Here is a 52,394-nt window from a genome sequence, read left to right on the forward strand (position 1 = left end):
AGCGACCGATCTATGCCCATCACAACTACCCCATCTCCCGGGTGTTGTTCGGTCAGGCCTTCGTGGACATGATGCAGGCGGAGGATGACGAGGGCCAACGTTTCGAGTCCGCCAATTTCAACAGGACCCACCTCTGCCCATCCATTGAGCCGTCCTGAGTGGCTGGAGCCAGCTTCCTGACGCTCAGCTCAGCTCCACCAGGGCTTCTCGCCGGTTCGGGGATCGCTCTCGCTCCAGGTGCTGAGCAGGACCCGTTCGTCCTCCACGGCCACATGGGCCAGGGCCAGGGGCAGCGGGGCGGGACCGCGGACCACGGCCCCCTCGGGGTCGTACTGGCTTCCGTGGCAGGGGCAGATGAACTTGTTTTCACCGCTGTTCCAGGGGACCACGCAGCCCAGATGCGTGCAGATGGCGTTGAGGCCGATGGCGCCGATGGCGCCCTCTCCTTCAACGATCAGATAGGTGGGATCGCCCTTGAGGCCCTGCACCAGGCTGCGGTCGCCTTCGCTATGGCTGGCCAGCCAGCCGCTGGCCGCGATCGGATTGCCGAGCTCGTCGAGGGCAAGGGCACCACCCGATGAGCCAGCCTCCCGTGGAGGCATGAAGTAGCGCGCCACCGGATAGAGGGCGCCGAGCGCCACCCCGGAGACGGCACCGAAGGTGAGCAGGTTCATGAACTGGCGACGCCCCAGGCTGGGGACCTCGTCGCTGGACGGAAGCGCGGGAATGAAGGTCATGGCTCAGGAACGTCCGATCCACTTATGAGGTGATACGCATACTGTAGAAAGATCTTGGCAGTGGCGTGGCTCAGCCCGCCGCGGCGGCGAGTGCTGCCTCAACCTCCGGCAGGTGCACGGCATACATGCCCCGCAGGTCACCCACCTTGAAGTCGAAGGCCTTGTCGTCGGGGTAGTTGGCCTTGATGAACGCCGGCCGACTGGTCTTGGTGCCGTGGCAGGCCAGGCAGCTGGGCTCGATGTTGATGCGGCGGTAGTAGTTCAGGCCGGCGCCCTGGTCTGCCACGGCCGGCTCCCAGAGCCCGTTGATCTCAGGGTGTCGGCTGAACAGATCGATCACTTGGCGCTCCTGAGCGTTGGCGGGGGCATGGTCGGGGTTGCGGTATTTGCTGGCCACCTGGCGCACCTGCCAGCCGTTTTCCTTGCCGATGGCGATGGCCCGCATGCCCACCGGCTTGCACACCTCCTTCATCGTTTCGATGGTGGGCTCCTCGGTGCGGCCCTCAAGGGTGGAGGCCAGGGAGATGCGCATCTGATCGAGCTGCTCCATCGCCACAACGGCCTTGGAGAGTGCTGCCGAATCGACCGGCGGCGAGGCCTCCGCTGCCAGGGCGGTACCCGGCCGGGCCGTCAACAGCCCAACGCCGACCAGCATCAGGAGCAGGGTTGAGAGGGCCAGCCGTGCCAGCCGCTGGAGAGGAGTGGTGAACGTCATCGGATCAGGTGCCAAGAGAGGTTGGTGATGCCGCTGAACTCAGCAGCTTCTGGACAATGGCGATGCCAGTGGTGGCTTGCCAGCCGAACAGCAGCAGCACTCCCCCGTTGATGGCCACGTGCAGGCCCCGGGCCCAGTCCTTGCCCTTCTGGAGGGAAGGGCCCAGGGAGGCCGTGGCGATCACCAGCACGGCAACGGCAAGACCGACAAACAGGTGGGGGCCGATGATCAGCTTGCCGTTCTTGAGGAAGGTGGCAGCCATGCCACCGGCGGCGCCCAGCAGGGTGAGGCCCAGGATCACCGCACCGAGTTGGGCATGACGCTGGCCGTAGTGCAGGGGAACCAGCGCCTTGCGTTCCTCGGCGCTCACCTTGCGGATCAAGCTGGCCTTGTAGCCGAGGTAGCCCGAGTAGAGCATCAGGCCCAGCAGCACCCACATCAGCAGCGGGTGGACGAAGTTCAGGGCGAAGGGCATGGGACCTCGGGAACGAAAGGGATCCGCGAAGGCGGCATCATTTCAAGCCTTGCCAGGTTGCCCATCGGCGAAGGGGGAGGGAATCAGGAGATTCAAAAGGGCCCGGATCGCTCCAGGCCCCAGGGTGGCGGCTCAGTCCATGGAGCGAAGCAGGGTCGGCTGGGCGGGATTCAAAGTCCCACTAACCGATCGCAGGCGCCGTGAGAGCCACGGGGGTGCTGGCGGTGGCCGCCAGATCGAGGGGGAAGTTGTGGGTGTTGCGCTCGTGGATGGCTTCGATGCCCAGGCCGCCGCGGTTGAGGATGTCGGCCCAGGTGTTGATCACCCGGCCCCGGTGATCGAGCACGGAGTGGTTGAAGTTCAAGCCGTTCACATTGAAGGAGAAGCTGATCACCGCCAGGGTGGCGAACCAGATTCCCACCACCGGCCAGGCGGCCAGGAAGAAGTGCAGGCTGCGGCTGTTGTTGAAGGAGGCGTACTGGAAGATCAGCCGGCCGAAATAGCCGTGGGCGGCCACGATGTTGTAGGTCTCCTCCTCCTGGCCGAACTTGTAGCCCCGGTTCTGGGACTCGGTTTCGGTGGTCTCCCGCACCAGGGAGCTGGTGACGAGCGAGCCGTGCATGGCGGAGAACAGTGCGCCGCCGAACACTCCGGCCACGCCGAGCATGTGGAAGGGGTGCATGAGCACGTTGTGCTCCGCCTGCAGCACCAGCATGAAGTTGAAGGTGCCGGAGATGCCCAGGGGCATGGGATCGGAGAAGGAACCCTGGCCGATGGCATACACCAGCAGCACGGCGGTGGCGGCACCCACCGGGGCGCTGTAGGCCACGGCAATCCAGGGGCGCATCCCCAGGCGGTAGCTGAGTTCCCATTCACGGCCCATCCAGCAGAAGATGCCGATCAGGAAGTGGAAGATGATCAGCTGGTAGGGGCCGCCGTTGTACAGCCACTCGTCGAGGCTGGCGGCTTCCCAGATGGGGTAGAAGTGCAGGCCGATGGCGTTGCTCGATGGCACGACGGCGGCGGTGATGATGTTGTTGCCGTAGAGGAGGCTGCCAGCGATCGGTTCGCGGATGCCGTCGATGTCGACGGGGGGAGCGGCGATGAAGGCGATCACGAAGCAGACGGTGGCAGCCAGCAAGGTCGGGATCATCAGCACGCCGAACCAGCCCACGTAGAGGCGGTTCTCGGTGCTGGTCACCCAGTCCTTGAAGCTGTTCCATGGGTTGCTCCAGGAACGCTTGAGGATGGTTGTCGTCATGGCGAGGAATGAGGACGGGACTGGGGAGAGCCGCGAAGGCGAGGGCGGGCCATCGTGGTGGATGGCCAACCAAGCGCCGACTCTTCCCAATACAACAGTAGCATTGAAGCCTTCTATGACGCGAGAGGCGTTATGAGCATTCTTTCTCAAAGGGCTGGTGCGGGTTTCCGCCCAGCTGCGCACCGGCTGCATCGACCCAACTGGCGGCCCGTCTTCGCCGCTGCTCTGCTTGCCCTGACCCTGATGCTGCTGCCGCTCCAGGCCCAGGCAGCAGCCGATCCACAGCGCTGGACCCTCACGGATTCCTCGGGTCGTTCCTGGGGCCTGACCCTGTTCGAGCAACCTGATCCCGCCTACCCAGCCGGCTGGCGAGTGCGCCTGACTGCCCGCTCACCCGGGCAGATAGTCGATCACCAAAGGCCACTGCTCTTGAGCGATGGCCTCGGCGGCGCCTGGGAGCTGCCGAACCGCAGTGAGGAACTGGTGCGACAGGGGGAGGAGGTGATCCCCGAATCCTCGGCCCAGTTCGACGCCAAAGGCCTGGACCCCAGGCCCAGCGACGTGCTGCCGCTGCAGCTGGAGGTGCCAACCGACAATCCAGAGGCCACGGTCATGGTCATGCTGCAACCTGAAGTGGTGCAGGCGCTCCATGAGCTGCCGCCGAACCTTGCAACCTGACTGGGTTGGGCTTCCGCCTCGTTGGTCCTGTGTCTTGGCGTTCCTTTTGCCGCAGGACCCCCAACTGGCAGCTAGCCAGTCCGCTGGGCCGGACCCGTCCACCAAGGCGGCCTGCCCTGACAAGTGAAACCGGCCAGGTTGCCGAGCTGCGCGGGCAGCAGTTGCAGCGGCTTTTCGGGGGCGAAAGCTCACACTGGATCCGCTGGGGCCCACGGGACCGTTCTCCTGGGGCCTGCTCCTGGCCGGGCTGTTGCTTCAGTAGGCACGGACAGCCCGGCACCCTGCTCGGCGTGATCACCTGCAGCCGCGGGCGAACGCGGCCCAGCTCAGGGGGTGTCCCGCCACGGCCCAGTGAGCAAAGTTCGTCGGGCATGCCTACAACTCCTCGTCGCCATTCCCTCTCGTACCTCATCTCTCCAAAGCTCTCGCAAAAGCTGCGGCTGCCCCCTGACCTGAAGCCCATGGATAGCTGCGCAGATGCACCTCTAGGGAGTGCCCCATGCTCAGCGCCACACTCCCCGGATCGATCCCCTGCTGATGGTCCCGCAGGCTGTAGCCATGCTGCTCAAGACATGTTGCGATTGAACGGGGCAAGCTGGAGGCATGAGTCCTTCCAGCCAGAGCCCCATCGCCGATGCGAGCCGCTGGGACCAGCGCTACCAGGAAGGCCGTGACGGCTGGGAGCTGGGCCAGCCCGCCCCACCGCTGGCCCAGCTCCTGCGCAGCCATCCGCTGGCGCCCCAGTCGCCGGGCAGGGTGCTGGTGCCTGGCTGCGGACGCGGCCATGAGGTCGCCCTGCTGGAAGACCTCGGCTTCTTGGCCATCGGCCTGGATTTCAGTGGCGAGGCTTTGCGCGAGGCCCGCAGGCTCCATGGCGAGGACCGCGCCGGCCTGCAGTGGCTGCAGGCCGACCTGTTCGACCGGCAGGCCCTGGAGGCGGCGGGCCTGACCCCCGGCAGCCTCAGCGGAATCGTGGAGCACACCTGCTTCTGCGCCATCGATCCCGGCCTGCGGGAGGACTACATCGCCACCGCCAGCCGACTGCTGGCACCAGGCGGCTGGCTGCTGGGGCTGTTCTGGTGTCACCGCCAGCAGGGCGGCCCGCCCTGGGGCAGTGACCCGGAGGCGTTGGAAACCCAGCTGCGCCAGGCAGGGCTGGTGCCGGAGATCTGGGAACCGGCCACCGGGTCGGTGGATAAGCGCAACGACGAGTGGCTGGGCCTGTGGCGCCAGCCAGGCCCACCCCCTTCACCTGAGGAGATCGAACCGTGCTGAGCCAACTGAACGAACGCATGCAGAAGTGGGGCTTCTCCTGGGAGGGTCTGCGGGACAACCGCCACGGCGAGTGGTGGGTATTGGCGCAGATGATCCTGATCGCCGCCCACTGGCTGCCGCCAACGCCTCCCCCCTCGGCTCTGGGGATTCACTGGCCCCTGGCGCTGCGCGTGATCGGCGGGCTCACCGTCCTGATCGGCCTGGTCCTCGGCGCCCAGGGGGCCCTGAACCTCGGTGACAGTCTCAGTCCGCTGCCGGAGCCGATGCCCGGTGCGCCCTTGATCACCCAGGGGGCCTACGGCCGTTGCCGCCATCCCCTCTACCAGTCGTTGCTGCTCTGTTCCCTGGGGGTGACCCTGGCCCTCGGCAGCCTGCTGCACCTTGGCCTGCTGCTGGCGCTGGCGTCCGTACTCAGCCTCAAGGCACGACGTGAGGAGCAGCGCCTGTGTTCCATGCACAGCGGCTATGCCGACTACATGACATCGACCCCGGCGATCGTTCCCTTTCTGCCCGGCCTCGATTGGCGGTAGCCCTGGCTCTCACTGATGCGGGCGTTGAGCAGGGAATGTCCACTGGCTGCAGCCTTGGTTCATTCGGATCGGGATGTCCCCCTTGCTGTTTGGGTGGAAACCGCAATACATACTTGATTCCTGTCTGGCGTCGTGTTGTCCAGATCAGCACTGCAAATTCGTACAACCGGCAGAAAAGCCTTGTCTGCTGATATGTCATTAGTTTGCGTGGTTTATTCGTGATTGCCTTCTATGCCTAGGGTGTAGATGAGACGTTCGTTTATAGGCTAATGAGCTATGCTGCGATCGCGAATTCCATCGCCAAGCCTCTCACGGCAAGGCTGGCCATGGCTGGCGTGACAACTCTTATCTGTGCAGGAACCTTCTCTGCAGCCTTGGCTGGCCCTGTCATTCCCAGCATGATCGGCACATGGACAGTTGAAGGAAAGGGGGCCGTGCTCTGCAAAGTCGAAGCATCGAGATGCAAGACTCATCATCATGGTGATTTCAGTGATCTCAATGCCGTTGCTCAAATCACCAAGCAACAGGGTCGAGTTTTCCACGGAGTCTTCAAATCCAAGTACGCAACGGAGAAGTTTGTCGGCACGCTCGGCCATGACAATGCCACCATGTACATTGTCGATGAGGATGGATTTTCGGATGGCAAGATCATCAGTCCCAACCAGATTCAGGTTGTTTATCGTCACACCTCCGATCTCGATTCCGTCGTCGACATTGGTACCTGGACCCGCCGCTGAGTGAGCCTGTTCAGAACAGCCAGCCGGGCCGAAGCACCAGAAGCAGGCCCAGGGCCACCATCACGACACCACTGATGAGCTTCAGCCACCGGCCCGTGCCTTCGGTGAGTTTGTTGCTGCTCAGCGCCAGCACGGCGAAACCGACCAGCAGGGCGTCGTCGGCGATGTAGCCCACGATGTAGAGGCCCAGGTAGCCGTAATGGGCAGCCGCAGCAAGGTTCTGTTGACTGAGCACAGCTGTGTAGACCGCCGGCAGCCCGGCGGTGCAGAGCAGCTCCACCGCGTTCACCACCACCGCCAGGGCCGCCACCGCGGCCAGCGCTGCCGGCAGGGACTGACTCTGCATAACCCCGCGCATGCGCGCATAGAGACCCGGCTTGGCACTGGCGGGAATCGAGAGGGTGAAGTTCGGACCCTTGCGCCAGAACTCGCCCAGATTCACCACCCCCAGCACCAGGGCCAGGGATCCAAGCAGGAGCCGCAGCCAGGCGGTGAAGCCCAGCAGCAGGAAGACGTTCAGCCAGGCCGCCATGAAGGCGTAATAGACGGCCCCGCTCACGACCACAAAGGTGCCGGCCACCAGGGCCATGCGCCGCCGGTCACGCCAGTGCACCAGCAGCGAGAGCAGAAACAGCAGCACCCACATCGCGCAGGGGTTGAAGCCATCCAGCAGCCCCATGGCCAGGGTGAAGATCGGCAGGCCGAGCGCCGTGGCGCTGATGCTGCCGAAGCGGCCAAGGTTCACGTTGCCGGAGGCACGCTCCCGTCGATCGATCAAGTCGAGCAGTTCCCTGCCGCGGCCCTCGGCGTCATCGAAACCCACAAGCACCTGGCCTGCGAGGACGAACGTGGGCACCCCAGGGGCACCAATACCGGCCTGTCGGGAGTAGCGCATCAGGTCGTCGATCGCGGCGGGATCGGATTCGAGCGGCCGCAGACGCACCTGAATCTCCGGGCGTCGCTTCTGCAGCTCGGGGAGGAAGGCCTTGGCGGCGGCGCAGTGGGGGCAGCCCTCGCGCACGAAGACCTGAAGTTCCGCTCCCCCCACGCCGGGCTGGGCAGGGGCCAGCGAAGGGGTGAGCGCCAGCAGCAGGCCGAGCACCATTCCAAGCATCGGCGTCAGCAGCCAGCCTTTCCGAGGACTGCGCATCGTTTCCTCGTCAACGTGACCGAGTCATGGGGTCTGTCGCCACCAGCGCCAGGCCTCCACGTTGATCAGCAGCCCGAAGACCGTGAGGGCCACCATCAGCACGATCTGATCGAGGCGGGCATCGGGCACCAGGATGTCGGCGATGAGATGGGGGACGTTGGTGACCGAATAGACGACGCTGAACCAGAAGTGGATTCGCCGCCAGGGCCGCCAGTGCGTGTCCGGACCGACCGTGGTGGCGGCGTAGGCGATCAGCACAATCGCAATCAGCGGCAGCAGAAAGTAGCCGAGCATCGCCCCGAACAGCAGGGGTAGGGCCCCCTCCTGCACATGGCTGTGGATCTCCGGCGACTGACCATGGAACAGGGGCATCAGGCCCAGGTCCACGTGGAAGAGCATCGCCAGCAGCCAGGCGATCCAGAGCGTGATCAGCCGCAGGGCCTGGTTGATCGACGGGTTCATCGGCCTGGAGGCTTGTTCCTTCAGTGTGCGAAGCAAGCCCGCCTGGGCCTTGCGATCTTGGTGGTTCTTTGCGGATGGATCGATGCGTTGCAGCCAGGCCGGCGCGGCGTGAGTGCTGCCGAAGACGCCGGCCACCATCAGCACCCCGCCAGCAACCCCCAGGCCTACGCGCCTTCTGTGGCCACCACGGGCTCACCAGCCGCCTTCCAGCCTTCGATGCTGGGTGCAAAGCCCTTCACCTGGTGGCGGCCCTCCAGCTGCAGCGCCATCACTCCCATGGCAGAGCGAAAGCCACTGGAGCAATAGAGCACCACCTCTCGCTCTGGGGAAATCTCAGCCACGTGGTGGCTGAGATCGTTCAACGGTCTGTTGATGGCTCCGGGAATGTGTCCCGCCCGGTACTCGGCAGGGGTCCTCACGTCAATCAGCGACACGTTGCCGCTGGCGAGCAGGCGCTTCAAGGCTGGGACCGATCGAATCGCGTGAAAATCACCCGGCAGGTTGGAGAGGTACTGCTCCACTGCGGCGTCAATGGCAGCTGCTTCGCCTGCAGCAACCGTGGTATCCGGAGGGGCGATCGTGGTAGCCGCAGCGGCACCCTGAGGCGCTGAGATCAGCAGGCAGAGGGCAAGGGCGACCCCCAGCAGGAGCGAGCGAAGGCGAGACATATGGGGTTTCGATACATCCTAGGGGGATTGATCGTGCTGGTGGTCAGCGGTTTTCCCTATTCGGCACTCACCTTGCCTCGAAAGGCGATGTAGTTGTAGATGTTGTAGAAGAGCATGATGGGAATCAGCACACCGATGAACGTCAGCATGAACACCATCGAACTTACCGACGACGACGCCTGAAAAATCGTGACCGACGGCGGAATCACCGCCGGAAACACCATCACTCCCAGGCCAGCGAAGCTGAGGATGAACAGAAGTACGGTGTACACGAAGGGCCATAACTCCTGCTGCATCGCCAGGCTGCGGAACAGTTGAACAATCAGGGCGACACCCAGCAGCGGCAATATAACAAAGAAGGGCAGGAACGCAGGATCAAACAGGCGCTGCCGCAGCGTTTCCGATGCGAACGGTGCCGTGAAGGTGATCAGCAGGGCTCCTCCCAGGGTGGTGGCAGCCGCCAGGCGAGCGGTGCGCACGTGCAACCGCTGCAGCTCACCACTGGTTTTGAGGATCAAGTAGGTGGAGCCGATCAACACGTAGCCCTGGATAAGCGTGAGAGCCACCACCAGACTGCTGGGGTTCACCCAGATCCAGACGGAGCCTGTGAAGTGTCCTGCGGCATCGGTGGGGATGCCCGAGAGCACCGTGCCCAGACAGATGCCCTGGGAACCAGCGGCCAGAACGCTGCCAATACCGAACATCAGGTTCCAAGGGCGCTTGTTGGTGGCGTTTTCGCGAAACTCGAAGGCGACGGCCCGCAGGATCAGCCCCAGGATCATCAGGTAGATGGGGCCGTAGAGGGCCTTGAGGATGGTGCCATAGGCCAGGGGAAAGGCTCCGAACAAGGCGCCGCCCATCAGGACGAGCCAGGTTTCATTGGCATCCCACACATTGCCGAGGCTCGTCATCAGGATCGTGCGCTGGGATTCGCTGGGGGAGGTGAGCGAGAGGATGCCCACCCCCAGATCAAAACCATCGAGGATCACATAGAGCAGCAGGAACAGGGCCAGGATCACAAACCAGACCGTGGGCATGAACCATTCGAGGAACTCCATGGTCAGGCGCTCGCCGATGGGTCGGAAAGAATCACGGCGGTGGCAAGGCCAGGGGGCGGCTCAAGGGTGAGATTCGGTCCCTTGGCGATGATCCGGGAGCCGAAACAAAGCGCGAACACCAGCAACACTGTGTAAATCACAGCGAACACACTCAAGCTGGTGAGGACCTCGCCCGCCGGCAGCACCGAGGCGGCATCGGCGGTCCGCAGCTGGCCGTAGACCGTCCAGGGCTGGCGGCCCACGCAACGCACCACCCAGCCAGATTCAATCGCCAGGTAGCCGGCCGGGGCTGAAAGGATCCAGGCCCAGCTGAACCAGGGCCACTGGGCGAAGCTGGCGGCGCTCAGGCCGCCTCGCCACCAGAGCAGCAGGCTGAGGGCCATCAGGGCCGCCGCAGCCAGGCCGATCGCCACCATCACCCGGAAGGCATAGAAGAGCAGACCCACCATGTGGGGCCGCTGGTCGGCGGGCCAGCTGTTGAGCCCACGCAGCGGTTGGCTGAGCTGCGGCCGCGTCTCCAGGATCCAGCTGAAGGCGCCAGGCACCGACAGACTCCAGCGGTTGCTGCCGCTGGCCTCATCGGGGGAAGCCAGCACCGTCCAGGCCGGGGAGCTGCCGGCGGCCTGGTCGTCCCAGAGGGCCTCGATCGCGGCCAGCTTGGTGGGCTGATGCTCGGCCACCTGCACGGCGCTTTCGTGGCCGGCCAGGATCTGCAGCGGCGCCACCGCCAGCAGGATCACCAGCGCCAGCTTGAAGGAAAACAGGAAGAACTCCGGTGCCTTCTGGCGCATCAGCGACCAGGCACTGATCGCTGCCACCACCAGTATGGAGGTTTCCACTGTGGCCAGGGCCATGTGAATCACACTCCTCACCATGAAGGGGTTGTTGATGGCGGCGAAGTAGTTCTGCACATGAAAATGGCCCTCGGAAAAAGTGCCGCCCGACGGAGTCTGCAGCCAGGAGTTGGCGCTGAGGATCCAGAACACCGAGAGGTTGGCGCCGAAGGCCACCATCACGGTGGAGAGGAAGTGGATCACCGGCGGCACTTTCTGCCAGCCGAACAACATGATCCCGAGGAATCCGGCTTCGAGCATGAAGGCCATCGCCCCCTCGAAGCCCAGCACCGACCCGAAAAAATCGCCGGCGAACTCGGACAGTGGCGCCCAGTTGGTGCCGAACTGGAACTCCATCGGCAGACCTGAGGCCACACCGATGCCGAAATTGAGCACGTAGAGCTTCGCCCAGAAGCGGGCCTGCCGGTAGTAAAGGGGGTTGCGTGTGCGCAGCCAGATGGCTTCCAGCACCACCAGATAGATCGCCAGGCCGGTGGAGAGCACAGGCCAGAGCATGTGAAAGATCGCCGTCAGAGCGAACTGCAGCCGTGACAGGGTTACGACATCGAACGTGGCAAGCATCAGCAGGCAGCGCGTGAGGGAGTGCCGAGACCTGACCGGGCGGGGAAATGGACCACGGCCAGGAGCGGAGTGGACAGGGGGAAGGCCTTGAATCTCGCTATGATGTTATCGACATAGAAGCTAAAGCAACATGAATATGACAATTTGTTTCGAGCGGCTTGGACGTCGCTGGCGCCAGGGGCTAATCAGCCTCTTGGCTGTCCTCTTGGCTGTCCTCTTGGCTGTCCTCTTGGCTGTCCTGTTGGCTTCCCTGGTGCTGGTTGCCCCGGCAGCGGCAGTCGACAGCTGGCCACTGAGCGATGAAGCCGGACACCGCGTCCAGGCCTCAGTCTTCGAGCAACCCTTTCCCGAGTACAACAGCGGCTGGCGCCTGCGCCTCAACGCACTCGGGGCCGGCATTGAGCTGAACCACGCCGACGCCCTGCAGGTCAGCGACACCATGGGTCAGCGCTGGACCCTGGTGAACAGGAGCGAGGAAATCGTGCCTCCAGATGGCACGCCCATTCCCGCTGGTTCGGCCCAGTTCGACCTTGAGGCCCTCACCCCCCGTCCCAGCGACGCCCTGCCCCTGCGCCTCACACTGACCAGCAGTGCCGGGCCGCTGCGCATCGATCTCACCCCCGAACAAACCCTGACCCTGCACAATCTGGCCTGAACCGAACTCTCCGGAGAATCGCCCCAGGAACGTTGAGCGGCTTGATCGGCGGCCTTGTTCGTGCCGCGGATCGACCAGATCGAAGGTTTGCGCAAGGATTCAGCCCAGGGAGGTGATGTCGATGCGCTTGCGCACCCCGTCGGGCAGGTTGCGGGAGATAGGGCAGAGCTTCATGCGCTCCTGCATGTAGGCGATGGCGTCAGCAACGGCGAGGCCCCGTTCCTGCTCGGAGGCGGCGGCATCCAGGCGGATGCGGAAGTCATCCTCCATACCGGCAACCACCGCTGAGCCAGGCCACTGGGACCAGCGCTACCGGCAGGGCACGGACGGCTGGGAACTGGGCCGGCCGGCTCCGCCGCTGGAGAAGTTTCTGCGCAGCCATCCGCTGGCCCCACGGCCGCCGGGGACAGTGCTGGTGCCGGGCTGCGGCTGCGGCCGCGGCCATGAGACTGGCCTGCTCTAGCAGCTCGGCTTCAGCGTTATCGGCCTGGATTTCAGCGGCGAGGCCGTGGCCGAAGCGCGGGTGTGGCACGGCCCTGAGCAGGCCCGCCTGCGCTGGCTGCAGGCCGACCTGTTCGACCAGCAGGCCCTGGAGGCGGGGGGTCTGGAGCCCGGAAGCCTGACGGGGATCGTGGAGCACACCTGCTTCTGTGCCATCGATCCGGGCCGCCGCGACGCCTACATCGCCACCGTCTGTCGGCTGCTGGCGCCGGGCGGCTGGCTGCTGGGGCTGTTCTGGTGCCACCGCAAGCCTGGTGGCCGAGCTCTGGGAGCCGGCCACCGGATCGGTGGACCAGCGCCCGGACGAATGGCTGGGCCTGTGGCGCCGGAGCTCAGCCCCGGGCTGAGCCGAGCGACACCCGGTTCCAGGGCATCACGGCCAGCAGCCGGGCCATGCCGCAGAAGCCGGAGATGCCAGCGAAGGTGAGCCCGGCGCCCACGAAGCCACTCAGCCAGATCCAGCCGGGGGCCACGGCCTGGCTCAGGATCACCCCCAGCAGCACAAGGCTGCCGGCGACGATCTGCACCTGGCGCATCAGCGGCAGCGGCGCCCCCTTGAGCTTGCGCACCGGGAAGCCGGCCTGCTGCCAGGCGGGCACGCCACCGAGGAGGTCGGCGACGGGGTGGGGATGGCCCTGACCGAGCAGCTGGGCGAGGCCCTTGGCGCTGCGGTTGCCGCTCTGGCAGACCAGCACCAGCGGGCCGCGGGGCAGGTCGGCCTGGGCCAGCCGGGAGAGGGGCACGTTGAGGCTGCCGGCGATGTGGCCGGTGACGAACTCCATCGGCTCGCGCACATCGATCACGGTGACCTCACCGGTCGCCAGCTGGTCGGCGAGGTCGTGGGCGCTGATGCGGCTGGGGGTGGCTGTGGTGGTGGTGGTCATGGTCGGAGGGGACGGGAGAAGGAAGGGGATGGAATTCATTGGGCAGCGCTTCAGGCCTGGATCACGCCCTCCAGGGGGAAGCCCTCGGCGGCCCAGCGGCTCAGGCCGCCGTGGAGGTTGGCGACCTGCTGGCGGCCGGCCTTGAGCAGCTGCTGGGTGGCCAGGGCCGAGCGGCTGCCCGAATGGCAGACCACCACCAGCGGGCGACCTGAGGGGATCTCGCCGGAGCGGCTCTCCAGCTCCGGCAGGGGGATCAGCAGGCTGCCGGCCACGCGCCCGTCGGGCCCGTCGAACTCCTCGGCGGAGCGCACATCCAGCACGGTGACATCGCCGCGGTGGGCGGCCACCCAGGCCGGGCTGAGTTCGGGCAGCCCGGCATAGCTGCGGGCCATGGGCGCCCAGGCGGGCGCGGCGCTGGCGTCGCGGGGCTTGCCGGAGCGCATGTTGCCCGGCAGGGCCTGGGCGATCCGGTGGGGATGGGGCAGGCGCATGTTCTCCATGTGGCCCACGAAGTCCCGCTCCGTGGCGTTGCCGCCGAGGCGGGCGTTGAAGGCCTTCTCCTCGGTGACGGAGGTGACGCTGCGGCCGGTGTAGTCGTGCCCGGGGTAGAGCAGGCAGTGGTCGGGGAGGGTGAGGATCTGCCCGGTGATCGAGGCCCAGAGGGTGTGGGCGTTGCCCTGCTGAAAGTCGCAGCGGCCGCAGCCGCGCACCAGCAGGGCGTCGCCGGTGAAGGCCATCGTGTGGTCGTCGAGGACGAAGGTGAGGCAGCCGTCGGTGTGGCCGGGGGTGGCGCGCACCTCCACATGGCGGCCGCCGAAGAGGACGCGATCGCCGTGCTTCAGGGGGCGGGTGACGTTCTCGGCGCCGACGCTGGCCGCCAGGCCGATGGCGCAGCCGGTGGCCTCGTGCATCAGCCAGCTGCCGGTCACGTGGTCGGCATGGGCGTGGGTGTCGATCGCGGCCACCAGCTCGAGGCCCAGTTCCCGGATCAGCGCCAGGTCGCGGTCGTGCCGCTCGAAGACCGAATCGATCAGCAGGGCCCTGCGGCTGGCCACCTCCGCCAGCAGATAGGTGAAGGTGCCGGTGTCGGCATCGAACAGCTGGCGGAACAGCAGCGGCTCACCCCCGGCGGCAGCGAGGAGGGACAGGGAGGGCGCAGGCGCGACAGTCATGGGTGCTCGGGCATCAAGTGCTATGAGCATAGCCGCATAATGCCTCAGGGCGCCAGCCGCTCGATGGTCCAGGCCCCGCCGTCAGGCCGGTAGCGGAAGCGATCGTGCAGGCGGTTGGTGCGGCCCTGCCAGAACTCGAACTCGAACGGCACCACCCGCAGGCCGCCCCAGGCCGGCGGCAGCGGCACCTCGCCATCGGCGAAGCGGCGCTTCATGGCGTCCCACTGCATCTCCAGGATCGAGCGGGAGCCGATCACGGTGCTCTGCTGCGACACCCAGGCCCCCAGCCGGCTGCCGACGGGGCGCGAGAGGAAGTAGGCCAGCGACTCGGCGGCGCTGATCCGCTCGGCCCGGCCCAGGATGGCCACCTGCCGCTCCAGCCCATACCAGGGAAACAGCAGGCTCACCTCCGGGTGGGCGGCGATCTCGCTGGCCTTGCGGCTCTCGTAGTGGGTGAAGAAGACGAAGCCCCGTTCGTCGAAGGCCTTGAGCAGCACGGTGCGGGCGCTGGGGCGCACGCCATCGCTGGTGCCCAGCACCATGGCGTTGGGCTCGTCCAGAGCGGCGGCCACCGCCTGATCGAACCAGCGGCGGAACTGCGCCACCGGATCCTCCGCCAGATCGCCCCGCCGCAGGTCCTGGAGCCGGTAGTCGCGGCGCAGCTGGGCGGGATCGGTGGGGGTGGCTGGATCGCTCATGGCCCGCCGTCTCGCGGCGTCGTGCATGCCCCAGCCTGGGGCCTGCGGCGCCGTGGGTCAGCCCTCCTATCGTGTTAGGTGTGACCGCAGGTGGGTCTCCATGGATCCAGCGACGGACTGCGGCGCCCGCCAGCGGTTGCGATCCCAGGGGTTGCGGCCGATCCAGATCTGGGTGCCCGACGTGCGGTCACCCCGGTTCGCCTCCGAGGCCCGTCGCCAGAGCCTTCTGGCCAATGCCGGCCCCCTGGAGGCCGAAGACCAGGCCTTTGTGGACGCCATCTCCATCTGGCCGGATCAGGTTCAGCAATGAATCGTGGTGAGATCTGGACCGTGGCGGGCAGGCCGGCTGCTGCTGGCCAGCTCACCACACTGCCTCGCGCATGGCTGGGTCGAAGGATCGGAATCCTCGATGACGCGCTTCTGGTGCGGCTGAATCGCTCCATCCTGGTCTTCTTGGGCCTGGCCCGCTGATCGTTTTCGGGGAAGGCATGGCCACACGTCTGGGTTGCGGCGTCGACCACCAGCCTCACGCCACCAGGTGGAAGACGTCGTCATCGTTGAAGACCCCCTGGGCCTCGGCGTACGGAGCCATGGCGGCCCGGACCAGATCGCTGCGCGAGATCCCCTCTGCGGCCGTGACTTGGTCGAGCGCGTCCATGCGATCCGCCGGCAGGCTGATGGACATGATTTCACGCATGGCACCGAAAGGATGGACTGAGCTTTCCGGCATCACTGGATTCTGATCACCAGCAACTCCTCGCTGACATCGAGGCCGCTGATCTGTGGAGCTCAGTCACGGGCTTGAAAGACCAGCGGATCAATTTTCGCGATTCCAGCGATGACCTCCAGACCATCTGATCTGCCGCGCTTTACAAGTCTTTGAACGTCTCTGTTTCCTGCTCAGCGCCTTCACGCTCACTGCAGTGGATCACTCCCTCGCGTCCGCAGTGCCGAACAACGATCCCGATGATCTCACCTTCGTAGGCATGGCAAAGAGCCTCTGCAGGGAACCTGGCCAGTTCCTCAATCAGGCTTTTCACGGTTCTCATTCGCGGAATCCGTTCTTTGATCTCTACTGAGCGTAGGGAACTCACCCCAGCGTCCGCAGGATGTCCTTCATCAGCAGCACCAGATGCAAGGGGTCAGTGGGGGACGGCTCAAACTCTGGAATCAGATGCAGATAGAACGCCCTGGCTGATGCGCTCTCGGCATGGACGAGCAGTCCCCGACAACCCACTTCGGAGCCGATCTGGGCTGTACGGCTGATCACATCCGCCAATAGAGCGGCACCGAGGCCTCGCCCTTCATGGTCAAGGTCGACACCGAGCCGGGCCAGCAGGGCAACGGGCTGGGGATAGCGGCCGGCACCCTTCCGCAGCCGTTGCGGAGCCTGGGCAGGAGTGGTGCTGGCCATGCACCAGGCGTAGTAAGCCACCACATCACTGCCGCCGACTTCGTTGACCACGAACACCCTGCTGGTGCCTCCACGGGCATGGGCCTGGCGAGCGTGCTGCCTCAACCAGATCGTTTGCTCTTCTGATCGACATTCGAAACCGTCGAGGCGATCGGCGGCGGTCAGCAGGCGGGGCGACAGGTAATCGGCGCTCACCCCTGGAATGGTGAGGGCCGATCCATCAACTCGCGCAGGCCCTTCAGCGACCGTGCCGGTCGTTGGTTGATGCGCTCCCAGGCGTCGAGCGCCTCGGGGTCAAGGCGGAAGCCTTCGCGGTCGGCAAGCACCTGCTGGGCGGCCAGGCGCAGATGGGTGATCACGAATCCCGTGAGATCGGTGCCGGAAGCGGCAACTGCCCGATCAATCAGTTGGCGGTCTTCCGCCGTGGCCCGAACTTCCAGGCGCCGATCACGGGCGCGTGTGGGGGCGGTGTCCATCGGCCGGCCTCTTTGTACGTCCATCGTACGGCCAGAACCATTCCTTGGTTGTGAGACACCGGTGGCACTTCCCTGTGCAGCCGCCCCAGCCCCTTGGCCACCCGCGCCGTCTACTCGTTCACTGGCTTTCCCGACGTGCCGGAGCGCCACCTTTATCTGCACCACGACGGCTACCCCACCGGCGCCGCCTGGCGCTTCGCCACGGCCCTGCGCCAGGGGACGGAGCCGGAGGCCTTCGCGGCGGCGTTCCTGGCCAGCCAGCCCGGCGCCGAACCCCTGGCCGCCCCTGCCCAGGCCGCCGATGCCGAGTACCGCTACCGGGTGCAGCTGCTGGCCGGCGGCGGCGCGCTGCAGGTGGCCTGCTGGCGGCGGCTGCCGGGCGGCACCACCTGGCAGCCCCGCTGCGGGCCGATGGCCCTGGAGCTGTTCATCCGGCGCTTCCTGCCCGGGGATCCGCCCTGAGCTGTTGTTGTGCCCGTGTCAGGGCATGGCGTGCTCCAACGGGCTCGCCAGCGTGGGGAAAGCCCGCAGCAGTTGGCGATCGGAGGTGATCAGGCGGGTCTGGAGTGCCAGGGCGGCCGCCACGAACTCACAGTCGTAGGCGCTGCAGTCGCTCGCCTCCACCCATGCAACAACGCTTCCGCCTGGCCCTGGAGCCTCAGCACCTGCTGGTGATCCAGCTGCCCGCATCTCAGGTAGCCGCTGAGCACGTTGCGCAGCTCGCTGCGCCAGAGCACCGGAGCGGCCCATTCAGGGTCGTGAAGCAGCAGCGCCTCAGCCTTCTCGGTCTGGGGGCCTGGCAGCAACAGAGTGGCCACCACGTTGGTGTCCACCACGATCACGGGCGGCCCTCGCGCTTGAAGGCATCGATGTGGTCGGGCGTGAACGCCGCTTCCGTCGGCAGGCTGCGGCGCAGGGCCCGGATCTGCTCCAGTCGCTCGGCGGCCGTGATGGCCTGGGGCGGAAGGGCTGCCTCCAGGCACACGATCGCTTCGTTGTTGAGGCTGCGGCGATGCTGCCTGGCCGCATGCTTCAGGCGGCCGTAGAGGTCGTCGGGGAGATTCTTGAGGGTGAGGCTCCTGGCCATGGCCGTTGCCGGGGCACCGGCAACCATTCTGCAACCGAAACGGTGGCACCTGATCCTCCGTCGCACGGACTTCAAGACGCCGATCAGGGGTTGGGGATGCCAGCGGATTCGATCGGCCCTGAGATACCGATGGCCCTGGAGCGGTTCATCCGCCGCTTCCTGCCAGGTGAGCCGCTTGGATCAGGCCGTTGTGGTGGCCTCAGCCCAGCCAGTCCTGGGGAAGGTGGGCCAGGGAGCGGAATTCAGGATCCTTGTGCACCAGCACCGCCCCCTCCTGCTCAGCGGCGGCGGCGATCCAGGCATCGGCCACGGAGAGGGGATGGGTGGCCTTGATGGCCGCCGCCCGGTCCAGCAGGGCGTCACTGGCCGCCACCCAATCCAGGGGCAGGGAGCGCAGCTGGGCGTCGGCGAGGCGGGCGACCCGTTCGCCTTCGTCCTTCCACACCCGGTAGAGCAACTCCATGCGGCTCATGAAGCACACCAGGCAGGTGTCCTGGCGGGCCTGGGAGCGCTGGAGCAGTTCCGCGACGCGTTCCGCGCCGGTTTCGTTGTCGCGCAGGGCCAGCAGGGCGGAGGTGTCAAGCAGCCAGCGGCCGGCCATCAGGCCTCCTGCTGGCGGTCGTGGCGGCGTTCGGCGAGCAGACGGGTGGTGGCGCCTCCGGCGCCGGAGCCGCGGAAGGCGGTGATGGGATCCAGGGCAACGGGAACCACACGGATGGTCCCGTCGCCCTCCACGATCCATTCCAACCGCGTGGACGGACCCAGCTGGAAGCGTTCGCGGATCGGGGCCGGAACCACCGTCTGGCCGCGGGCGGTGATGGTGCTGCGCATCGCCTGAATTACTGCTGTTGAGTCATCGTAATTCAGTTGGCCTTGACCGGATGAGGAAGGGATAGCCACGCACGCCCACGGCCACCTGAGACACATCCCCGGGGCCGGACGTTCAGCCCCCCCGCTTCAGAAACCGCCGCACCTGGCCGGGCCAGTCGCCGGGCAGATCGCCCGGCCGCAGGGTCGTGCTGGCCATCGAGGCCAGCAGCGGCGTCCCCCCCAGCCGCAGACTCTCGCCCACATGCAGCACCACGGCCAGGCCGATCAGCAGCCAGGCCACCAGGTGCAGGCTGTAGGCCAGGTGGTGCAGCTGGCCGTCCCGCAGCCAGTCCTCCTGCATCAGCTTGCCGGTGGCCACCGCCAGCACCAGGGCCCCCAGGGCCATGGCGTTGGTGATGCGCTTCAGGCGCGGCCGGCCCAGGGTGAGGGCGTAGGCGGCGAAGACCAGGCCCAGGGGCAGCAGCAGGAAGCCCGCCTGGCCGTGCAGGTCGATCCAGCTGCCGGGCGGGGTGAAGGGCAGCCGCCCCCAGCGCCCGTCATAGCGGCTGTAGACGAACAGCCCGCTCAGCCAGGCGGCCAGCACCAGCAACGCCGTGACCCCGTGGGTCAGCCGCAGCAGGGAGGGTTGGTAGGGGGGGCGGGCCATCGCGTCAGCCGGCGGAGATCAATAGCGTGTCACGGCAAAAGGGCCCGGATCGCTCCGGGCCCGGCAGGGGCTCAGGGCGCCGATGGCTGGGCGGGGTTCAAAGCCCCACTAACCGATCGACGGCGCCGTGAGGGCCACGGGGGTGCTGGCGGCGGCCGCCAGATCGAGGGGGAAGTTGTGCACGTTGCGCTCGTGCATCGCCTCGATGCCCAGGCCGCCGCGGTTGAGAATGTCGGCCCAGGTGTCGACCACGCGGCCCTGGTGATCCAGGATCGAGTGGTTGAAGTTCAGCCCGTTGAGGTTGAACGAAAAGCTCACCACCGCAAGAGCCGCGAACCAGATCCCCACCACCGGCCAGGCGGCCAGAAGGAAATGGAGGCTGCGGCTGTTGTTGAAGGAGGCGTACTGGAAGATCAGCCGGCCGAAGTAGCCGTGGGCGGCCACGATGTTGTAGGTCTCCTCCTCCTGGCCGAACTTGTAGCCCCGGTTCTGGGACTCGGTCTCGGTGGTCTCCCGCACCAGGGAGCTGGTGACGAGCGAGCCGTGCATGGCGGAGAACAGGGCGCCGCCGAAGATGCCCACCACCCCGAGCATGTGGAAGGGGTGCATGAGCACGTTGTGCTCGGCCTGCAGCACCAGCATGAAGTTGAAGGTGCCGGAGATGCCCAGGGGCATGGCATCGGAGAAGGAGCCCTGGCCGATGGCGTAGATCAGCAGCACGGCGGTGGCGGCGGCCACCGGGGCGGAGTAGGCCACGGCGATCCAGGGGCGCATGCCCAGGCGGTAGCTGAGCTCCCACTCCCGGCCCATCCAGCAGAAGATGCCGATCAGGAAGTGGAAGATGATCAGCTGGTAGGGGCCGCCGTTGTAGAGCCACTCGTCGAGGCTGGCGGCTTCCCAGATGGGGTAGAAGTGCAGGCCGATGGCGTTGCTCGAGGGCACGACGGCGGCGGTGATGATGTTGTTGCCGTAGAGCAGGCCGCCGGAGACGGGCTCGCGGATGCCGTCGATGTCGACGGGCGGGGCGCCGATGAAGGCGATGACGAAGCAGACGGTGGCCGTGAGCAGGGTGGGGATCATCAGTACGCCGAACCAGCCCACGTAGAGGCGGTTCTCGGTGCTGGTGACCCAATTCTTGAAGCGATCCCAGGGATGGACCCCGGAACGCGACAGGGTGGTGAGAGTCATGGCAGGACATCCGAAGATGGACAGACCGGGAGCGAAGGGCGGCGAGATCGCCTTGCGGCCATGTCGCTTGCCGCTGCCGGACGATAAAACGATAACGTTGAATGATCCCCGATCGGGGCTGCTCCCCATGCGTGCTTCTGCTCAACCTGTTTCGGGCTCCCCCGGCAGCGGCGTGCGGCCCTGGCTGGCGTCGTTGGCGGCCCTGCTCCTGGTGCTGCTGCTGACCCTGGCGCCCGGCCTGGCCCGGGCCGACGACGGCCAGCGCTGGAGCCTGCGCGACCGGGGCGACAACCGCTGGTCGATGAGGATCTTCGAGCAGCCCGATCCCGCCTACCCCAGCGGCGAGCGCCTGCGCCTCAGCGCCCTCACCCCGGGCATCGCCGTCGACCACAGCCGGCCCCTGCTGCTCAGCGACGGCGTCGGCGGCTCCTGGACCCTGGCCAACCGCAGTGAGGAGCTGGTGGCGGTCGGGGCCGGGGCCCTGCCCGACAGTTCGGCCCAGTTCGACATGGCCGACCTGCTGCCCCGCCCGAGCGACGCCCTGCCCCTGGTGCTCAGCCTGCCCCTGGCGGGAGAGGAGTCGGCGGAGCTGGTGCTGGGCCCGGAGGAGACCCAGGCCCTGCACGCGATGCCCAGCGCCGTGGTCGACGGCTGAGGCTGCCGGCGGCGGCCGTTCGTCAGCGGCCGATTCGGATGGTGCGCAGTGAATCCATCAGACCCAGGATGTTGAGGAGCCACACCACAACGGCGACCACCACGACAATGTTCAGGATGCGTTTGATCTTCCCGTCCATGGGGATGTAGTTGTTGACGAGCCACAGCAGAACCCCGACGACGATCAGGGTGATGATGAGCGAAATCAGCGTCATGGTGCGTTCTCCTGTGGGTTGCAACGGATACAAAAATCAGGCTATATCTCCATCGGTCTATGCATCTGGATGCTGCAGATCTGCCGCAGAACCGAATGTCGATCGTGACGATGTCTCTGTCATTCCTAAACTCGTAGGTGCCCCTCTTTTCTGGTTGCCATGTCAGATTGTTTTGGGGACTATTTGCGCAGCATCGGTCGTATCCCCCTGCTGACGCCCGCCGAGGAATTGCATCTCGGCGCCCTGGTGCAGGACTGGCGCTCCCAGTCGGCCCCGGCCCCCAGCGAGGATCGGCAAGGCCGCCGGGCCTTTGCCCGCATGGTCACGGGCAACCTGCGCCTGGTGGTGTCGCTCTGCAAGCAGCAGCACAACCGCATCCGCCAGATGCATCTGGATCCGATGGATGTTGTGCAGGCCGGCAACCTCGGCCTGATCCATGCGGTGGAGCGCTTCCTGCCCGAGCGCGGCTACAGGTTCTCCACCTACGGCTCCTGGTGGATCCGCCAGGCGGTGCACCGCCATCTCCAGGAAACGGCCGGTCTGATCCGGATCCCGCCCCAGATGGCGGCCCTGGCCCGCAAGGTGCATGCCCTGCGCCAAGCCTCCCCGGAGCCCCTGACGCTGGCCTCGATCGGCGTCCAGCTGGGGGAGAGCCCGAGACGGCTGGAGACCGTGCTTCAGGCCTCCCACGACCTGCAGACCCTCTCCCTCGACCAGACCCTGGGCAGCACCGACGGGGAGGTGAGCCTGACGGATCTGATCGGCGATCCCAGCGAGCCCGGCCTTCAGGACGATTACCTGTGGCTGCACCGTGCCCTGCTCCAGTTGTCCCCTCTGGAGCGCCGGGTGCTGCGTCTTCGCTATGCCGGCGCCGATTCCCCGTCGCTGGCGAAGATCGGCGAGGGCATCGGCCTGTCCAAGCACAAGGTGCAGCATCTGGAGCGCAAGGCCCTGTTGAAGATGCGGCGATGTCTGGCCGAGGAAGCCTGATCCGTGCGCCGAGGGTCTGTCATACGGTCCGACCACTGATCAGTCGGGCCGCAATCACGATCAGGGCAATGACCAGAAGCAGATGGATCAGGCCGCCCATGGTGTAAGACGTCACCAATCCGAGCAGCCAGAGAATCACCAGAATGACGGCGAGTGATTCCAGCATGGGGTCCTCCTTTCAATGGTGATGCGTTGGTGACGCGTCAGGGACGCGTAGGTGAATGGGCCGGTTACTTGATCTTGTCGGCCAGTTTGTCGGCGGCATCACTGGCCTTGCGGGCCGCGGCCTTGGTGCCATCCTTGACGGCTTCGGCCGTGTTCATGGCGGAGGCCTGAACCTGCTTGGCTTTGCCCTTGATCTGTTGGCCTGTATCGCCGGTGACTTCGCCATAGGCGGATTGCATCTTGCCTTCGGCTTCCTTGGCTTTGGCGGACATCTTGTCTGTCATGGCGGCGATGGTGATGGGGGTGAGTGAGGGGGCATGGCTGGCCATGGCCGTGGCTGGCCACTGGATCATCAGGGAGACAACCAGGGCGGCCATGGAGGCCAGCGTCAACAGGCGTCTGCGGATGCGACATCTCATCGGATCTTGCTTCGAGGTGGTCACCCCTTCTCTACGGAGCGCGGAGCCCCGCGAAGATTTCTTTTCTCCCCATCTGCGGCGGCAGGAGGCGGCACCTCCCACCTGTTGAGTGGTGCCAGGCTGTCTGGACGATGTAGCGATTCATGTCCTTTCTGCAGCACTCTGCGTCGTTTCTGCCATAAGCAGCCAGATCTACTCACGGGCCCCCATGAACACCACCCGCCTGGAGGCCTTCAGCGACGGTGTGCTGGCCATCGTCATCACGATCATGGTGCTGGAGATCAAGGTGCCCCACGACACCCAACCGGCGGCCCTGGTGCCCCTGATCCCCGTCTTCCTGAGCTATCTGCTGAGCTTCATCTATATCGGCATCTACTGGAACAACCACCACCACATGCTGCACACCCTGCAGCGTGTCAGCGGCCCGGTGCTGCTGGCCAACCTGCATCTGCTGTTCTGGTTGTCGCTGGTGCCCTTCGCCACCGGCTGGATGGGCCAGAACCACCGGGCGATCGCTCCTGCGTTCCTCTATGGCGCCGTGATGGTGATGGCGGCCCTCGCCTATTTCATCCTTCAGGGCCGGATCATCGCCAGCCAGGGCCCCGACTCCCTGCTGCGCCGGGCCGTGGGCCGCGACTGGAAGGGACACACCTCCCTGAGCCTCTATCTGGTGGCGATGCTGGCCAGCCTGCGCTCTCCGGCCGTTGGCCAGGCCGTCTATGCGCTGGTGGCCCTGATGTGGCTGGTCCCCGATCGGCGCATCGAGCGGGTGCTCTCCGACTAGCCGGTCCGGCCAACTAGGCGGCCTGGACGCTCACCAGCTCTTCGGCAGCGAAGGCTGCCGCCTGCTCCAGCAGGCGCCGTTCCTCCTCATCGGCCCGGGTGCAGGCGAAGCCGTAGCGGGCCCGCACCCGCTCGGAGGCCTGCCGCAGCGCCAAGGTCCCCTTGGTGCGCAGCTCCGCCACCGTCACGGTCTGGCCCGGGGCGAGGTGCTCGAGGATCACCGTGGACGGGGAATAGAGGCGGCTCCTGCCCCCATCCGGCCATTCCAGCGTCAGCTCCACTTCCGGCATGGCGCCTCCCACCACCCATTGGGGTCATTGTGCGCCGGGGCCGTCCCCACTGCGGTGACGATCACGACAGCGCCCCGAAACCCGTGAGCGGCTCCTCACCGCGCCAGATCGTCTCCTGCCGGCCCCCCGCCTCCAGCACCAGCCTGCGTTCGTCGCTGAACGTGCCCAGCCGCGCCAGCAGCAGCCCGCCGCAGGCGGCCACCCGCTCCGCCAGCCGCCCCTCCTGATCGGGGCGGGCGGCCAGCAGGAAGCCGAAGCTGGGGAAGCAGGTGAGCCAGGGCTCCAGCGCCACCCCATCGGGGGGCTGGATCGCCGCCAGATCCAGGCGCAGGCCGCAGCCCGCCGCTTCGCAGAACATGGCGGCGGTGCCCACCAGGCCGCCCATGCTGATGTCCTTGGCGGCATGGACGCTGGCGTCGGCCGCCAGTTCCGCCATCAGGGCTAGCTGGCGCCGCAGCCGGGCCGGTTCGGCGTCGGTGGCCGCATCCCAGCAGAGGGAGGCGCCGCGGAAGCCGCCGTTGGGGTCGATCAGCAGGTGGCAGTGGTCGCCGGGACGGGCGGCGCGGGCCGAGAGCACCGTGCCGGCGGCCGTGCCCAGCACCGCCACCGCCAGGGCGTCGTAGGGGCTGTGCAGGTTGGTGTGGCCCCCCACCACCGGCACCCCGAACACCTCCGAGGCCCGGCGCAGGCCCGCCAGGATCGGTTCCGCCCGGGCGGGGCTGCGGCACCAGAGGCTGTTCACCACCGCGATCGGGGTGCCGCCCATGGCGGCGATGTCGCTGAGGTTCACCAGCACCCCGCACCAGCCCGCGAACCAGGGGTCGTTGGCCACCAGGGCCGGGTCGAGGCCCTCACTGGCCAGCAGCAGCGGCGTGGCCACCGCCGGCAGCAGGGCGGCATCGTCGCCGAGGGCGGCGGCGGGCCCCAGGGCGGGGAAGGGCTGGTGGGGGAAGGTGGCCGCCGGGGACTGGATGTCGGTCTTGCCGGTGAGGCCGCTGAGCTGGCGCAGCCGGGCGGCCAGGGCCGCCAGATCAGGATCCTGCGGCCCGGGACGACTCACGCCGCCGCCACCCCCGCCACCTCGCCCGCCGCCAGGGGGCGCCGCTCCAGGCCGGGCTGGTAATAGGAGAGATCGGCCTCCATCAGGTGGTGGGGCAGGCCGCGGATCTCCAGGGTGTCGATGGAGGTCCAGTGCAGGCGCTGGAAGAAGCGCACGTTCTGGAGCTGCACCGTGGCCAGGAAGCGATCGCAGCCCCAGCCGTTGGCCGTTGTCACCGCCTTCCAGATCAGGCCCTTGCCGATCTGGTTGTGGCGGCGGTGGTCGCCGTGCACCCCGAGCCGGCCGCCGTACCAGAGGCGGGGCCGCTCCTCCAGGATCCGCACCACCCCAATCACGCCGCTGCCACTGCCGGCGCTGTGGTCGAGGGCGGCGATGGGATAGGCGTGGCCATCCTTCTCATCCCGGTCGGAGTCTTCGAACAGGTGCTGCTCCTGGCAGAAGATGGCGCTGCGCAGCTGCCAGTAGCCCTCCTCCAGGGGCGTGCCGCGCCGCAGCAGATGGAAGGAGAAGCGCTGGGAGCTGGCCGTGGGCGAGAGCCGGAAGTCCTCGGCCTCGATCGCCACCCCCCGCCGCACCGAGGGGGTGAAGGCGGCCGGCGCCGAGCTGGCGCTGCGGCCGATGTCGTGGCTGGAGGGGTCGATGAAGAACATGGCCGCGCTCAGGGGGTGCCCGGCTCCGGGCCGGCTTCGAACAGGGACAGGGCCGAGCAGGCGCCGCACTTGGCGCAGCCGGCCGCCATGGCCTCGGACCTGAGGTCGGAGGCCCGCAACCGGTCGCCCACGGCCGTGTACACCGCCACCATGAAGTCGGTGGAGGGGGCGGGATGGGCTTCCAGGGGGGTGCCGGCGATCGGCACGAAGGGCACCACGAACGGGTAGACCCCCAGGGCGATCAGCCGCTCGCTCACGGCAATGAGGGAGGCGGCGCTGTCCCCCAGGCCGGCCAGCAGGTAGGTGGACACCTGGCCCCGGCCGAACACCGCCACGGCCTCGGCGAAGGCCTCCATGTAGCGCTCCAGCCCCAGCTCCGACTTGCCCGGCAGGATCCGCCGCCGCACCTCCTCTTCCACCACCTCCAGGTGCATGCCGAGGCTGTCGACGCCGGCGTCCTTCATGCGGCGGTACCAGGCCGGGTCTTCGGGGGGCTCGCACTGGGCCTGGATCGGCAGGTCCACCCGGGCCTTGACGGCGGCGGCGGTCTCGGCCATCAGCCGGGCGCCGCGGTCGTCGCTGTTGGGGGTGCCGGTGGTGAGCACCAGCTGGCGCACCCCATCAAGACGCACCGCCGCTTCGGCCACCTCCGCCACCTGGGCCGGCGTCTTTCGCACGAGGGTGCGGCCATCCTCCAGCGACTGCTCGATGGCGCAGAACTGGCACGACTGGGTGCGGTCGCGGAAGCGGATGCAGGTCTGCAGGAGGGTGGTGGCCAGCACGTCCCGGCCGTGCAGCAGGGCGATCGAGCGGTAGGGAATGCCCTCGGCGGTGGCCAGCCCGTAGAAGCGCGGCTCGGGCGGGGTCTCCACCGTCAGGGGCCCGGGGTCGTCGGCTGCGAGGGTCGCGGTGGTGCCGCTCACCTCCAGCCCGCCACCGGCGGCGGTGTCCAGCCGGTAGGGCGAGCTGCCGGCCAGGGCGTTGTAGACGGGCACCATCACCGTGGTGCCGTCGATGCTGAGGGCGCGGTGATCCGAGGGGCCTGCCCCGCCCCGGCGGCCGGGGTTGCCAGGCACGGCCGGGTCGACCACCCCGTGCACCTGCAATTCGGTGAGCCGGCGCCCCAGGGCGCGGCGATCGTGCTCAGCCATGGTGCAGCTCCTCCAGCAGCGGCAGGCCCGGAGCCGTCTCGCCGGCGGGCTCTGGGGGCCGCTCATGCAGCTGGCGGGCGGGGCTGCGGTCGATCAGCAGCCCCAGCAGGTCGGGGCGGCTGTAGTGGCCGACGCTGTCCATCATGCGTTTACGTTTGGTGATCAGGGTCAGGTCGAGTTCGGCGATGGCCAGCCCCTCGCCATCGGGCAGCGGCCCGGCCAGGTAGCGGCCCTCCGGGCTGATCACCGCCGTGTGGCAGCCCCCCTGGCAGGCCTTCTGCAGCACCGGTTCGGGCGTGATCCGCTCGATGTCCTCCGGCTCCAGCCAGGCGGTGGAGGAGACCACGAAGCAGCCGGCCTCGAGGGCGTGGTGGCGCAGGGTGACGGCGGTCTGCTCGGCGAAGATCGGCCCCACCAGCGAGCCGGGGAACTGGGCGCAGTGGATCTCCTCGCCCTGGGCCATCAGGCTGAAGCGGGCCAGGGGGTTGTAGTGCTCCCAGCAGGCCAGGGCGCCGATGCGGCCGAGGGCGGTGGGCACCACCTGGAGGCCGGCCCCGTCCCCATGGCCCCACACCATCCGCTCGTGATACGTGGGGGTGAGCTTGCGGCGCTTCAGCACCAGCTCACCGGCGGAATCGATCAGCAGCTGGGCGTTGTAGAGGCTGCCCCCGTCCCGCTCGTTGATGCCCAGCAGCACGTGCAGGCCGAGCTGGCGGGCGGCGGCGGCGATCCGGCCCAGGGCCGGGCCGGGCACCGTCACCGCCTGCTCGTAGAGCTTCAGGTGCGACTTGCCCATCAGCACCGGCGGCTCCACGAAGGAGAAGTAGGGGTAGTAGGGCAGGAACGTCTCGGGGAAGACGATCAGCTGCACCCCGGCCGCGGCGGCCTCCTCCATGGCCGCCACCACCCGCGCCACCGATCCCTCCAGGCTGTAGAGCACCGGACGGATCTGGGCGGCGGCGACGGTGACCGTGGCGGGCATTCAGAGCGTCCAGGTGTCGAGGATGAAGGCGCCTTCCTTGCGGTGCAGGAGCACGATGTCGAGCACATCGAGGGGGTTGACCGGGATGATCCCGGGGATCAGGGCGCCTTCGCCGTGGCCGTAGAGGGCCTGGAGGGCGAAGCGGCAGGCGTAGACCTTGCCGCCCTGGTCCATGAACTTCTGGATGCGGGCGCCGAAGTTGAGGTGGCCGTCGAAGGCGGCATCACCGAGCTTGGGGAAGCCCCGCTGCAGACCCAGGGTCACGCCGGGGCCGTAGAGCAGGATCGAGGTCTCGAAGCCCTTGTTGATCAGGCGGCTGGCCTGCAGCAGGTTCACCAGGCCGATGGAACCTTCGAAGGCCACGGTGTGGAAGGTGACCAGGGCCTTCTCACCGGGTTCGGCCTTGACGTCGGGAAAGACCTTCTCCTCGTAGTCGACGAGGAACTCACCCGTCTGGTTGGCGGGACGGCTGACCTGGGGCATGGCGAGGTGCGGTCGGTTGGATCGGCATGGGGGACCGTGCCACGGATGAACTTTTGTTCTGTGTCGCCGATGCCACCGAATGCCGGCGCCGGGTACCGGTACTCACGGCGCCCGGGCGATCCGTGCCGGTCGTTACAGGAGGTATCGCCAGGGGCGGCCAGCATCGGTTTTCGTTCAGGCGCCGGGGTGGCTGTGGCAAGGGGTTCGGAGTCGGTGCAGCGGCATGCGGTGGTGGTGGTGGGCGGCGGCCAGGCGGGGCTGTCGATCGCCCACTGCCTGCAGAAGCGGGGGGTGCGGCCCCTGGTGCTGGAGCGCCACCGCATCGGCCATGCCTGGGCCCGCCAGCGCTGGGAGTCCTTCTGCCTGGTGACGCCCAACTGGCAGTGCCGGCTCCCGGATTTCCCCTACGACGGCGACGACCCCGAGGGCTTCATGGGCCGCGAGGAGATCGTCCGCTATGTGCAGCGCTTCGCTGACCACATCCAGGTGCCCGTGCGCGAGGGCGTGGCTGTCAATCGCCTGGAGGCCAGGGGTACGGGCTTCCTGCTTTCCACCGATGAGGGCCCCATCGAGGCGGAGCAGGTGGTGATCGCCACCGGCGGCTACCACCGCCCCAAGCGCCACCCCCTCGCTGCCCGCCTGCCGGAGGGGATCCTGCAGATCGATGCCCGCGACTACACCAGCCCTGAGTCGCTGCCCGCTGGCCCGGTGCTGGTGGTGGGCAGTGGCCAGTCGGGCTGCCAGATCGCCGAAGACCTCTTCCTGGCCGGCCGCCGGGTGCACCTGAGCGTCGGCAGCGCCCCCCGCTCCCCCCGCCGCTACCGCGGCCGCGACGTGGTCGACTGGCTCGATCGCATGGGCTACTACGCCATGCCGATCCACCAGCACGCCGATCCCAAGGCGGTGCGGGGCAAGACCAACCACTACCTCACCGGCCGCGACGGCGGCCGGGAGATCGACCTGCGCCGCCGCGCCCTCGAGGGGATGGTGCTGCACGGCCGCCTGGCCGACCTGGGCCACGACCGCATCCAGTTCGCCGGCGATCTGGCCGCCAATCTCGACGGTGCCGATGCCGTCTACAGCCGCATCTGCCGCAGCATCGACGACCACATCGCCAAAGAGGGCCTCGATGCGCCCGAGGAAGCGCCCTACGTCCCCTGCTGGACGCCTCCCCCAGGTGCTCCCGAGCCCCTCGAGCTGACGGCCGAGCCGCTGGCGGCGGTGATCTGGTGCACGGGCTACAGCCCGGATTTCTCCTGGGTGGAGGTGCCCGTGTTCGACGGCGCCGGCCATCCGGTCCACGAGCGGGGTCTCACCCGGGTGCCGGGGTTTTATGTCCTGGGCCTGCCCTGGCTGCACACCTGGGGCTCGGCCCGCTTCTGCGGCGTCGCCGACGACGCCGAGTACCTGGCGGAGGCGATCCGCCTGCGGGCCTCCCACCGTGCCGCCAGCCAGGAGCGGCTGGAGTGCACGGCTCTGCTGGGCACCTGAGCCCTCAGGCCACCAGGGTCGACCAGGTGAAGGCCAGGCCGATGCCCATCAGCAGGCCGGCGGTGATGTTGACCGCACCGCTGGAGGCTGTGCGGCGCCAGCGCCGGACGGCCGTGAGGGCCACCAGCAGCAGCAGGCTCTGGCTCACCAGCAGACCCACCAGGTAGAAGCCGATCGGGGTGGGTTCCCAGCCGAGGACGGCGCCGCTGAGGGCGTAGCCGTGCAACAGGAAGGCGGGCACCAGCACGGCCGGCGGCAGGCGCCGGGCCAGCACCAGGCCGGTGAGGGCCACCGAGAGGGCCACCAGGGGCTCGATCCAGGGGAAGCCCGGCAGGGCCAGCCCAAGGGCGTTGCCCACCAGACCGCAGCCCAGCAGGGCCAGCACCCAGCGGAAGGGCTGGACGATGCCCACCAGGCCGATGGCCAGCAGGAACAGCAGGTGGTCGGGGCCCAGGATCGGGTGGGCCAGGCCGCTCAGCAGGCCGGTGAGGACGCCCGGCTTCATGCCGGTGAGATCCATCAGGTGGTGGGCCGAAGCGGGAGCCGCCAGCAGCAGCGGCAGGGCGCACACAGCGACAAGGGCGATGGGCATGGCGATGGGCAGGGCGCCGCGCCGCTTGGCCAGGGAAGGCAGATTCATGGATGTTCTCCGGTCCTCGCCGGCAGGAAAGGTGTCGTGGGGGGTGAGCGTTCTGACTGAGGACGCCGGGGCGGGGGCCGCGGTGTCCATCACAGCTGCGGGACAGCGGCGGACTTGGGTCACCCCGCACCGCCTTTCCTCCTTGCGTCCTCCCCGTGAAGGGGAGGAACCTCCTGCGGGCCATCCTCCCCCCTTACCGGTCAGAAGCTGCGGTCATCGGGCGGCAACGTCACTGGCTGCGGGCACAATGGGTGGACGGTTCCCGGGGTTCACCTCCGGGAGGAAACGAGGAAAGTCCGGTGCACGGCAGGGTTCTCCCTTCCATCATTCCGGCGCTGTCCCGCAGCTGTGATGGGGTCACCCTCAGCCAGAACGCTCGCCGTGAACCGTTCCTTCCATCCCGGCGCGGACCGGGAACCTCGATGACCCACTTCTCCCGTCTGCGCTCCTGGACCCTGCTGGGGGGCGCCGCCGCCCTTGGTTTCGTGCTCGTCGGCCAGCCGGCCCAGGCCCATGGCCTGGCCCACGGCGGCCTCGGCTACGGCTTCCTCCACCCGATCACCGGAGTCGACCACCTGCTGCTGCTGATCGGTGTCGGCGCCGCCGCCTCCTATGTGTCGGCCCAGCTGCTGCTCTGGGGCCTGGCCGGTGCGGTGCTGGGGGGGCTGGCCGGGGCCATGGGCTTCACCATGCCCTTCGCCGAGGTGCTCGCCGCCCTGGCGATCTCGGCGGTGGCCCTGCTGACGCTGAACTCCCACCGCGAGGGCCGCAGCCCTGGTCTGGCCTTCGGTGGCGGCCTGGTGGCCGCGGCGGTGGCCCTGCATGGCGCCCTGCACGGCGGTGAGGCCCCTGTCGATGCTTCGGCCTTCGGCTGGTGGGCCGGTGCCCTGGCCGCCTCGGTGCTGGTCAGCGGCGGTTCTTTCCTGCTGATGCGCCGCCTTCCCCTGGCCTGGACCACCCGGCTGGCCCTGCTGCTGGCCGTGCTCGGCGGCGCCCTGGCCCTCGTTCCCCTGGCGGCTCAGGCCGGCTGAGGCTCCTGAAGCAGGGCCGCCGCCAGCGCCAGGGCCCCCTGGCAGGCATCGCCGGCGGCCCCCACCAGCCGGCTGCCCGGCAGGGCCAGGGTCAGGCTGCGGCCGAAGGGGTCCCGCAGCTGCTCCAGATGGAGCAGCGCTCCTCCCATCGGGCACACCGCCGGCCCCACCAGATCCAGGCACCGGGCCACTCCTGCCGCCATCGCCGCCAGCGCCCCTGCGTTGTGCTCCATCACGGCGAGGGCCCGGGGATCGCCGGCGGCGGCCAGTCGATCGAGCACCGGCGCCAGCCGGGCAAAGCCGGCGGCGCCGAACCCGTCGGCCACCACCAGCGCCTTGAGCCGCTGGGGAGATCCCGGGTCGTCCGGGTCCAGATCCAGGGCCTCCCACAGGGCCCGCCGCAGCGGAGTTTCGGGGAGGCGGCCATCGGCCATCTGCAGGCTCAGGGCCAGGCCGTCCCGACCGATGTCCATGGCCGAACCGGCCCCGTCCAGCAGCCAGCCCCAGCCAGCGCAGCGGTGCTCGCGCCCGCGGCCGTCGCGGCCGACGGCGATGGTGCCGGTGCCGCTGATCACCACGATGCCGGGGCCGGCAGGGAAGGCCCCGCGCAGGGCGGTGCGCTCGTCGCCGGTGACCACCACCTTCTCCGGGGCCAGCCCCAGGGCGGCGGCCGCCAGGGCTCGCCCCTGGTCCTGCACCGCCGTGCCCTGTTCGATGCCGCTGGCCCCCACGGAGGCTGCCACCAGTACGGCCGTGCCGGCGGACTCGCCGGCGTCGATGAGATGGGCCCGGGCCCGCACCAGGCTCTCCCGCAGGGCGGCCCCGAAGCGCTCGGGACCCTCGGGGGCGGCTAGGTGGCAGACGCCGGGGCCTTCCCCTTCCCCGACCACCGGGCCAAGCCCCGGCGGGATGCCATCGCCTACAAGGGCCAGGCGGCAGGTGGTGTGGGTCTGACCGGCGTCGAAGCCGGCGATCAGTCGCATGGCGCGGGATCCGCCGCCGAGGCGGCGAGGGTGGCCAGGCTGAACAGGGCGATCAGCTGCACCTCCGGCCGGAAGAAGATCGTGTCGGTGAGGCCCTGCACCCCCAGCCCGGCGAACACGGCCACCGCCGCCAGGCAGGGCAGGGCCAGGGGGGCGCTGCTGCGCCACTGGCCCAGGCCCACCTTCACGGCGCTCAGCAGCAGGCCCAGCCCCGCCAGCAGCCCCGGAATGCCGGCCTCCACCAGCAGCTCCAGGGGGATGGAGTAGGCGCTGAGGGCGTTGAACTTGGGCTGCTGGTACAGCGGATAGATGAGGTTGAAGGCGCTGTTGCCCGGGCCGATCCCGATCCAGGGGCGGTCCTGGATCATCGCCAGGGCCGAGGTCCAGACGTTCATGCGGAAGTTGTTGGAGCTGTCCTCCCGGCCGGCCACCAGGCTCATCACCCGCACCCGCAGCGGCTCCACCTGGGTGACCAGCAGCACCAGCGCCACGGTGGCCCCGGCCAGCAGCAGCAGGGGGAACAGGCGCCGCCAAAGGGGCGGCCAGTCGCGGGTCTGGCGCAGCACCAGCAGCAGGGCCAGCAGGCCCAGGGAGGCCACCATCCCCATCCAGGCGCCGCGGCTGTAGGTGAGCACCAGGGCCACCAGGCCCAGCACCAGGCTGGCTAGGGCGAACAGGCGCCGGCCCCGCCCCTGCCAGCGCAGCAGGGCCACCACGGCCAGGGGCAGGATCGGCAGCAGGTAGCCCCCCAGCAGGTTGGGGTTTTCGAGGGTGCTGTAGATGCGCACCGTGCCTTCGGCCACCGAGTTGTTGTCCGACCAGCGGGCCAGGGCCCCGGGGGCCTCGTAGAGCTGGCGGATGCCGATCACGCTGGTGATCAGTTCACCGGCCAGCAGGGCGCCGACGAGCCGGTCCCACCAGGCCGGGGCGGCGGCCAGCAGCTGGCGCATCAGGGCGTAGACGCTCAGGTAGCTGAGCAGCTTGAACAGGCCCACCAGGGCGGCCTTCGGCACGGGCGAAAAGCCGGTGGCCACCACGGCGATCGCGATCACCAGCAGCAGCCAGATGTTGATGGCGCCGAGGCGGCCCGGCGGGGTGCGCAGGGCCCAGACCACCCAGAGCAGGGCGGAGGCGGCGATCAGCAGGCTCAGGCCCTCCCGGGTCACCAGGGGCAGGCCGACCATCAGGGCGCAGAGGATCCAGCCCGCCACCAGGGGCAGGTGGGCGCCGAGGCGGCCGGCGGGCAGGCCGGCCAGCAACCCCTGCCAGCGCAGCAGCAGGGGCACGGGAGCTGGGGCAGGCACCATCAATCCGCTTCAGCGTCGAGGCGATTATCGACGCCACTGGTGGTGGGTTCCAGGTGGGCTTCCAGATCGGCCAGTGGCGGCAGGGGGGCGTTGTTGCGGCGGTAGAGGCTGCGGTGCACCGGCTTGCCCTCGGCCAGCACCTGGCCTTCCCGTTCGGTGGCCACCGGCAGGGGATTTCGCTCAGGGCCGCACTCCTCGGGCCCGGCCAGCTCGAAGGCGCCGCTGGCCCCCACCAGCTGCCGCATCGGGGTGATAAGGGCCTCCACATCGCTCTGCAGGAACAGGGTCCGGCCGGGGGCGAGGGCCGCGGCGATCGCCAGCAGCAGGGCGGGCTGCAGCACCCGGCGCTTGCGGTGGCGCAGCTTGAACCAGGGGTCAGGGAACTGCAGCGTCACCAGTTCCAGCTGCCCGGGGCTCAGCTGCGCCAGCCACTCCGGCAGGTTGACGTTGGCGTTGCCGTAGAGGAAGCGCAGGTTGGTGAGATTGTCCCGGCGGCGGTCGTCCTCGGCGGCCTCCACCAGGGGCCGGCGGATCTCCAGGCCGAGGTGGTTGCGCTGCGGCGCCAGGGGCGCCATGGCCAGCAGGAAACGGCCCCGGGCGGAGCCGATATCCAGATGCAGGGGCAGGGAGGGATCGGCGAACAGCTCGATCAGTTGCGGCAGGGGCCGCGCCAGCTGGTGGATCCGGCTGAGGGGATTGACGTGCTGACGCACCATCAGAGCGGTGTGGCGGTGCCCCCGGGCGGGTCGTTGGGCACCAGGAAGCCCCAGCTGGCGGTGTAGCCGTGCAGGTGGGTGGTGCCGCCGACCGGGCCGATCTCACCGTTGCAGAACAGGCCGGCGATCGGCACGGTGCCGAACACCTCGCGACAGAGGCTCACATCCCCGTCGGCCTCGCCGTAGAGGCCTTCGCCCCGGCCCAGGCAGGCGAACAGGAAGGCGGCCAGGGGCTCGCTGCGGCGCCGGGCCTGGCCGGCCAGCAGCTGGCGGGATTCGTCCCGGGAGGCATCGGCATCGCGGAGCTGGAACTGCACCTTCTGGCCCACCCGCATCCGTTCCCCCACCGCCACCGCCCCGTTGCGGGGGTCGACGCCGATCAGGTTGCGCACCAGGAAGGAGCCGGGCGCCTCCGCCACGGGGGTGAGGTCGGCGCTGGGGAGGCTGAAGTCGCTGCGGCCGACGCCGAGGAACAGGGAATGCTTCACCTGCTCCCGTTCGGCGGGGGTGAGGTCGACAAGGATCGACTGCAGGGCGGCCACGGGGCTGTTGCGGGTGCTGCCGCAGCTCACCTCGATCACCACGTTGCGCTGGGCCTGCTCCACCTCCAGCACCGGGCCGATCGGCCGGCAGCCCTGGGCCACCAGGGGATCGAGCCGCCAGGCGCCGCTGATCAGGCAGCCCACCGCCCCGTTGCGGACCGTGTCGGCGGGAGTGTTCGGGGCAGCGGTGCCGCTGTCGAAGAGCAGGGAGCCGTGGGCGGCGCTGTGGGGGCCGGCGATGCCGCCCACCTTGGTGGTGTTGGGGTAGGCGTAGTCCAGGCCGCTGATCAGGTCGTTGATGGCGGTGCCGGTGGGATCAAGCAGCAGCAGCATCGACTGGCCGTCCTCGAGTTCGCCCCCCACCCGCTCTCGCCAGGGCTCGGCCGGGCCATCAAGGTCGGGCAGGGAGGTGGTGTCGATGGCGAAGGGATGGAGGCTGGCGCCCGGGAGCCGCAGCAGGGTGACCGTGAGGGCCGGCTGCTGTTCGATCTCATGGGGCGCGCCCGCCGGATCGGTGCCCACCACACCGCCGCCGACGCAGCCCAGCCAGTGGGCGGCGCTGAGTTTCTGCTGCAGCAGGGGCAGCAGGCGGGGCAGGTCGCTGGCGTAGCTGGCGGAGGCGAACACCAGGGCCAGGTCGGCCTCACCGGCGCCCCGGAGCTGCTCGAACACCTGGTTGACGGCTTCCTGGAGCGAGGCATCCCGGCCGAGGGCGGTGCGGCACCAGGGGGCGTCGGGACGACGCTGCAACCAAGGAAAGGAGGGGAGGGAGCCCATGGACGGACCCTATCGCCTGGGGGGCACACGGATAATGGCGCCTTACCGAACCGAGCGGACGTGCCGGAACAGCTCTATCGCTCCCTGGTCTGGCTCGACGTGCGGCTGGGAATGCTGTTCGCCGTTGGGCTGCCGCTGGTGCTGCTCGTCTGGGCGGCGCTTCGCAGGGAGCAGGCCCTGGTGCGCCTGATGGGCCTCTACTGGAAGGTGGCCAGCCTGCAGCTGATCGCCCTGCTGCTGCTCACGGGCAACCGCCCCACCGGCTTCCTGCTGCTGGTGGTGGCGCCGCTGCTGGTGGTGGCGGCCCTGTGGTTCTGGGTGGACCTCAACGAGGAACTGGCGGACATGCCCCCCTGGCGGGCCCTGCCGCTCACCCTGCGCATCTGGCGCTGGAGCCTGACGCTGCTGTCCCTGGGCGGGGCGAGCCTGGCCGTCACCGCCCTGCCCTGCATGGGCGGCGCCGGTGCCGGCCTGAGCCTCTGCCGGGCCTGGCTGGAGGCCCCCGAGGGGCTCCACGGCGTGGTGGCCAAGGTGTTCGCCTTCGTGTTCGGCGGCGAGTGGACGACGGGGGTAGCCGCCTTCGTCGGCTATGCGGCCCTGGTGGCCTACGTGGTGGGCCTGCTGCAGTGGCTGGTGGTGCGCCTGCCGCGCCTGGGCCGAGTGGCCGGCGAGTTCTGAGCTGTTCTTCGGCGTTGTCCCCCATGACCGACACCACGCCCGACGCCGCCTCCCCCTCCGTGGCGGCCCTGCTGGCGGCGCTGGAAGTCATCAGCCGCGAGCGCCCCGACCGGGTGCTGCGCCTGGTGGGCACCCTGCCGGCGTCGGAAGAAGACGAACCCTTCGAGCTGCTGATCTTCCGCGGCTTCTCCAGCAGCGTCACCCACCCCACCGCCTTCGACCCCGACCAGCCGGCCCTGCCGGCGTCGGCCCGCATCGCGGCGGCCGAACTGCTGGCCGGCCCCCTCAACCCCAGCGACGAGCGGCTCCTGGCGGGCCCGCTGCCGGCGGCGACCTATCTGGATGCGGGGGCCTGGGAAGGAACGGCAGGGGGCTGATTCGGCGGCCTGCCCGGTGGCTGGGGGGAGGCCATTATGGATTTGTCGCCAACAGCCGTTGGCGGATCAAGAGACAACGAGGACATCCTGGCCATGCCGTGTCTCCCTTCTCATGGCCGCGTTGATTGCAACCTGTGCTTTGAAGGCAAGCCAGTCGTTTTCGACAAGACCAGACGTAAGGAAGGCGACTGGCGCATCACCAATAATCCACTTGCCTGGGGAAGCAGCACTCCTGAAATCGTGCTCCTTGGCTTCTCAAAGGGACCGCGTCAGGCGGGTTCCTTGGCCAGCACTCCGCACGACGAGATTGCCTTCAAGGCGAGTCGTGGAAACGTAGCCAAAATCCTCGCCCATCTTGGTCTGCTGCCAGGGGTGCTGATGGAGAGGGGCAGCAAGGCCGTGGATGAACTGATCGCAGACCCATCCGGACGCTTCCATTTTGGCTCCCTAGTGCGCTGCACGGTCGAGCGATACGACAGGAAGTCGGCGGGTTGGAAGGGATCTGGCGGTGGAATGCTTGATCAGTTTGTGGCCCTGCCGTTTGGACACGACGTGGCCACCAGTTGTGCCAGCCGCTTCCTCGGCTCCCTTCCCGAGGCGACGAAGCTCATCGTCATGTTTGGCTTGGGCACTGGCCTCAACTATGTCGACGCAGCCATGAAGATCTTCGGGTTTGCCCGGCCCGGAGAGTGGCGGAAACTGAATGATGTGAGCTATACGGATGGGAAGGTCGTGGTGGTTCATGTCGAGCACTTCGCCTCCCAAGGCTCTTTGATCCCTGACTGGCTTGGGCTGACAGGCAAGCCCCGCGCGCGGCTTGGACGCCTGGCACAGGAGTCCGTCCTGGCCGCCATGGGCGAGAGGCGTTCACCCTCTGAGCAGCAGCCTGACTTGCATTGGGGATCAACTCCCTCTTGGACTTGAAGCGGTCCTGATGATCCCCCACGTCCGATTGGCCCGTCCCGTGACGGATCTACGCCGCACGGAGCTGCTGTACGGCGAGGGTCTGGGGCTCACGCGTCTCGACCACTTCGACAACCACGACGGCTTTGACGGGGTGATGCTGGGAGAGCCGGGCGGAACGTATCACTTTGAATTCACGTACTGCCGTACCCATCCCGTCGCTCCCTCACCCACCCCGGAAGACTTGCTGGTGTTCTTTATTCCAGATCGGCAGGACTGGCTGAGGCGCTGTGAAGCGATGCAGGCGGCCGGTTTCATGACCGTGGCCTCCCTGAATCCCTACTGGGACAAGGATGGGTGCACCTTTGAAGATCACGACGGCTATCGGATCGTGCTGCAGGCCGCACCCTGGGATGGGGGAGCGGCGGCGATGTAGGGCTCACTGGCGGGCCTCGGTAGAGTCGCCGCCAGTGAGCCCACGCCGCGTTTGTTCCTTTCAGCCCTTCGATTCGTGGTTCCCCTGGGCGGTCTGGCGCTGGCCCTGGCCCTGCCTGCGGCGGCCCGGGCCGGCAGCTGTGAAGACAGCTTCGCGCAGAAGGGGAACCCCATCTCCGGGACGCGTTTCAGCGCCGAAGTCACGGTCGATGCGTTGACCGTGCCGGTGGCGATTCGCCAGCTGCGCGGCATCGCGGCCACCCGGGGCTACGACATCCTCAGCGAAGAGGCGGACGACGGCAGCATGCTGCTGGAGCAGCGCCGATCGGGCGCCGCCCGGCCCTTCCCGATCATCGCCACCGCCCAGGCCGAGCAGGCCGCCGCCCGGGTGAAGCTGGAGGCGAAGCTGCCGGCGGGGATGCTGGCGGGGGCCGGTGGGGCGCGCACCGAACTCTGCGCCATGTTGAACGCCGTCAAAGGCGGCCCGGAAGGCATCGCGGCGGCGGAGCGGAGCGCCGGGGCGGTGTCAACGGCGGCGCCGGTGGTCATTGATGCCCTGGTGCTGTCGCAGCAGATCTCCCAGGAAGCCGACACCAACGCCGCGTCGATTCCCTCCCGCTACCAGGGCAAGACCTTCACGATCAAGGGTCGGGTGGCCCATGTGGCCAAGGACGGCGGTGCCTATCGCATCGCCTACGACATTCCCAATTCCACCAACGATCTGGCCATCAGGTTCGGCAAGTTCCGCTTCCTGACCCAGATCAGCTGCCTGGCCGCCAAGGGCCAGGGCGCCTATGCCCTCTCCCTGCGGACCGGCCAGGGCATCCAGCTGACGGGTCAGTACAAGGACTACGACCCGGCCCGGCACGTCATGTGGTTCGAGGGTTGCCGGCCGGTCGATTGAGGCCGTGACAACGGCATGAAGATCCTGTTCTCCATGCATGGCGAGGCGGGCCATCACCTGGGGACGTTCCGGCTGGCCAGGGCCCTGGTGTCCCGGGGCCACCGGGTGACCTATCTCGGGCTTCCCCGGGTGAGGCAACTGGTGGAGGACCAGGGCTTCGCGTTCATCGAATTCGCGGGCGATCTCTTTGCCACGCCCGGAGACGGGCAGGAGTCCCCGGCGGGGGAGGCCCTGTTTCGCCGCTACACCACCGCCATCGTCGACGGCAACCTCGATGCCTGCCTGCTCTCGGCCCGGCCGGACCTGCTGCTGTGTGATTCGTTCCTCTGGTACGTGGCCCTGCGGGCCCTGCGGCTGGGCATCCCGACCATCCAGATCTCCACCTCGCTCTTCCTCTTCGACAACGCCCGCATCCCCCCGGCGGTGACCTCCCTCAGGCCGGGCCGGGGCTTGCTCTCGGCCCTGCGGATCTCCCTGGCCTGGAAGCTGATGCATCTGCGGTATCTGGTCACCAAGCGCCTGGCTTCCCGACTATTCGGTGCCTACCGGGCCCCGCTGCGGATGCACCACCTCACCGACACCTTTCTGTGGGTGGCCCGCCAGTCCGGCGTCCGCCTGCGGCGCAACGTCACCTATCTCCAGGATGAGATCGGCCCGCACCTGATCCTGCCCGAGCTTGTGCTGTGTCCGGCCGCCTTCCAGCTGCCGGGCCCGCGGGCGAAGCAGCGGCGCCATTGCGGCGATTTCATTGATTTCCAGCGGCAGGAGCCGCCGCTGCCGTTCGATCCCTCCGGGCGGACGACCATCCTCTGCTCGCTGGGTACGAGCGCGGGGGCCTACGGGCAGGCCCGGCGGTTCTTTGCGGCCGTGGCCGAAGCCAGCGCCCTGACTCCGGAGTTGTTCTTCGTGCTCCACATCAGCGATCCAGCCCTCATCGGCGCGTTCGCGTCATCCGCCAACCTGCTGGTGGTGCCCTGGATTTCCCAGCTCACGCTGCTGCGCCATGCGGCTGTCATGGTGCACCATGGCGGGCTCAATTCGATCATGGAATGTGTCCAGAACGACGTCCCCATGGTGATCCTTCCCTGTGCCAGGGACCAGCCGGGCAATGCCGTCCGGGCGGCCCACCATCAGCTGGCCCTCACGGCGGAGGCCCGATCGATCACCGCCGAGCGTCTCCGCCAGCTGATCGGCGAGGCCATGGCTGATCCGGGACTGAAGCGGGGCCTCAGGCGCATGAAGGAACAGATCGAACGGGAGCGTGGACTGCAGCAGGCGGTGGCCTTCATTGAAGGCTTCACGGCCGACTTCACGGCCGGCGGCGACATTGACGAGCCTTGAATGATTCTTCCGCATCTTTATGTCGTGCCAACTTCAATATGATTCTGCATGCCCACAGCAAGGGTCACCCCCTGTGTGTCTTCACCACAGCCGTCGGCCTGTCACTGGTCGGCCTGTCACTGGAGGATGTCGAGCAGATCAGAACGATCCCCTCCAGTGTGATGCTGCCGACGATGAACTCCCGCCCGGTCAACCTGGAGAATGAAGGTGTCACCGAGGACTTCGTGGCCCCGTCCCATCCCCGGTTACGACCTCTGCAAGTCCTGCATCCACGCCATCAAGCGCCCCCCGAACCTGCCGGTCTTCGCGTTCGACCAGGCACCGGCCTGAGGCCAGGGGCGTCGTGAGCGATTCCAGCGTTGCCCTGCCGTCGCCCCTGGCCTACGGGGCCCTGATCGACACCGTTCTGGCGGCCCATCCCGAGCGCCCCGCCCTGGCCGAGCGCGCCTATGTCGTCGCGGCCGACCCCGCCACGGGAGCCACCCACCGCCAGATCCTGGCGGAGTTCCGCCCCATCACCTACCGAACCCTGCGGGATCGGATCCGCTGCCTGGCCGCGGCTTGGCGCAGCGATCCCGATGGCGTCATCCGGCGCGGGGAGCGGGTGGCGATCATCGGCTTCGCCAGCATCGACTACGCCGTCATCGACCTGGCCCTGGCCTACACCGGGGCCGTGCCGATGCCCCTGTCGGGTCACCATTCGGCCGCCGAGTTCGACGCCATCCTGGAGCGGACCACCCCAGCGGCGCTGGCCGTGTCCATCGCCCAGCTGCCCGCGATGGTGGATCTGGTGCGGCGCCACGGCTGCCTCCGGCAGCTGATCGTCTTCGACGCCGACACCCGGATCACGGCCGAGCGCACCCTCGCTGAGGAGGCCGAGCGAACGCTCCGGGCGGCCGGGTCGACGGTTCCCCTGGTGCTCCTGCCGGATCTCATCGTCCGCGGCCAGGACGCCGCCGCCGACCTCCCTCCCCCGGCCGCCGTCGACCCGGAGGCGATGGCCCTGCTGATCCACACCTCGGGGAGCACCGGTCAGCCGAAGGGGGCCTGCATCTCCGCCGCGGCCCTGGTCAACACCTGGCGCCAGGTCACTGGTCCGGACCCGAAGGTGGCGGTGGTGCTCGCTCCCTTCCACCACATGATGGGCAGGGATTCGATGGTCACCGCCCTGAACTGCGGTGGCCTGGCCTGCTTCACCCTGAAGCCGGATCTCTCCACCGTCTTCGAGGACATCCGTCTGGCCCGACCGACGGGGCTGGTGCTGTTCCCGCGCCTCTGTGAGTGGATCGACCAGCACCTGCGAACGACCCCGCCCGAGGATCTGCGTTCCTTCCTGGGCGACCGGCTGCAATCCATCGTTGTGGCCTCGGCGCCGATCGCGCCCCGCATCCGGTCCCTGATGGAGGCCACCTTCGGGGTGCCGGTGCATGAGGGCTACAGCAGCACCGAGACGGCCAGCGGGGGCCTGGCCATGAACGGCCGGCTCAACCGGCCCAACGTCATCGCCTACCGGCTGCGGGATGTGCCGGAGTCGGGCTACTTCCTCACTGATCGCCCCTACCCAAGGGGCGAACTGTGCGTGAAGACCCGGTTCGGCATCCGGGGGTACTTCAGGAACCCGGAGGCGACGGCGACCCTGTTCGATGCCGACGGCTTCTGCTGCACCGGGGACGTGGTCGAGGAGCGCGGCCCCGGCCAGATCGCCCTCATCGACCGCCGCCGGAACGTCATCAAGCTGTCGCAGGGGGAGTACGTCGCCGTCGGTGCGCTGGAGCAGCTGTTCGCCGACGGCTGCGCCTCGGTGGCCCAGATCCATGTCCATGGCGAGAGCAGCCGTTCCTACCTGCTGGCGGTTGTGGTGCCGGACCCTGAGGCCCTGGCGCGGCGGCCCCGGCCCCCCGCCGATGACGCCGAGCTGATCGCCCTGGTGCGTGAGGAGATGGTGCGGCTGGCCGGCGAGAAGGGCCTGAAAAGCTTCGAGATTCCCCGGGATCTCCTGCTGGCGGACGAACCCTTCTCCCATGCCAATGGCCTGCTGTCCTCCCTGGGCAAGCCGCTCCGGCCCGCCATCCGCCAGCGGTATGCGGCGGCCCTGGCCGCCCTTTATGACAGCCACGACCGTCTCGGTGATGCGGCCCTGGCCACCCTCCGCCGGCCCGGCGCCGCGCTGGGCCTCGAGGAGCGGCTGCGGCTGCTGCTGGGCAGCACCCTCGGCGTCCACGACCAGGCGTCCCTTCAGGATCGCTGCTTCCGCGATCTGGGCGGCGACTCCCTCGCTGCCGTTCAGCTGTCGGTGCGGATCGAAGCGGAGTTCGGCGTCGCCATCGAGGCCAGCCAGATCCTCGGGCCCGACGGCACGATCGCGGCCTGGGCGCGGATGCTCCGGGCCGACGGCTCCGGCCCGGCCCGGGAGCCGGCCGCCGACGTGCTCGTCGCCGCCGACTTCCGGGTGGAGGCCTTCATCGATACGGCCACGCTGCGGGCCGCGGCGCAATTGCCACCGGCTCCAGGGCCGGCCCGGTCGGTGCTGCTCACCGGGGCGAACGGGTTTCTGGGCGGCCGCGTCGCCCTGGCCTGGCTGGAGCGCCTGGCCAGCACTGGCGGCCGGCTGGTCTGCCTGGTCCGGCCCAGCCGCACCCAGTCGGCCCGGGAGCGCCTCGATGCCCGCTTCGCCCACCTCGAGCCGGCCACGGCGGCGCGCTGGCGCACGCTGGCGGAGCAGCACCTGGAGGTGGTGGCCGGCGACATCGGCGAGCCGCGGCTGGGGCTGGACGCCGTCACCTACGAGCGGCTGGCCCACGGCCTCGAGGCCATCGTCCACTGCGCGGCCCTGGTGAATCACCGGCTCGACTACCGCCACCTCAGCCGACCCAATGTCATCGGCACCGCCGAGGTGGTGCGGCTGGCGCTGACGCACCGGCGCAAGCCGATCGCCATGGTCTCCACCATCGGCGTGGCCCCGCTGAAGGAACGGGTCCGTCTCGATGGCTCCTATGCCAACGGCTACATCGCCAGCAAGTGGGCCTGCGAGCAGCTGCTGGGCTCCACCCACGCCACCACCGGCCTGCCGATCCGCATCCTGCGATCGGGGCTGGTGCTGCCCGATCGGCACCTGGCCGGGGAATGCAACCCGGACGACATTCTCTCGCGGCTGATCCACAGCCTCCTGCTCACGGGCCTGGCCCCCCCGGCCTTCAGCGTCACCGATGCAGCCGGCCAGGCGGCGGGCTTCCGGGCCAGCGGCCTGCCGGTGGATCAGCTGGCGCAGGCGATCGTGGCCCTCGGGGATGGCGCGCCCGAGGGCTTCCACCAACTCACCCTCGGTGGCCCCGCCGACGGCGCCTTTCCCCTGGAGGCCCTGGTGGAGCGGATCGAGGCGGCGGGCTTCCCCCTGGAGCGGACGGCCAGCTACGGGGAGTGGCTGGAGCGGATCGAGCCGGCCCTGCGGCGGCTGCCGGCGGCCCAGCGGTCCCTGTCGCTGCTGGATGTGCTGGAGGCGTACCGCCCCGCCCCGGTCCCGGAGGCTGCATCCCCGGAGGTGGCGGAGCAGGGGGCCGAGGCGTTCGCGGGCTTCCCGGCGGCCTACCTGGGCAAGGTCTGCGCCGACGCCGTCGCGGCCGCCGGCGTCGGTGCCGCCTGAGTCAGGGCCCCGCCGGGACCAGGGTCAGCGCAGGGCGGCGGGAGGTTGTCCCGCCAGCCAGTGCCCCTCGATGGCCTCGAGGCTCCGGCCCCGGGTCTCCGGCATCACGAAGGCCCAGAAGGGGAGGGCCAGGGCGGCGATGCCGGCATTGACGAAGAACACCACCGCCAGTCCCAGGGCGTCGGCGAGCATCGGGAACAGGAAGGACGCCGCCATGCCGCAGAGGAGCTGGAAGGCGATCACGAAGCCGATGGCCCGATCCCTGACCGTCTGGGGAAAGATCTCCGACACGACCATGCCGCAGACGGAGGCCAGGCTCAGGGAAAAGGAGGAAACGAAGAGGATGAAACAGATCAGGACGAGATATTGAACGGCAGGGGTGCCCTGGGGCAGCACGGCGAAGATCAGCCCGAAGCCGATTGAGCTGGTGAGGATGCCGAGGATGCCCATCAGGAACTGGGTGCGGCGCCCCAGCCGATCGACCAGCAGGAAGGAGAGGGAGGACATGGCCAGGCCGAAGCCACCGACCCCGATGGTGGTCAGCAGGATGGCGGTGGTGGGATCGCTCACGCCGCAGGCCTGAAAGATCGTCGGGCTGTAGTAGGTGACGATGATGATGCCCGTGCATTCCTGGAAGAACACCAGGGCCAGGCCGATCAGCAGGGGAGGCCGGATGGTTTTCGAGAACAGGGGCATCGCCCCCGGGCCCGCCGAGGTGTGCTCGACGCTGGCCTTGAGCTGGGCCACCTCCTCCCTGGGGTTGCCGACGCAGAGCCTCTGCAGCATCCGCTCCGCCGTGCTGAAGCGGGACTGGGTGATCAGCCAGCGCGGCGATTCCGGCAGGAACAGGGCGCCGATCCCCAGCAACAGCGCCGGCACGGAACCCAGGTAGAGCATCGCCCGCCATCCCTCCGGCACGCCCATCAGCAGGGTGCTGGTCCCGTAGGCGGAGAGGGAGCCGATGCCCACCGCCAGATTCTGAATGTTGTTCAGCCGGCCCCGGATCGGGGCCGGGGCGATTTCGGTGATGTAGAGCGGCACGATGCTGGCGGTCACCCCGGTGGCCAGGCCGGTGACGAGGCGACCGAGCACCAGGATCTGCACCGAGTCGGCGAGGCCGGAGACGGCGGTGCCGACGATGAGCACCACGGTCGTCGTCATCAGCATGTAGCGCCGGCCGAAGGCCCCCGCCAGATGGCCGCTGATGAACGATCCCAGGATCGCCCCCACCAGCACCGAGCTCACCACCAGCCCGCTGCTGAAGGGGGTGAGGGCGAACGCCGTGCGGATCTGCAGCAGCGCCCCGGCGATGATCGTCAGGTTGTAGCCGAAGAAGATGCCGCCGATGGTCACCACGGTGGTGGCCAGGGTGGCGGCGATCTCATTGCGCTCATCGGCCGTCCCTGAGCGGTGCCAGGTGCGGCGGATCTGGGAGAAGCGCAGCCGCCGGGTCTCCGGGTAGAGGAAGAAGCACAGCGGCAGCGCCACCAGGGCCGTGGCCAGCGACACCCCGTAGACCGCCAGGGTGTCGGCCGGGGAGTCGACCGACAGGGCGGCGACCACCATGACGGCATTGATCAGCCAGTTGACGGTGATCGGAATGCTCATCGAGAGCCCCCGCACCGGCAGCGGATACATCTCGGCCACGAACAGCCAGGGCAGGGGCCCCAGGCCGATGGCGAAGAAGAACACGTAACCCAGGATCAGGAAGGGGCTGACGGCCACCGCCAGCGGCGGGAACGCGGTGGTGGTGGCGTCGAGAATCAACCCGGCCAGGCAGAGGGCCAGGCCCGCCAGGCCGGCCAGCAGCAGGGGCCGGCGGCCGATGCGATCGACGAGCAGCACGAACAGCAGGGTGCTGAACAGATTCACCAGGCCGACCACGATCACCGGATCCCAGCCCAGATCGAAGCCCGCAAACAGGGAGCCGTCGCCCGCCAGCTGCAGCACGAAGTTGATGCCGCTCAGCTGCTGGATGGCGAACAGCAGGATGCCGATCCCCAGAAGTTTTCGGTTCGAGGGCTCCAGCAGCGCCACCCACACATTCGGATGGTTGCCCGTCAGGCTCTCCTCGATGGCGGCCACCTCCGGCTCCACGTTGGGGCCGTGGATCAGCTTCAGCACGGCGCGGGCGGCATCCCCATCGCCCTGCTTGATCAGCCAGGCGGGGGAATCCGGCAGGATGATCGCGCCGGCGCTGACACCCACGGCAAGGATGCCGCTGATCGTGTAGAGCTGGGAAATGTCCTGGCCGTCCACCAGCCTCGTCTCGATGACGAAGGCGAGCACGATGCCCAGGGTGATGCTCAGCTGGTTGAGGGACACCAGGGCGCCCCGGTGCCGGGCCGGGGAGATCTCGGCGATGTAGAGCGGGATTGCCAGGGAGGTGACCCCGACGATGATCCCGAGGAAGAAGCGGGCCACCACCAGCTCCTCGAAGCGCTCGGAGATGGCGCAGGCAAAGCCGAAGAAGGCGTAGCAGGCCGCACTGGTGGTGATCACATCGCGGCGGCTCAGGCCATCCCCGAAGCGGCCCATGAACACGGCCCCGAGGATGGCGCCGAGGAAGAAGGCGCCGCTCAGCAGCACCTGGGAGCCGAGGGTCAACGACCAGTCGCTGGCGGCCGTCGCGGCCACCAGCCCGAGGGTCGTGGCGTTGAAGCCGAACAGCAGGCCCCCCAGGGAGGCCAGCAGCGCGAAGATCCAGACCCTGGGTAGCACCGCTCAGCCGACCGGGACGGCGGCGACGGGTCGTCCGACGCGGCCGGTCTGGGGGTTGTGGCGGGCGGTCTCCAGCAGGGCCATGCGGCTGTCGAAGAGGGTGTCGGGGTCCACCTGCTTGCCCTCGCCGCAGACACAGTTGAGGCTCATCGTTTGAAGATCGCGGTGCTCGCGCAGCAGGCGCAGGTTGCCGTACTCCTCCTTCTGGTGGCAGGTCTCGGCGTACTGGCAGGGGGCATAGACCTCCTCCCGCAGGGCCGGAACGAAGCCGGGATCCAGCACGGAGCCCAGCCGTCCCGTGCGGGTGTCGGCGTAGCTGGTGCAGGGGAAGACATCGCCCCAGTTGTCGACGATCAGGTAGTCATGGCCGGCGGAGCAGAGACGCCCCTTGCCCCCGTAAAGGCCCACCAGCAGGGCGGCCAGGAAGCGGATCTCCCGGCCCAGGGGTCCGCTGTCGGCCATGGTGCGGAACACCTCCAGGCCGGGTTCACCGGCCGCCAGCAGCTCCTCGATCGGGTCCGCACTGAGGAAATGGCGGGCCCGCTTGTCCACATCGACGGCGTCGCTCATCGCCTCGGTGGGGGGCACATCGAAGCCGGGGAACTTCAGATCCGCGGAGGTGGGGATCGCCCTCTCGGCACAGCGCGAGAGGGCGTCGCGGATGACTGCCACGTTGTCGGTCGCCAGCAGGGTGTTCACCACCACGTCGAAGCCCAGGTCGGCGGCCAGGGTGACGTTGCCGAGGAAGTCATCGAGGGCGATCTCGGTGTGATGGAAGGTGCAGAAGAGTTTGAGCTTGGAGGGCTCGATCAGGCCGGCCAGTTCGGGAAGCCGCTTCTTGAACAGGGAGGCGTTGGTCTGCACCTCCACGAAGGCCACATTCGGCTGGGCCGTGAGCCAGATCAGATCCTCGATCACGTCGGCGTTGAGGAAGGGCTCCCCGTGCACGTCGTAACGAACGCCGATGCGATAGGGCAGGGAGGCGGCCCATTCGATGGCCGTGCGCGCCATGCCCCGGCCCTGCTCGGTGCCCCACATGTTGCGCTTCGTGCCCCGGCTGTAGTCGTTGCCGCTCACCTGGCTCTGGCCCGCCGCCGCCACGCAGTAGTTGCAGCTGAAGTTGCACTTGAGCATCCGCACGGAGATGCGGATCTTGAGGAACTTCTCGCCGTCCAGGGGAAAGGGGTTGGCCATGCTGGTGATCAGTGCGTGGGGGCGGCGGTCTATCGGCGGGCTGGTCAATCGGCGAGCTTGACCACGATCTTGCAGTCGCCGCCGGCGATGTCGTCCGGGTGCTCGAGCACGGATCGCAGCCGCTCCAGCCCCTCCATGGTGCTGCTGACGATCCGATCCAGCGGCAGGACCCCGGAGAGGCACAGGTCGATCAGCCGCTCGTAGACCCCGCCGAGGTGGCCGCGCAGCCCCATGACGCTGATGGCGTTGGTGATCATGTGGTCGACCGCCCCGATCCGCAGGGCCTGTCCGCCCCTGCCCAGCAGGGCCACCCTTCCTCCCGGGGCGATCTGGCGGAACACCGCATCGACGTTGGCCAGCACGCCGGAGGCTTCCACCACCACGTCCCAGCCGCCGTCCGGGATCTCCAGCGCCTCCGCCGATTCCGCCACCTGGTCGGCCCAGGCCGCGGCGAAGTCCCTGCGGTAGGCGGAGGGCTCGACCACGGCCACCAACGCGGCGCCATGGAGCCGGCGCGCCATCATCGCGACCAGCAAGCCGATCGGGCCGGCCCCGAACACCAGCACCCGCTCGCCCGGTGCCATCTGGGTCTTCCGGCAGGCCAGCAGGGCCACCCCAGCCGGCTCCAGACAGGCGGCCATCTGCAGGCCCCGCTCGCTCTCGGCCAGCCGGCCGATGGCCACGGCCGATCGGGCGGGCACATCGGCGATCGCGGCGAACAGCCCGTCCTTCTCCATGCCCAGCAGCCGGGCGTCCAGGCACTGGTTGAAGGCGCCGGAGCGGCAGGAGCGGCAGGCCCCGCAGCTGAGCACGGACTCCGGCGCCACGATGTCGCCCACCCGGAAGCGGGTGACATCGGAGCCGGTGGCGATCACCCGGCCGATCCCCTCATGGCCCAGCACCCGGCCCTGCTGGGGAATCGAGGCGGGGGCGGAACTGCGCACGAACCCCAGCGGATCCCGCTGGGTCATGTGGAGGTCGGTGCCGCAGATGCCGACCCGCAGCATCTGCAACCGCAACGAGCCGGGATGGAGGGGCTGGAGATGCCGTTCTTCCAGGGCGACCCGGGGATCCCTGTAGCGCTGGTTGGTCTGCCGTGGTTCTGCGCCGTTGCCGGTTTCGGTGGCGTGGAGCACCAGGCTGCGGACGGTGGTGGCGCCGGGGGTCATGCGTCCGATCCGGCGTCCTCCATCTGCCGATGCTCGTGGCAGCACCGGCCGCTGTCAACCGCAGGACCGTGGACGGCGGCAGACAAACCCAGGGGGGCCGGCCATCATGACGGGGCCGGCAGGAGCGCCATGGCCGCCAGGGACCCGATCCGGGACTTCTTCAGCTTCCTGCTGGGTGGGGTGCTCTTCACCATGGGGGCGTTCCTGTTCTTCAACCAGGTGATGGTCAGCTCCGTGCCGATGGGCCTGGGGCTCCGCTTCGGCCGGCGCTTCGGGGGTGGCTGGGGTGGGGCCGGATCGGCCTGGGGTGGCGGCTGGGGCGGCGGCTTCGGGCTGTCCCAGGGCCTGGGCGGCGGCTTCGGCCTGCTGCTGATCCCGCTGACGATCGGGGTGTGCCTGCTGTTCGCCCTGCGCAACCAGCGCTGGGGCTGGTTCCTGGTGCTGGCCTCGGTGGCGGCCCTGGCGGTGGGCGTGCTCCAGACGCTGATCATGAGCTTCCAGCCCACCTCGCTCTGGAACCTGCTGACGATGTTCGCCCTGATCGGCAGCGGCGGCGGGCTGATGTTCCGTTCACTGATGGCCTACGACGATGGCAAGGACCGGCAAGAGCGAGCCGAACGCGAAGAGCGGGAAGACCGTTGAGGACCTGATCGTCGAGATGGAGCCGGTGCCGCCCGGGGGACGGCCCCCGTCGCCGCCGGCCCTTCCCCCGGCCTCCGGACCCTCCCGGTTCCCGATCCTGCAGCGGCTGCTGGCTGTGGGTCTGGTGCTGGTGGGCTTCGGCGCCGGCTGGATGGCGGCCGGGCTGCGGGCGTCCCTGGCCGAGAAGCCGGCCGCCGGCGGCGGGCGGGGCGAGACCCGCCAGGACCTGCTCGCCGACGGCTGGGTGGAATCGGACCAGGGGGTGTTCACCCGCCGCTGCCAGGGGATCTGCCGCAAGCCCCGCCTCTATGGCGGCGGCATCATCGACGTGATGGAGGTGGCCTGCCTGGAGCGCCCCTGCGGCGAGATCCAGGCGACGTTCGCTGCGCTCGATGGCCAGGGCCGGGAGGTCGACAAGGTGGTCGAGACCAAAAACGGCCGGCAGGGGGAACGGCTCCAGCTCGTGATCGAATCGACGAAGCCCGAGGCCCGCAGCTTCGCGTTGGTTGACTTCCGTGCCAAGGCCAGGGTGGAGTGAGGATCCTCTGGGGTTCCAGGCCTTGAAGACACTCCCCTTCGACGACGGCGCGGCCATGCCGATGCTCGGCCTGGGCACCTGGAACGCCCCTCCGGGCGAGGTGGGTGCGGCGGTGACGGCGGCCCTGCAGCTCGGCTATCGCCACATCGACTGCGCCGCCATCTACGGCAACGAGGCGGAGATCGGCGAGGCCCTGGCGGTGGTGATCCGCTCGGGCCTGGTGAAGCGGGAGGAGCTCTGGATCACCTCCAAGCTCTGGAACAACGCCCATGCCCCCGAGGACGTGGCCCCGGCCCTGGAGCGCACCCTTGCCGATCTGCAGCTTGAGCACCTCGATCTGTATCTGATCCACTGGCCCGTGGCCTTCCGGCCGGGGGTGGTGATGCCCGAGGGCGCCGACGACCTGGTGTCTCTCGAGACCCTGCCGATCGCGGCCACCTGGGCGGCGATGGAAGCGGCCGTCGACGCTGGCCTGTGCCGCCACATCGGCGTCAGCAACTTCGGCATGGCCACCCTCTACAGCCTGCTGGGGCAGGCGCGCATCCGGCCGGCCATGAACCAGGTGGAGCTCCACCCCTACCTGCAGCAGAAGGGGCTGTTCGCCTTCTGCGAGGCCCATGGCGTGCACCTCACGGGCTACTCGCCCCTGGGCACCCCGGGCCTGCCGCCCCAGATGCGGCCCCCCGGCCAGCCGGTGCTGCTGGAGGACCCCACGATCACAGCGATCGCCACCCAGCGCGGCCTCACGCCGGCCCAGGTGGTGCTGGGCTGGGCCCTGCAGCGCGGCACCGCCGTGATCCCCAAGTCGGTGTCCCCGGCGCGCCTGGCCGAGAACCTCGCCGCCGCCGAGGTCGAGCTGGCTCCTGAAGACATGGAGGCGATCGACGGGCTCGACCGGAGCCATCGCTTCATCGACGGCACCTTCTGGGTGAAGGAGGGCGGCCCCTACACCCTGGAGTCGCTCTGGGCCTGATCCGCTCGCGCAGTGAGCTTGGAGGCGGGAGTCAGGCTCCCTGGCGAGGGAGTGGCGAGCGGTGACGGATGGGTGTCCGTTGGCTCCCCCAGGCCGTGCTGACGCCGCCTGAGCTGGCTCAGAAACGTCGCGGCCTCCGCCTCAAGCTGCCGCCCTGTGAGCGATTTGATGAATTTGTCAAAGGGATTGAGGTCGACAAGGTAGTTGCCGATTTTTACGCCCAGGGGCTCCAGGTGCTTGCCAGGCAGTTCGTCCGTCAGCAGCGGATAGTGACGACCTCTCAAGATCTGAAGTAACCAGAACACATCACTTTCTTCCTGGTCCTTGGCGCCCGTGCACGGCTTCACAGCACTGCCGGCAATCGTGTCTTTGTCAAAGGAGATGACCGCGGTGAGGTTGAACAGCTGACTTCGTTGGATGAGACATTGCGTCTGGCCCCTCGTGGGTTTGACGCCCAGTCCAACGTCATCAAGGAAGCGAGCAAAGGCTCTGATGGGAATGGCGCTTTCCGTGTCGCTGATGTCGGGAGCCAGCAGCAACGACGGTTGGGACAGGATCGAGGCGTCATTCAGGCCCGCATTGTCGAGGGCAGTCGCGATGTGTTGGGAGACCTGCTTCTCAGTGCAGGATTCCACCGCCTGCCTGCCCTGGTCGCCACTCAGGCACTCCAGTAACGCAATGTACTTGCACCCGAGGCTGTGCCCCAGCCAGAAGAAGTTGGCCTGCTCCTGATAGAGGGCATTGCCCGTGATCGTGGCAAGTTCCCTGCGTAGGACATCCTGCTCTTTCAGCAGGCCGATCGCAATGTCCCAATGGCGAAAACTGAATCGGAAGGGC

At 68.4% G+C, this 52,394-nt stretch carries 65 protein-coding genes and 2 riboswitches (2 of these 67 running past the window's edge); of the genes, 25 read left to right on the forward strand and 40 right to left on the reverse strand.

What is annotated here, in order from left to right; translation table 11 throughout:
- Window positions 1–158 carry the end of an ion channel gene (locus tag H6G99_RS09850; protein WP_190611332.1) on the forward strand. It extends 736 nt beyond the left edge of the window, so the window shows 158 of its 894 coding nt (coding positions 737–894); the start codon falls outside the window, past its left edge; the stop codon is at window positions 156–158.
- A 30-nt stretch (window positions 159–188) separates the two neighbouring features.
- Here H6G99_RS09850 and petC read toward each other — a convergent pair whose 3' ends face one another.
- The 4 genes from petC to psbA (H6G99_RS09870) all read right to left on the reverse strand — a co-directional run bounded on the left by petC (window position 189) and on the right by psbA (H6G99_RS09870) (window position 3,188).
- On the reverse strand, window positions 189–737 hold the full coding sequence (gene petC, locus H6G99_RS09855) for a cytochrome b6-f complex iron-sulfur subunit (protein ID WP_190611333.1): 549 nt from the start codon (window positions 735–737) through the stop codon (window positions 189–191).
- A gap of 70 nt (window positions 738–807) precedes the next feature.
- Window positions 808–1,452: a Tll0287-like domain-containing protein gene (locus tag H6G99_RS09860; protein ID WP_190611335.1), complete on the reverse strand. Its 645-nt coding sequence runs from the start codon at window positions 1,450–1,452 to the stop codon at window positions 808–810.
- Window positions 1,453–1,456: 4 nt separating this feature from the next.
- The gene (locus H6G99_RS09865; RefSeq protein ID WP_190611336.1) at window positions 1,457–1,927 is read right to left on the reverse strand and encodes a DUF4079 domain-containing protein; all 471 of its coding nucleotides are present in this window, start codon (window positions 1,925–1,927) and stop codon (window positions 1,457–1,459) included.
- A 181-nt stretch (window positions 1,928–2,108) separates the two neighbouring features.
- Window positions 2,109–3,188 carry a photosystem II q(b) protein gene (gene psbA / locus H6G99_RS09870; protein WP_190611338.1) on the reverse strand — a complete coding sequence of 360 codons (1,080 nt, stop codon included), beginning with the start codon at window positions 3,186–3,188 and terminating at the stop codon, window positions 2,109–2,111.
- Window positions 3,189–3,431: 243 nt separating this feature from the next.
- On the opposite strand from psbA (H6G99_RS09870), the gene H6G99_RS09875 reads away from it, so the two are divergent.
- The 4 genes from H6G99_RS09875 (at window position 3,432) to H6G99_RS09890 (ending at window position 6,408) form a co-directional block, all read left to right on the forward strand.
- Window positions 3,432–3,866, forward strand: coding sequence for a DUF3122 domain-containing protein (locus H6G99_RS09875; protein ID WP_286191091.1), 435 nt, complete (start codon window positions 3,432–3,434; stop codon window positions 3,864–3,866).
- 603 nt (window positions 3,867–4,469) lie between these two features.
- Window positions 4,470–5,141 carry a methyltransferase domain-containing protein gene (locus H6G99_RS09880; protein WP_190611339.1) on the forward strand — a complete coding sequence of 224 codons (672 nt, stop codon included), beginning with the start codon at window positions 4,470–4,472 and terminating at the stop codon, window positions 5,139–5,141.
- Window positions 5,135–5,671 carry a methyltransferase gene (locus H6G99_RS09885; protein WP_353617214.1) on the forward strand — a complete coding sequence of 179 codons (537 nt, stop codon included), beginning with the start codon at window positions 5,135–5,137 and terminating at the stop codon, window positions 5,669–5,671. Before H6G99_RS09880 ends, H6G99_RS09885 begins: the two co-directional genes overlap by 7 nt.
- A gap of 269 nt (window positions 5,672–5,940) precedes the next feature.
- A complete protein-coding gene (locus tag H6G99_RS09890; protein WP_190611341.1) occupies window positions 5,941–6,408 on the forward strand; it encodes a hypothetical protein in 468 nt (155 codons plus the stop codon).
- 10 nt (window positions 6,409–6,418) lie between these two features.
- Here the strand turns inward: H6G99_RS09890 and H6G99_RS09895 are convergent, their stop codons facing one another.
- The 5 genes from H6G99_RS09895 to H6G99_RS09915 form a co-directional block, all read right to left on the reverse strand.
- Window positions 6,419–7,558 carry a glutaredoxin family protein gene (locus tag H6G99_RS09895; RefSeq protein ID WP_199297106.1) on the reverse strand — a complete coding sequence of 380 codons (1,140 nt, stop codon included), beginning with the start codon at window positions 7,556–7,558 and terminating at the stop codon, window positions 6,419–6,421.
- Between the two features lie 24 nt (window positions 7,559–7,582).
- Window positions 7,583–8,020: a hypothetical protein gene (locus H6G99_RS09900; RefSeq protein ID WP_190611343.1), complete on the reverse strand. Its 438-nt coding sequence runs from the start codon at window positions 8,018–8,020 to the stop codon at window positions 7,583–7,585.
- A gap of 164 nt (window positions 8,021–8,184) precedes the next feature.
- A complete protein-coding gene (locus H6G99_RS09905; RefSeq protein ID WP_190611344.1) occupies window positions 8,185–8,688 on the reverse strand; it encodes a rhodanese-like domain-containing protein in 504 nt (167 codons plus the stop codon).
- Window positions 8,689–8,744: 56 nt separating this feature from the next.
- On the reverse strand, window positions 8,745–9,746 hold the full coding sequence (gene cydB / locus H6G99_RS09910) for a cytochrome d ubiquinol oxidase subunit II (RefSeq protein WP_190611345.1): 1,002 nt from the start codon (window positions 9,744–9,746) through the stop codon (window positions 8,745–8,747).
- A 2-nt stretch (window positions 9,747–9,748) separates the two neighbouring features.
- Window positions 9,749–11,161 (reverse strand): cytochrome ubiquinol oxidase subunit I, encoded by a 1,413-nt coding sequence (locus H6G99_RS09915; RefSeq protein ID WP_190611346.1) that lies wholly within the window; start codon window positions 11,159–11,161, stop codon window positions 9,749–9,751.
- A gap of 229 nt (window positions 11,162–11,390) precedes the next feature.
- On the opposite strand from H6G99_RS09915, the gene H6G99_RS09920 reads away from it, so the two are divergent.
- The gene (locus H6G99_RS09920) at window positions 11,391–11,816 is read left to right on the forward strand and encodes a DUF3122 domain-containing protein (RefSeq protein ID WP_190611348.1); all 426 of its coding nucleotides are present in this window, start codon (window positions 11,391–11,393) and stop codon (window positions 11,814–11,816) included.
- Window positions 11,817–11,915: 99 nt separating this feature from the next.
- Here the strand turns inward: H6G99_RS09920 and H6G99_RS09925 are convergent, their stop codons facing one another.
- The gene (locus H6G99_RS09925; RefSeq protein WP_190611349.1) at window positions 11,916–12,086 is read right to left on the reverse strand and encodes a hypothetical protein; all 171 of its coding nucleotides are present in this window, start codon (window positions 12,084–12,086) and stop codon (window positions 11,916–11,918) included.
- On the opposite strand from H6G99_RS09925, the gene H6G99_RS16585 reads away from it, so the two are divergent.
- Window positions 12,067–12,279 (forward strand): class I SAM-dependent methyltransferase, encoded by a 213-nt coding sequence (locus tag H6G99_RS16585; RefSeq protein WP_353617215.1) that lies wholly within the window; start codon window positions 12,067–12,069, stop codon window positions 12,277–12,279. The two genes, H6G99_RS09925 and H6G99_RS16585, sit on opposite strands and share 20 nt — an antisense overlap.
- Before the next feature lie 60 nt (window positions 12,280–12,339).
- On the forward strand, window positions 12,340–12,744 hold the full coding sequence (locus H6G99_RS16590; RefSeq protein ID WP_353617220.1) for a class I SAM-dependent methyltransferase: 405 nt from the start codon (window positions 12,340–12,342) through the stop codon (window positions 12,742–12,744).
- On the opposite strand, the gene H6G99_RS09935 is transcribed toward H6G99_RS16590, so the two are convergent.
- Genes H6G99_RS09935 through pdxH form a run of 3 tightly spaced genes read right to left on the reverse strand, consistent with a single transcriptional unit; the run spans window position 12,650 to window position 15,071 of the window.
- Window positions 12,650–13,201, reverse strand: a complete 552-nt coding sequence (locus tag H6G99_RS09935; protein ID WP_190611350.1) for a rhodanese-like domain-containing protein — start codon at window positions 13,199–13,201, stop codon at window positions 12,650–12,652. The genes H6G99_RS16590 and H6G99_RS09935 overlap by 95 nt on opposite strands.
- A 50-nt stretch (window positions 13,202–13,251) precedes the next feature.
- Window positions 13,252–14,373: an MBL fold metallo-hydrolase gene (locus tag H6G99_RS09940; protein WP_190611352.1), complete on the reverse strand. Its 1,122-nt coding sequence runs from the start codon at window positions 14,371–14,373 to the stop codon at window positions 13,252–13,254.
- 44 nt (window positions 14,374–14,417) lie between these two features.
- Window positions 14,418–15,071, reverse strand: coding sequence for a pyridoxamine 5'-phosphate oxidase (gene pdxH, locus H6G99_RS09945; RefSeq protein ID WP_190611353.1), 654 nt, complete (start codon window positions 15,069–15,071; stop codon window positions 14,418–14,420).
- 100 nt (window positions 15,072–15,171) lie between these two features.
- On the opposite strand from pdxH, the gene H6G99_RS09950 reads away from it, so the two are divergent.
- The gene (locus tag H6G99_RS09950; protein WP_190611354.1) at window positions 15,172–15,381 is read left to right on the forward strand and encodes an antitoxin MazE family protein; all 210 of its coding nucleotides are present in this window, start codon (window positions 15,172–15,174) and stop codon (window positions 15,379–15,381) included.
- Between the two features lie 216 nt (window positions 15,382–15,597).
- Here H6G99_RS09950 and H6G99_RS09955 read toward each other — a convergent pair whose 3' ends face one another.
- From H6G99_RS09955 to H6G99_RS09965, 3 genes are all read right to left on the reverse strand, one after another.
- Window positions 15,598–15,756 carry a ribbon-helix-helix domain-containing protein gene (locus tag H6G99_RS09955; protein ID WP_190611356.1) on the reverse strand — a complete coding sequence of 53 codons (159 nt, stop codon included), beginning with the start codon at window positions 15,754–15,756 and terminating at the stop codon, window positions 15,598–15,600.
- Window positions 15,757–16,161: 405 nt separating this feature from the next.
- Window positions 16,162–16,680 (reverse strand): GNAT family N-acetyltransferase, encoded by a 519-nt coding sequence (locus H6G99_RS09960; protein WP_190611357.1) that lies wholly within the window; start codon window positions 16,678–16,680, stop codon window positions 16,162–16,164.
- Complete coding sequence (locus tag H6G99_RS09965) at window positions 16,677–16,961, reverse strand: type II toxin-antitoxin system TacA family antitoxin (RefSeq protein ID WP_094585876.1); 285 nt, start codon at window positions 16,959–16,961, stop codon at window positions 16,677–16,679. Before H6G99_RS09965 ends, H6G99_RS09960 begins: the two co-directional genes overlap by 4 nt.
- Window positions 16,962–17,054: 93 nt before the next feature.
- Here H6G99_RS09965 and H6G99_RS09970 point away from each other — a divergent pair, with 93 nt between their 5' ends.
- Window positions 17,055–17,423: a hypothetical protein gene (locus H6G99_RS09970; RefSeq protein WP_190611359.1), complete on the forward strand. Its 369-nt coding sequence runs from the start codon at window positions 17,055–17,057 to the stop codon at window positions 17,421–17,423.
- Window positions 17,424–17,441: 18 nt separating this feature from the next.
- On the opposite strand, the gene H6G99_RS16395 is transcribed toward H6G99_RS09970, so the two are convergent.
- The 6 genes from H6G99_RS16395 to psbA (H6G99_RS10000) form a co-directional block, all read right to left on the reverse strand.
- The gene (locus H6G99_RS16395; RefSeq protein WP_286191092.1) at window positions 17,442–17,585 is read right to left on the reverse strand and encodes a PIN domain-containing protein; all 144 of its coding nucleotides are present in this window, start codon (window positions 17,583–17,585) and stop codon (window positions 17,442–17,444) included.
- Between the two features lie 214 nt (window positions 17,586–17,799).
- Complete coding sequence (locus tag H6G99_RS09980; RefSeq protein WP_190611360.1) at window positions 17,800–18,048, reverse strand: FitA-like ribbon-helix-helix domain-containing protein; 249 nt, start codon at window positions 18,046–18,048, stop codon at window positions 17,800–17,802.
- A gap of 199 nt (window positions 18,049–18,247) precedes the next feature.
- Complete coding sequence (locus tag H6G99_RS09985; RefSeq protein ID WP_190611364.1) at window positions 18,248–18,649, reverse strand: PIN domain-containing protein; 402 nt, start codon at window positions 18,647–18,649, stop codon at window positions 18,248–18,250.
- Window positions 18,649–18,879 carry an AbrB/MazE/SpoVT family DNA-binding domain-containing protein gene (locus H6G99_RS09990; RefSeq protein ID WP_094585872.1) on the reverse strand — a complete coding sequence of 77 codons (231 nt, stop codon included), beginning with the start codon at window positions 18,877–18,879 and terminating at the stop codon, window positions 18,649–18,651. Before H6G99_RS09990 ends, H6G99_RS09985 begins: the two co-directional genes overlap by 1 nt.
- A gap of 112 nt (window positions 18,880–18,991) precedes the next feature.
- On the reverse strand, window positions 18,992–19,525 hold the full coding sequence (locus H6G99_RS09995) for a cytochrome b/b6 domain-containing protein (RefSeq protein WP_094585871.1): 534 nt from the start codon (window positions 19,523–19,525) through the stop codon (window positions 18,992–18,994).
- Between the two features lie 108 nt (window positions 19,526–19,633).
- The gene (gene psbA / locus H6G99_RS10000) at window positions 19,634–20,713 is read right to left on the reverse strand and encodes a photosystem II q(b) protein (protein WP_190611365.1); all 1,080 of its coding nucleotides are present in this window, start codon (window positions 20,711–20,713) and stop codon (window positions 19,634–19,636) included.
- 127 nt (window positions 20,714–20,840) lie between these two features.
- On the opposite strand from psbA (H6G99_RS10000), the gene H6G99_RS10005 reads away from it, so the two are divergent.
- On the forward strand, window positions 20,841–21,368 hold the full coding sequence (locus tag H6G99_RS10005) for a DUF3122 domain-containing protein (RefSeq protein ID WP_286191093.1): 528 nt from the start codon (window positions 20,841–20,843) through the stop codon (window positions 21,366–21,368).
- Between the two features lie 22 nt (window positions 21,369–21,390).
- Here H6G99_RS10005 and H6G99_RS10010 read toward each other — a convergent pair whose 3' ends face one another.
- On the reverse strand, window positions 21,391–21,582 hold the full coding sequence (locus H6G99_RS10010; RefSeq protein WP_190611366.1) for a Thivi_2564 family membrane protein: 192 nt from the start codon (window positions 21,580–21,582) through the stop codon (window positions 21,391–21,393).
- A 183-nt stretch (window positions 21,583–21,765) separates the two neighbouring features.
- Between H6G99_RS10010 and H6G99_RS10015 the strand changes: the two genes are divergently transcribed.
- Window positions 21,766–22,572, forward strand: a complete 807-nt coding sequence (locus tag H6G99_RS10015; RefSeq protein WP_190611368.1) for a sigma-70 family RNA polymerase sigma factor — start codon at window positions 21,766–21,768, stop codon at window positions 22,570–22,572.
- Between the two features lie 19 nt (window positions 22,573–22,591).
- Here H6G99_RS10015 and H6G99_RS10020 read toward each other — a convergent pair whose 3' ends face one another.
- Together H6G99_RS10020 and H6G99_RS10025 are read right to left on the reverse strand one after the other, a co-directional pair.
- Entirely contained in the window at window positions 22,592–22,738 is a 147-nt protein-coding gene (locus H6G99_RS10020; protein ID WP_143594130.1) for a lmo0937 family membrane protein, read from the reverse strand.
- A gap of 64 nt (window positions 22,739–22,802) precedes the next feature.
- Entirely contained in the window at window positions 22,803–23,129 is a 327-nt protein-coding gene (locus tag H6G99_RS10025) for a CsbD family protein (RefSeq protein ID WP_286191094.1), read from the reverse strand.
- A 235-nt stretch (window positions 23,130–23,364) separates the two neighbouring features.
- On the opposite strand from H6G99_RS10025, the gene H6G99_RS10030 reads away from it, so the two are divergent.
- Window positions 23,365–23,940, forward strand: coding sequence for a TMEM175 family protein (locus H6G99_RS10030; protein ID WP_190611369.1), 576 nt, complete (start codon window positions 23,365–23,367; stop codon window positions 23,938–23,940).
- 13 nt (window positions 23,941–23,953) lie between these two features.
- Here H6G99_RS10030 and H6G99_RS10035 read toward each other — a convergent pair whose 3' ends face one another.
- From H6G99_RS10035 to H6G99_RS10060, 6 genes are all read right to left on the reverse strand, one after another.
- Window positions 23,954–24,229: an MSMEG_0570 family nitrogen starvation response protein gene (locus tag H6G99_RS10035; protein ID WP_094585866.1), complete on the reverse strand. Its 276-nt coding sequence runs from the start codon at window positions 24,227–24,229 to the stop codon at window positions 23,954–23,956.
- 61 nt (window positions 24,230–24,290) lie between these two features.
- Window positions 24,291–25,289, reverse strand: a complete 999-nt coding sequence (locus H6G99_RS10040) for a sll0787 family AIR synthase-like protein (protein ID WP_190611371.1) — start codon at window positions 25,287–25,289, stop codon at window positions 24,291–24,293.
- A complete protein-coding gene (locus H6G99_RS10045) occupies window positions 25,286–25,939 on the reverse strand; it encodes an MSMEG_0567/Sll0786 family nitrogen starvation N-acetyltransferase (RefSeq protein ID WP_190611372.1) in 654 nt (217 codons plus the stop codon). Before H6G99_RS10045 ends, H6G99_RS10040 begins: the two co-directional genes overlap by 4 nt.
- A gap of 8 nt (window positions 25,940–25,947) precedes the next feature.
- Window positions 25,948–27,090: an MSMEG_0568 family radical SAM protein gene (locus H6G99_RS10050; RefSeq protein ID WP_190611373.1), complete on the reverse strand. Its 1,143-nt coding sequence runs from the start codon at window positions 27,088–27,090 to the stop codon at window positions 25,948–25,950.
- Window positions 27,083–28,072: a Nit6803 family nitrilase gene (locus tag H6G99_RS10055; protein ID WP_190611375.1), complete on the reverse strand. Its 990-nt coding sequence runs from the start codon at window positions 28,070–28,072 to the stop codon at window positions 27,083–27,085. The genes H6G99_RS10050 and H6G99_RS10055 overlap by 8 nt, the downstream gene beginning before the upstream one ends.
- Complete coding sequence (locus H6G99_RS10060) at window positions 28,073–28,555, reverse strand: MSMEG_0572/Sll0783 family nitrogen starvation response protein (RefSeq protein ID WP_035833359.1); 483 nt, start codon at window positions 28,553–28,555, stop codon at window positions 28,073–28,075.
- A 186-nt stretch (window positions 28,556–28,741) separates the two neighbouring features.
- Here H6G99_RS10060 and H6G99_RS10065 point away from each other — a divergent pair, with 186 nt between their 5' ends.
- Window positions 28,742–30,046, forward strand: a complete 1,305-nt coding sequence (locus tag H6G99_RS10065; protein ID WP_353617217.1) for an MSMEG_0569 family flavin-dependent oxidoreductase — start codon at window positions 28,742–28,744, stop codon at window positions 30,044–30,046.
- Window positions 30,047–30,050: 4 nt separating this feature from the next.
- Here H6G99_RS10065 and H6G99_RS10070 read toward each other — a convergent pair whose 3' ends face one another.
- Complete coding sequence (locus H6G99_RS10070; RefSeq protein WP_190611376.1) at window positions 30,051–30,686, reverse strand: HupE/UreJ family protein; 636 nt, start codon at window positions 30,684–30,686, stop codon at window positions 30,051–30,053.
- 25 nt (window positions 30,687–30,711) lie between these two features.
- A riboswitch (cobalamin riboswitch) is annotated at window positions 30,712–30,875 on the reverse strand.
- A 50-nt stretch (window positions 30,876–30,925) separates the two neighbouring features.
- Window positions 30,926–31,084: riboswitch (cobalamin riboswitch) on the forward strand.
- Window positions 31,085–31,108: 24 nt separating this feature from the next.
- Here H6G99_RS10070 and H6G99_RS10075 point away from each other — a divergent pair.
- Entirely contained in the window at window positions 31,109–31,717 is a 609-nt protein-coding gene (locus H6G99_RS10075; protein WP_190611378.1) for a HupE/UreJ family protein, read from the forward strand.
- On the opposite strand, the gene H6G99_RS10080 is transcribed toward H6G99_RS10075, so the two are convergent.
- From H6G99_RS10080 to H6G99_RS10095, 4 genes are read right to left on the reverse strand one after another with little or no spacing between them, the layout of a single operon-like run.
- A complete protein-coding gene (locus H6G99_RS10080; protein WP_190611379.1) occupies window positions 31,705–32,700 on the reverse strand; it encodes a BadF/BadG/BcrA/BcrD ATPase family protein in 996 nt (331 codons plus the stop codon). The two genes, H6G99_RS10075 and H6G99_RS10080, sit on opposite strands and share 13 nt — an antisense overlap.
- A complete protein-coding gene (locus H6G99_RS10085) occupies window positions 32,691–34,007 on the reverse strand; it encodes an IctB family putative bicarbonate transporter (RefSeq protein ID WP_190611380.1) in 1,317 nt (438 codons plus the stop codon). Before H6G99_RS10085 ends, H6G99_RS10080 begins: the two co-directional genes overlap by 10 nt.
- Entirely contained in the window at window positions 34,007–34,720 is a 714-nt protein-coding gene (gene trmB / locus H6G99_RS10090; protein ID WP_190611469.1) for a tRNA (guanosine(46)-N7)-methyltransferase TrmB, read from the reverse strand. Before trmB ends, H6G99_RS10085 begins: the two co-directional genes overlap by 1 nt.
- Before the next feature lie 2 nt (window positions 34,721–34,722).
- Complete coding sequence (locus H6G99_RS10095) at window positions 34,723–36,042, reverse strand: FIST signal transduction protein (RefSeq protein ID WP_190611382.1); 1,320 nt, start codon at window positions 36,040–36,042, stop codon at window positions 34,723–34,725.
- Window positions 36,043–36,102: 60 nt separating this feature from the next.
- On the opposite strand from H6G99_RS10095, the gene H6G99_RS10100 reads away from it, so the two are divergent.
- The 7 genes from H6G99_RS10100 (at window position 36,103) to H6G99_RS10130 (ending at window position 44,320) form a co-directional block, all read left to right on the forward strand.
- Complete coding sequence (locus H6G99_RS10100) at window positions 36,103–36,720, forward strand: DUF3177 family protein (protein ID WP_190611384.1); 618 nt, start codon at window positions 36,103–36,105, stop codon at window positions 36,718–36,720.
- A gap of 23 nt (window positions 36,721–36,743) precedes the next feature.
- Window positions 36,744–37,097 (forward strand): DUF7734 family protein, encoded by a 354-nt coding sequence (locus tag H6G99_RS10105; protein ID WP_190611385.1) that lies wholly within the window; start codon window positions 36,744–36,746, stop codon window positions 37,095–37,097.
- A 36-nt stretch (window positions 37,098–37,133) separates the two neighbouring features.
- Window positions 37,134–38,021 carry a hypothetical protein gene (locus H6G99_RS10110; protein ID WP_198960115.1) on the forward strand — a complete coding sequence of 296 codons (888 nt, stop codon included), beginning with the start codon at window positions 37,134–37,136 and terminating at the stop codon, window positions 38,019–38,021.
- Between the two features lie 10 nt (window positions 38,022–38,031).
- A complete protein-coding gene (locus H6G99_RS10115; RefSeq protein WP_190611387.1) occupies window positions 38,032–38,436 on the forward strand; it encodes a VOC family protein in 405 nt (134 codons plus the stop codon).
- Between the two features lie 51 nt (window positions 38,437–38,487).
- Window positions 38,488–39,339, forward strand: coding sequence for a hypothetical protein (locus tag H6G99_RS10120; protein WP_199297108.1), 852 nt, complete (start codon window positions 38,488–38,490; stop codon window positions 39,337–39,339).
- A 15-nt stretch (window positions 39,340–39,354) separates the two neighbouring features.
- Window positions 39,355–40,680 (forward strand): glycosyltransferase, encoded by a 1,326-nt coding sequence (locus tag H6G99_RS10125; protein ID WP_190611388.1) that lies wholly within the window; start codon window positions 39,355–39,357, stop codon window positions 40,678–40,680.
- Window positions 40,681–41,023: 343 nt separating this feature from the next.
- Window positions 41,024–44,320, forward strand: coding sequence for an SDR family oxidoreductase (locus tag H6G99_RS10130; RefSeq protein WP_190611390.1), 3,297 nt, complete (start codon window positions 41,024–41,026; stop codon window positions 44,318–44,320).
- Between the two features lie 24 nt (window positions 44,321–44,344).
- On the opposite strand, the gene H6G99_RS10135 is transcribed toward H6G99_RS10130, so the two are convergent.
- Genes H6G99_RS10135 through H6G99_RS10145 form a run of 3 tightly spaced genes read right to left on the reverse strand, consistent with a single transcriptional unit; the run spans window position 44,345 to window position 49,404 of the window.
- On the reverse strand, window positions 44,345–47,041 hold the full coding sequence (locus tag H6G99_RS10135; protein WP_190611391.1) for a sugar porter family MFS transporter: 2,697 nt from the start codon (window positions 47,039–47,041) through the stop codon (window positions 44,345–44,347).
- A 3-nt stretch (window positions 47,042–47,044) separates the two neighbouring features.
- The gene (locus H6G99_RS10140; protein ID WP_190611392.1) at window positions 47,045–48,235 is read right to left on the reverse strand and encodes a radical SAM protein; all 1,191 of its coding nucleotides are present in this window, start codon (window positions 48,233–48,235) and stop codon (window positions 47,045–47,047) included.
- A gap of 44 nt (window positions 48,236–48,279) precedes the next feature.
- The gene (locus tag H6G99_RS10145) at window positions 48,280–49,404 is read right to left on the reverse strand and encodes a zinc-dependent alcohol dehydrogenase (protein WP_190611394.1); all 1,125 of its coding nucleotides are present in this window, start codon (window positions 49,402–49,404) and stop codon (window positions 48,280–48,282) included.
- Between the two features lie 129 nt (window positions 49,405–49,533).
- Here H6G99_RS10145 and H6G99_RS10150 point away from each other — a divergent pair, with 129 nt between their 5' ends.
- The 3 genes from H6G99_RS10150 to H6G99_RS10160 are packed head-to-tail and all read left to right on the forward strand — an operon-like array spanning window position 49,534 to window position 51,557.
- A complete protein-coding gene (locus tag H6G99_RS10150) occupies window positions 49,534–50,046 on the forward strand; it encodes a hypothetical protein (protein WP_190611396.1) in 513 nt (170 codons plus the stop codon).
- Between the two features lie 16 nt (window positions 50,047–50,062).
- A complete protein-coding gene (locus tag H6G99_RS10155) occupies window positions 50,063–50,584 on the forward strand; it encodes a hypothetical protein (RefSeq protein WP_190611397.1) in 522 nt (173 codons plus the stop codon).
- 22 nt (window positions 50,585–50,606) lie between these two features.
- Entirely contained in the window at window positions 50,607–51,557 is a 951-nt protein-coding gene (locus tag H6G99_RS10160; RefSeq protein ID WP_190611399.1) for an aldo/keto reductase, read from the forward strand.
- Here H6G99_RS10160 and H6G99_RS10165 read toward each other — a convergent pair.
- Window positions 51,530–52,394 carry the 3' portion of a DUF1350 family protein gene (locus H6G99_RS10165; protein WP_190611400.1) on the reverse strand. It continues 173 nt past the right edge of the window, so only the last 865 of its 1,038 coding nucleotides appear in the window; its start codon lies off the right edge, out of view; its stop codon occupies window positions 51,530–51,532. The two genes, H6G99_RS10160 and H6G99_RS10165, sit on opposite strands and share 28 nt — an antisense overlap.

Source organism: Synechococcus sp. FACHB-909, from assembly GCF_014698945.1.
Classification (GTDB): Bacteria; Cyanobacteriota; Cyanobacteriia; order PCC-6307; family Cyanobiaceae; genus Cyanobium.

Excerpts from the sequence above, each read along its gene's own strand:
- H6G99_RS10095 (WP_190611382.1), bottom strand. The coding sequence starts at position 36,042 with ATGGGCTCCCTCCCCTCCTTTCCTTGGTTGCAGCGTCGTCCCGACGCC.
- H6G99_RS09985 (WP_190611364.1), bottom strand. The coding sequence starts at position 18,649 with ATGGCCGGCCGCTGGCTGCTTGACACCTCCGCCCTGCTGGCCCTGCGC.
- H6G99_RS09915 (WP_190611346.1), bottom strand. The coding sequence starts at position 11,161 with ATGCTTGCCACGTTCGATGTCGTAACCCTGTCACGGCTGCAGTTCGCT.
- H6G99_RS10145 (WP_190611394.1), bottom strand. The coding sequence starts at position 49,404 with ATGACCCCCGGCGCCACCACCGTCCGCAGCCTGGTGCTCCACGCCACC.
- H6G99_RS10125 (WP_190611388.1), top strand. The coding sequence starts at position 39,355 with ATGAAGATCCTGTTCTCCATGCATGGCGAGGCGGGCCATCACCTGGGG.
- H6G99_RS10060 (WP_035833359.1), bottom strand. The coding sequence starts at position 28,555 with ATGCCCCAGGTCAGCCGTCCCGCCAACCAGACGGGTGAGTTCCTCGTC.
- H6G99_RS09950 (WP_190611354.1), top strand. The coding sequence starts at position 15,172 with ATGGATCCAGCGACGGACTGCGGCGCCCGCCAGCGGTTGCGATCCCAG.
- H6G99_RS09925 (WP_190611349.1), bottom strand. The coding sequence starts at position 12,086 with ATGGAGGATGACTTCCGCATCCGCCTGGATGCCGCCGCCTCCGAGCAG.
- H6G99_RS09890 (WP_190611341.1), top strand. The coding sequence starts at position 5,941 with ATGAGCTATGCTGCGATCGCGAATTCCATCGCCAAGCCTCTCACGGCA.
- H6G99_RS09875 (WP_286191091.1), top strand. The coding sequence starts at position 3,432 with ATGCTGCTGCCGCTCCAGGCCCAGGCAGCAGCCGATCCACAGCGCTGG.
- H6G99_RS10030 (WP_190611369.1), top strand. The coding sequence starts at position 23,365 with ATGAACACCACCCGCCTGGAGGCCTTCAGCGACGGTGTGCTGGCCATC.
- H6G99_RS10020 (WP_143594130.1), bottom strand. The coding sequence starts at position 22,738 with ATGCTGGAATCACTCGCCGTCATTCTGGTGATTCTCTGGCTGCTCGGA.
- psbA (WP_190611338.1), bottom strand. The coding sequence starts at position 3,188 with ATGACGACAACCATCCTCAAGCGTTCCTGGAGCAACCCATGGAACAGC.
- H6G99_RS10050 (WP_190611373.1), bottom strand. The coding sequence starts at position 27,090 with ATGGCTGAGCACGATCGCCGCGCCCTGGGGCGCCGGCTCACCGAATTG.
- H6G99_RS09955 (WP_190611356.1), bottom strand. The coding sequence starts at position 15,756 with ATGTCCATCAGCCTGCCGGCGGATCGCATGGACGCGCTCGACCAAGTC.
- H6G99_RS09940 (WP_190611352.1), bottom strand. The coding sequence starts at position 14,373 with ATGACTGTCGCGCCTGCGCCCTCCCTGTCCCTCCTCGCTGCCGCCGGG.
- H6G99_RS09995 (WP_094585871.1), bottom strand. The coding sequence starts at position 19,525 with ATGGCCCGCCCCCCCTACCAACCCTCCCTGCTGCGGCTGACCCACGGG.
- H6G99_RS10085 (WP_190611380.1), bottom strand. The coding sequence starts at position 34,007 with ATGGTGCCTGCCCCAGCTCCCGTGCCCCTGCTGCTGCGCTGGCAGGGG.
- H6G99_RS10055 (WP_190611375.1), bottom strand. The coding sequence starts at position 28,072 with ATGCCCGCCACGGTCACCGTCGCCGCCGCCCAGATCCGTCCGGTGCTC.
- H6G99_RS10010 (WP_190611366.1), bottom strand. The coding sequence starts at position 21,582 with ATGACGCTGATTTCGCTCATCATCACCCTGATCGTCGTCGGGGTTCTG.
- H6G99_RS10035 (WP_094585866.1), bottom strand. The coding sequence starts at position 24,229 with ATGCCGGAAGTGGAGCTGACGCTGGAATGGCCGGATGGGGGCAGGAGC.
- H6G99_RS09895 (WP_199297106.1), bottom strand. The coding sequence starts at position 7,558 with ATGCGCAGTCCTCGGAAAGGCTGGCTGCTGACGCCGATGCTTGGAATG.
- H6G99_RS09900 (WP_190611343.1), bottom strand. The coding sequence starts at position 8,020 with ATGAACCCGTCGATCAACCAGGCCCTGCGGCTGATCACGCTCTGGATC.
- H6G99_RS09880 (WP_190611339.1), top strand. The coding sequence starts at position 4,470 with ATGAGTCCTTCCAGCCAGAGCCCCATCGCCGATGCGAGCCGCTGGGAC.
- H6G99_RS09980 (WP_190611360.1), bottom strand. The coding sequence starts at position 18,048 with ATGGCCAGGAGCCTCACCCTCAAGAATCTCCCCGACGACCTCTACGGC.
- H6G99_RS09860 (WP_190611335.1), bottom strand. The coding sequence starts at position 1,452 with ATGACGTTCACCACTCCTCTCCAGCGGCTGGCACGGCTGGCCCTCTCA.
- H6G99_RS10070 (WP_190611376.1), bottom strand. The coding sequence starts at position 30,686 with ATGAATCTGCCTTCCCTGGCCAAGCGGCGCGGCGCCCTGCCCATCGCC.
- petC (WP_190611333.1), bottom strand. The coding sequence starts at position 737 with ATGACCTTCATTCCCGCGCTTCCGTCCAGCGACGAGGTCCCCAGCCTG.
- H6G99_RS10005 (WP_286191093.1), top strand. The coding sequence starts at position 20,841 with ATGCGTGCTTCTGCTCAACCTGTTTCGGGCTCCCCCGGCAGCGGCGTG.
- H6G99_RS09865 (WP_190611336.1), bottom strand. The coding sequence starts at position 1,927 with ATGCCCTTCGCCCTGAACTTCGTCCACCCGCTGCTGATGTGGGTGCTG.
- psbA (WP_190611365.1), bottom strand. The coding sequence starts at position 20,713 with ATGACTCTCACCACCCTGTCGCGTTCCGGGGTCCATCCCTGGGATCGC.
- H6G99_RS10105 (WP_190611385.1), top strand. The coding sequence starts at position 36,744 with ATGACCGACACCACGCCCGACGCCGCCTCCCCCTCCGTGGCGGCCCTG.
- H6G99_RS10155 (WP_190611397.1), top strand. The coding sequence starts at position 50,063 with ATGGAGCCGGTGCCGCCCGGGGGACGGCCCCCGTCGCCGCCGGCCCTT.
- H6G99_RS09935 (WP_190611350.1), bottom strand. The coding sequence starts at position 13,201 with ATGACCACCACCACCACAGCCACCCCCAGCCGCATCAGCGCCCACGAC.
- H6G99_RS16585 (WP_353617215.1), top strand. The coding sequence starts at position 12,067 with ATGCGGAAGTCATCCTCCATACCGGCAACCACCGCTGAGCCAGGCCAC.
- pdxH (WP_190611353.1), bottom strand. The coding sequence starts at position 15,071 with ATGAGCGATCCAGCCACCCCCACCGATCCCGCCCAGCTGCGCCGCGAC.
- H6G99_RS10140 (WP_190611392.1), bottom strand. The coding sequence starts at position 48,235 with ATGGCCAACCCCTTTCCCCTGGACGGCGAGAAGTTCCTCAAGATCCGC.
- H6G99_RS09990 (WP_094585872.1), bottom strand. The coding sequence starts at position 18,879 with ATGCGCAGCACCATCACCGCCCGCGGCCAGACGGTGGTTCCGGCCCCG.
- H6G99_RS10080 (WP_190611379.1), bottom strand. The coding sequence starts at position 32,700 with ATGCGACTGATCGCCGGCTTCGACGCCGGTCAGACCCACACCACCTGC.
- H6G99_RS10110 (WP_198960115.1), top strand. The coding sequence starts at position 37,134 with ATGGATTTGTCGCCAACAGCCGTTGGCGGATCAAGAGACAACGAGGAC.
- H6G99_RS09905 (WP_190611344.1), bottom strand. The coding sequence starts at position 8,688 with ATGTCTCGCCTTCGCTCGCTCCTGCTGGGGGTCGCCCTTGCCCTCTGC.
- cydB (WP_190611345.1), bottom strand. The coding sequence starts at position 9,746 with ATGGAGTTCCTCGAATGGTTCATGCCCACGGTCTGGTTTGTGATCCTG.
- H6G99_RS10150 (WP_190611396.1), top strand. The coding sequence starts at position 49,534 with ATGGCCGCCAGGGACCCGATCCGGGACTTCTTCAGCTTCCTGCTGGGT.
- H6G99_RS10045 (WP_190611372.1), bottom strand. The coding sequence starts at position 25,939 with ATGTTCTTCATCGACCCCTCCAGCCACGACATCGGCCGCAGCGCCAGC.
- H6G99_RS09965 (WP_094585876.1), bottom strand. The coding sequence starts at position 16,961 with ATGGACACCGCCCCCACACGCGCCCGTGATCGGCGCCTGGAAGTTCGG.
- H6G99_RS10115 (WP_190611387.1), top strand. The coding sequence starts at position 38,032 with ATGATCCCCCACGTCCGATTGGCCCGTCCCGTGACGGATCTACGCCGC.
- H6G99_RS10075 (WP_190611378.1), top strand. The coding sequence starts at position 31,109 with ATGACCCACTTCTCCCGTCTGCGCTCCTGGACCCTGCTGGGGGGCGCC.